Genomic DNA, 56179 nt, shown 5'->3' with positions numbered 1-56179 from the left:
GGGCATCGGTGGCCTGCACGGGGCGCATTTCCCATTCCACGGCGGCGTTGCAGGCGATGACGTTATGGGCCACGCCGCCCGAGATCGAGCCGGTGTTGATCGTGGTCCAAGGCGGATCGAAGCGGCTCGACGCTGGCGCGCGGGCGCGCAGCGCCTCTTGCAATTCCAGAAGCCGATTGACGTAACGCACCGCATATTCCACCGCGTTGACCCCGCGCGAGGGGGCGGAGCCATGCCCGGCAAGGCCGGTAAACCGGGTGGTATATTCGTAACAGCCCTTGTGGCCCTCGATCACGCGCATCAGCGTCGGCTCTCCGATGATCGCCACGCCGGGGCGGATGCCGCGCGCACGCAGGCTCTCGATCAGGGCCTGCCCGCCGAGGCAGCCCACCTCCTCGTCATAGGTGAAGGCGAAATGCAGCGGGCGGGTGGTGGCGCGTTCGGCCAGCAGCGGGGCCATCGACACGGCGGCGGCAATGAACCCCTTCATGTCGCAGGTGCCGCGCCCGTAGAGCCGCCCGTCATGTTCGATCAGATCGAACGGGTCCGACGCCCAATCCTGTTCGGCCACCGGCACCACGTCGGAATGGCCCGAGAGCACGATGCCGCCATCGGTGTCGGGGCCGATGGTGGCGAAGAGGTTGGCCTTGTGGCCGATCTCGTCGTGAAAGATATCGACCCGCGCGCCGCAGGATTCCAGCCGGTGGCCGAGATAGGCGATCATGTCGAGATTGCTCACCTCGGAGATGGTGGGAAAGGCGACAAGCTCGCGCAGGAGCGCGACGGTATCGGCAAGCTGGGTGCTCACATGGGGCCTCGTGGCTTGGGGGGTTGCAAATCCGTGCCAGAGTGAATCCGTCTGTGTCCGGCGTCAAGGCCCTGTCCCTGGCGAGAGAACGCGCGGCTCTCGGAGACGGGGCACCGGTGCGGGCCGGATCACCTGCTTGAGGGGGGGGCGTGACGCCGTGGGGCCTTATGCTCGCCAAATTCGCGGGGTAGGGTGGGGCGATGGACGGGTTGTGGAGCAACAGCGGTATGAGGCAGCACGGGGGCGGAGCATGAGCGCCGTTCGCCGCCGTCGAGTGTTCTATATCCCCGGCTATGACCCAATCCCGCCGCGCCGCTATCGCGAACTTTACCGCAAGGAGGCCGCCGCGCAGGCGCGCATCTCGGGCCACGAGATCGCGCTGACGCCCTCGCAGGGCAAGGGCCGGTTCGGCTGGGGGGTGGCGGCGCGGATCGAGGGGCAGGCGGTCGAGGCCGAGGTGACGGTGCTGGTCTGGTCCGATATCGTCAAGGGCAGCATGGCGCAGGGCATCCTTGCCACCTATGCGCAACTGATCCGCACGGCGGCGACGTATATCGGCACCGGTGCGCTGTTCCGGCTGATGCGGTTGCGCAAGGGGCCGGTGATCGCGGCGCTTTACCCGGTGGGGTTTCTGCTGGCGCAACTGGGGCTGGCGCTCTTGGCGGGGTGGCTGTTGGGGCGGGGCTTGGTGTTTGTGCACCCCTTGGCCGGGTGGGCCGGTTTGCTGGTGGTGCCGCTGGTGCTGGAGGGGTTCCGGCGGCTCGATGGCCGGTTCTTTGCCTATTACCTGATGCATGATTACGCCTATTCCGCGCGCTATCTGGGGGGCAACCCGCCCGAGTTGGAGGCGCGGATGGCGGAATTCTGCGAGGCGATTGCCGAGGCTTTGCAGGGCGATTGCGACGAGGTGCTGGTGGTGGGCCATTCCTCGGGCGCGCATCTGGCGGTGACGGTGCTGGCCGATCTCATTCGCGCAGGCCGCGTGCCCGAGGGTGGCCCGGCGCTCGGGTTTCTGAGTCTCGGGCAGGTGGTGCCGATGGTGTCGTTCCTGCCGCGCGCATGGCGGCTGCGCGCCGATCTGGAATATCTGAGCACGCGGGGCGAGCTGTTCTGGCTCGACGTGACGGCGCCGGGCGATGGCTGCGCCTTCGCGCTTTGTGACCCCGTGGCAGTCTCGGGGGTGGCACCCGAGGGCAAGCGCTGGCCGTTGGTGATTTCGGCGGCGTTTACGCAGACGCTGAGCGCGGCGCGGTGGCGCGCGTTGCGCTGGCGGTTTTTCCGGCTGCATTTCCAGTATCTCTGCGCGTTCGAGCATCCCAATGGCTATGATTATTTCGCGATCACGGCGGGGCCTGCGACGCTGGCGGCGCGGTTCGAGGGGCGCGCGCCCTCGCCCGCGCGGATCGAGCGGGCGGTGTCGGGCTATCGGAGCACCGCGCCATGATCCCGCCCAAGCCCCCGGCGCGCGCGGATCGCGTGTCGCTCTGGCGCTACCTGCGGCTGTTCCGGGCCGATATCCTCTCGGCGCAGCCCGCGCGGCTTTACCGGGCGTGGATGGCGGAATTTCGCACGCCGTTCTTTCGGTCATACCTGTGCAACGATCCGGCGCTGATTGATCTGGTGCTGAAGGAACGGCCCGGCGATTTTCCCAAATCCGAGCGGGTGAGCGAGGGGTTGCGACCGCTTCTGGGGAGGTCGGTTTTCGTCACCAATGGTGAGGAGTGGAAGCGGCAGCGGCGCATCATCGACCCGGCGTTTGAGGGGGGGCGGCTGCGCGATACCTTTCCGGCGATGGTTGCGGCGGGGCAGGGCGCGGTGGCGCGACTGGCGGCGCTGGCGGATGGCAGCCCGCGCGAGATCGAGGCGCAGACAAGCCACGCGGCGGCGGATGTGATCTTTCGCACGCTGTTTTCGCTGCCGATCGAGAACGCGACGGCGGCGCGGGTGTTCTCGGAATTCAAGGCGCATCAGCGCACGCAGCCGGTGTTGAACCTTGCCGCCTTCATCCCCCTGCCGCGTTGGTTTCCGCGCTTTCACCGGCGCGAGACTCGGGCCACGGCGCGGCGCATCCGCGCGCTGATCGAGGGGCTGGTGGCGCAGCGCATGGCCGAGATCGAGGCCGGGCGCGCGCCCGACGATCTGGCCACCAAGATCATGACCACGCCCGACCCCGAGACCGGCGCGCGGTTCACCACGCCCGAGATGGTCGATCAGGTGGCGATTTTCTTTCTGGCGGGGCACGAGACGAGCGCCTCGGCGCTGGCTTGGGCGCTCTACCTGCTGGCGCTTTACCCCGACTGGCAGGCGCGGTTGGCGGCGGAGGCGGAGGCGGTGCTGGGCACAAGCGCGCCGGAATTCGGCGATATGGGGCGGCTCAAACTGGCGCGCGACGTGTTCCGCGAGACGCTGCGGCTTTATCCGCCGGTGCCGATGATGGTGCGCGAGGCGGCCTGCCCCGAGCGGTTTCGAGGCCGCGCGGTGGCGCGCGGCGCGCAGGTGGTCCTGAGCCCCTGGCACCTGCACCGCCACGAGCGGTTGTGGGAGCGGCCCGACGATTTCGATCCCGCCCGCTATGGCAGCGAGAACGGGCGGGACTGTCTGCGCCGCGCCTATATGCCGTTCTCGGCGGGGCCGCGGGTCTGCACCGGGGCAGGGTTTGCCATGATCGAGGGGCCGTTATTGCTGGCGATGCTGGTGGGCGCCTACCGGTTTGAGACGGTGCCAGAGCGCCCCGCGATGCCGGTGGCGCATCTGACTGTGCGCGGGCGCGACGGGATATGGCTGCGGATTTCACGGCGCTAACCCCTAGCCAAACCTGCGCGAAGCGCCTATGTTCACATCGTTCCCGGCAACGGGGACTATGGACATAAACGCGCTCGTAATAAGCGGATCGGACCCGGGGGCGGTACCCGGCGGCTCCACCATATATCCTTCATTTGGGGATCATGGGGCCGAAACAGGATCGACGAACGTCTAAAGGGGTTTGCTTTGTCTCGGTGAGGTACCACCGTTATCGGTCCGAAACGTACAGTTGCAAATGACAACCGTGCTCCGGTGGCCGTTGCTGCGTAAGCAGTAACCAAACCGAAACTTAAGCCCTTGCGCCTAGCAGCGTAAGGCGGGGTTCGCAGGCACCTGGCAACAGAAGCCTGCACTTTCTCTCATAACAATCCGCCTTGTTTGCGAGGCACGGCAGCATCCCGCGCGCACGCCCGTCCGTCGCATCGCGGCAGGTCTGCTGCGTGTCGGTGCCGCCATCAAGCCCGGTCCGGCCCGGTAATTTCGGGCGCGCCGAACGGGCATTCAGCGCGTTTCATAAAACCGTTACAAAAACATAACAATGCTGTCACCGACTCCGCTTAGCCGGGGCATGTTAGATCACTGACGATCCACTGACAGCAGGAGCTCTTATGTCTTACACCAAACTCTCGGTATCGGTTCTCGCGCTGGCCGCGATGTCCGCGACGACCGCCGCCGCGCGCGATCAGATCAGCATCGTCGGCTCGTCGACCGTGTTCCCCTACACCCAGGCCGTGGCCGAGCAATTCGCCAACGTGACCGGCTCGCCCTCGCCGATCGTGGAATCGACCGGCACCGGCGGCGGGATGCAGATTTTCTGCGAAGGCATCGGCGAAGGCCATCCCGACGTGACCGGCGCATCGCGCGCCATGAAGGCGTCGGAATGGGAAAAATGCGCCGCCAACGGCGTGACCGACATTTCCGAGGCGCTGATTGGCTTTGACGGCCTGTCGCTCGCAGTGGCGCGCTCCAACGATTTCGGCTGGAACCTCACGCTCGAGGAAATCTACCTGGCGCTGGGTGCCGAGGTGCCGGTGGATGGCAACTGGGTCGCCAACCCCTACACCAAGTGGTCGGAGATCAACCCCGAACTGCCCGAAACCAACATCTTGGTGCTTGGCCCCCCGCCGACCTCGGGCACCCGTGACGCATTCGTCGAGCTGGCCATGCATACCGGCTGCGAATCGCTGGATTTCGTCAAGAGCGGCGACTTCGACGGCAAATGGGTCAAGGAAAACTGCTCGCGCATGCGCACCGACGGCCCGTTTGTCGAGGCAGGCGAAAATGACAACCTGATCGTGCAGCGCCTCGAATCCGATCCCAACGCGCTGGGCATCTTCGGCTACTCGTTCCTTTACGAGAACCTCGACAAGCTCAAGGGCGTGGCGATGGACGGTGTCGAGCCGACCACCGACACGATCGGCGACAAATCCTACCCGGTGTCGCGTCCGCTCTACTTCTACGTCAAGAACGCGCATCGCGGCGTGATCCCCGGCCTTCAGCGCTTCATCGAGGAATACATGTCCGATGATGCGCTTGCCCCCGGTGGCTATCTGGCCGAGCGTGGCCTTGTGCCGCTGAGCGACGCGCGCCGCGCCAAACTTCAGGACGAGGTCATCAACGCGGTGGCGATGGCCCCCAAGAACTGAGGCTGGTCACGGCTTCCATGATCCCGACGCCTCCGCCATACTGGTGGGGGCGTCTTACATCCGAAAGCAGCAGGCCACGCCATGACGCTCATCGCCTTCCTGATCCTGATCGCCGCCGTAGTGATCGGCTACATGCTGAACCTGCGCAGCGCGCGCGCGCTGCGACATGGCGGCGCGAACATGCATTCGCTCGACGGCTTTCACGGCAGTTATGCCGCGCTGATGGTTCTGATACCGACCTTCGTGCTCATCATCCTGTGGTTGCTGTTTCAGGGTTCGGTGATCGACTACCTGGTGACAAGCAGCCTGCCGCAGGATCAGTTGCAGGGCAAGAGCGCGGGCGAGGCGCAACTCATCATGGCCGAGATACGCTCCATTGCGGGGGGGCGCATCTTTGGCACGCCCGAGCCGTGGAAGCTTGACGCCGCCGAGCGCATGATGGCGCTGCGGGCCACCTCGGGCGGCCTTCTGGTGGCGGCGACGGCGGCGCTGGCGGCGGTGATGCTTTATATTGCGCGCCGCAGGGTCCGCGCCGATTTCCGGGCGCGGCAGGGGGCCGAGGGCATCATACACGGCCTCATGGTGGCCTGTGCCACGGTGGCGATTTTCGTCACCATAGGCATCGTCGCCTCGCTCCTGTTCGAGACGATCCGCTTTTTCAAAATGGTGCCGTTCTGGGATTTCATCCTCGGCACCTCGTGGGAGCCGCAAATCCCGCTGCGCGAGGATCAGATTGCCGCCGAAGGCGCGTTCGGCATGTTGCCGGTCTTCCTTGGCACGCTGGTCATCGCCACGGTGGCGATGCTGGTGGCCACGCCCATCGGCCTGCTATCGGCCATCTACCTGCACGAATTTGCGTCCCAGCGCGTGCGCACGGTAGTCAAGCCGGTGCTGGAAATCCTCGCCGGGGTGCCCACAGTGGTCTACGGCTTTTTCGCCATCCTCGTGATCGCGCCCGCGATCCGTTCCTTTGGGGCCGACCTTGGCCTGCCCATCGCGCCCAACACCGCGCTCGCGGCGGGCAGCGTCATGGGCATCATGCTCATCCCGTTCATCTCGTCCTTTGCCGATGATGCGCTGGGCGCGGTGCCGCGCAGCCTGCGCGACGGCTCGCTCGCGGTGGGGGCAACCCCCGCCGAGACCGTGCTCAAGGTGCTGTTTCCTGCCGCCATTCCGGGCATCGTCGGCGGCATCCTCTTGGCTGTGAGCCGCGCCATCGGCGAGACGATGATCGTGGTCATGGCCGCCGGTCTCATCGCCAAGATGACGATCAACCCGCTTGACAGCGTGACCACCGTCACCGTGCAGATCGTCACCCTGCTCATCGGCGACACCGCCTTTGACAGCCCCAAGACGCTGGCGGCCTTTGCCCTTGGCATGGTGCTGTTCCTGATGACGCTGGTCATCAACATCGCCGCGCTGCGCATCGTGCGTAAATATCGTGAAATCTACGACTAGGATCACAGGCCATGACCGACGCGACATCCGATAAATTCGACTGGGCCGCGCCCGCTTTTCAGGCCAGCCTTCGCAAGCGAAAGCGCAGCGAGCTGTGGCTGAAATCCCTCGGGCTGGGGGCGATCGTGATTGCCTTTGCGATGCTGTTCCTTCTGGTCGGCTCGCTCATCTCGACGGGCTATCACGCCTTCACGCAGACCCATCTGCGCATTGCCGTGACCTTCGAGCCCGACCTGATCGACGCCGACGCACCCGAGCGCGGTAACTACCGCCAGATCCTGACCAACACGATGCAGACGCAGTTCCCCGAGGTGGCCGACGATCGCGCGGCCCTGCGCGAGTTGACCAGCATCCTGTCGAACGGGGCACAATTCACCCTGCGGGACATGGTGGTGGCCGATCCCGGCCTGATCGGGCAGACCGTCACCGTCACAGTGCCCGTCTCCGACCCCTATGACCAACTCAACAAGGGGTTGATCGACCCGGACACCGCCGAGGAAAACCGCCGCCTCAAGGATGACGAGATCGCCAATTTCAACCAACTGGCCGAGGCTGGGATGGTCTCCACCCCGATCAACTGGGGCCTCATCACCAACCCCGATTCGCGCTTTCCCGAACTTGCTGGCCTCAAGGGCGCGATCATCGGATCGGCCTACGCGCTTCTGGTGTGTTTCCTGCTGTCGTTCCCGGTAGGGATCGGTGCCGCGATCTATCTCGAGGAGTTTGCTCCGAAAAACCGCGTGTCGGACCTCATCGAGATCAACATCAACAACCTGGCCGCCGTGCCCTCGGTGGTGTTCGGCCTGCTGGGTCTCGCGGTGTTCATCGGCTGGTTCGGGATGCCGCGCTCGGTGCCCTTCGTGGGCGGTCTGACGCTGGCGCTGATGACGCTGCCCACCATCATCATCGCCACGCGCGCCGCGCTCAAGGCGGTGCCGCCCTCGATCCGCGAGGCGGCGCTTGGCGTCGGGGCGTCGAAACAACAGGTGGTGTTCGGCCATGTTCTGCCGCTCGCCATGCCCGGCATCCTCACCGGCACGATCATCGGGCTGGCGCAGGCGCTTGGCGAGACCGCGCCGCTCTTGCTGATCGGGATGAATGCCTTCATTACCTCGGCCCCGGCGACACCCTTTGACAGCGCCACCGCCCTGCCCACGCAGATCTTTATCTGGGCCGACAGCCCGGAGCGGGGCTTTGTCAGCCGCACCTCGGCGGCGATCCTCGTGCTTCTGACCTTCCTCATCACCATGAATGCCATCGCCATTTACCTGCGCCAGAAATTCGAGCGGAAATGGTAGAAAGGACTGAACCAAGATGTATGATCTGAAAAAACCGGAGCACGATGTGGACCAGGCCAAAACCAAGATTTCCGCGAGAGGCGTGCAGGTGTTCTACGGCGACACCCAGGCCATCAAGGATGTGAATGTCGAGATCGAGGACAAGACCGTGACCTCGTTCATCGGCCCCTCTGGCTGTGGCAAATCCACCTTCCTGCGGTGCATCAACCGCATGAACGATACCATCGACATCTGCCGTGTTCAGGGCGAGATCACCATCGACGGGCACGACATCTACGCGCCTTCCGTCGATCCGGTGCAATTGCGCGCCAAGGTGGGTATGGTGTTCCAGAAACCCAACCCCTTCCCCAAGTCGATCTACGACAACGTGGCCTACGGGCCCAAGATACACGGCATGACCCGCAGCAAGGCCGAGCTTGACGAGGTGGTGGAAACCGCCCTGCGCGGTGCCGGTCTCTGGGAAGAGGTCAAGGACCGCCTCGACACGCCCGGCACCGGCCTCTCGGGCGGGCAGCAACAGCGGCTGTGCATCGCCCGCGCCGTGGCCACGCAACCCGAGGTGCTTCTGATGGACGAGCCATGCTCGGCGCTCGATCCGATCGCGACCGCGCTGATCGAGGATCTGATCGACGATCTCAAGCAACAGTTCTCGGTGGTGATCGTCACCCACTCGATGCAGCAGGCCGCGCGCATCAGCCAGAAAACCGCCTTTTTCCACCTCGGCAACCTGGTGGAATACGGCGATACCAACACGATCTTTACCAATCCCCGCGACGAGCGGACCGAAAACTACATCACCGGTCGGACCGGGTAAGGGGCACCGCATGGCGTCGCAGCATATCGTTTCCTCCTTCGATCACGATCTCGAAGCGCTTCAGGCGCGGGTGGTGAAGATGGGCGGCCTTGTCGAGACCGCGACGCGCAACGCGCTCGTGGCACTTGAGACGCACGACCTCGGCCTTGGGCAATCCGTGCGCGCGGGCGATCGGGTGATCGACCGCATGGACGAGGACATCAAATCCGAAGCCGCGCTGGTGCTGGCCCGGCGCGCGCCTGCGGCGGGCGATCTGCGCACCGTGCTGGCGGTGATGACGATGGCCACCCACCTGGAGCGCTGCGGCGATTACGCCAAGAACATCGCCAAGCGCACCACCGTGCTCGCCGACACGGCGCACAGCGCCGATATCCTGTCGGCCTTGCACCGCATGGCCCGCGCGGTCGAGGCGATGCTCTCGGACGCGCTCGACGCCTATATCCAGCGCGACCTTGACAGGGCCGAGGAGGTGCGCGCCCGCGATCTTGACGTGGACCAGATGTATACCACGCTGTTTCGCGCCCTTCTCACCCACATGATGGAAGACCCGCGCAGCATCACCCCCGCCATGCACCTGCATTTCATCGCCAAGAATATCGAGCGTATGGGCGATCATGCCACCTCGATTGCCGAGCAGACGATCTATGTCATCACCGGCGAGATGCCCGACGATGACCGCCCCAAGGGCGACCGGACCGCCCTTGAAAGCAACGATACGGGCGCATCCTGACCCCGCTGACGGGATGCTTTGGCTTCCCCCGCCCGCTTCGCGGCACGGCGGGCCGCCACAATGCCCAAAGACAACCATCCAATAAATTATATTTCTTTTCAGTCGCGTAAAAGAAGCCAGCCATTGGGTTGAACTTCCCATTCAAACACGCTTAGCTCTTCCCGACTGTGGAGGGTTGCGCGCTCATCAGATGATGAGGGATGCGCAACGGTCAAAGGGGGAGAGGCCAGAGTGGTCGTGCGCGCAATCAACGGGCTGAACGAGGTCGTTGGACGAATAATCGTGGTTCTGGCGATCGTTTTCGCGGCCATCATCATTTATGACGTGATCCTGCGTTATGCATTCAACGAGCCGACACGCTGGGCCTTTGATGTGTCCAAACAGCTCTTCGGCTTCTATTTCGTGCTGCTTGGCGGCTATGCGCTGCGCCACAAGGCCCATGTGCGCGTCGATATCGTGACCGAGAAACTGGGGCCCGGCTGGCAACGGATCGCGGACCTCGTCGGCTACGTGGTGTTTTTCTTTCCTTTCACCTGGGTGTTCCTCACCCGCTCATGGGAATTCGCGTCGCGGTCCTGGGCACAGGGAGAGGTGACATACGGCGCCATCCAGATGCCGGTATATCCCTTGAAAATGGCGATGTGCGTGGCCGCCGGTCTGTTGCTGCTCCAGGGCATTGCCGAGGTTCTCAAGATCGTCCTTGACCGGCAGGAGGCCGCCGAATGACCCCCGATCTGATTGCCGTCGTGATGTTCGGCCTGCTGCTGGTTGGCCTCTTTCTCGGGCATCCGCTGGCCTTTGTGCTGGGCGGCACCGCCGTTCTGACCGCGATCATCGCGGGCAAGCCGATGGTGCTGGGCATCGTCATCAACCGGATTTTCGGCGATGTGCTGGACAATTACACCCTGATCGCGATTCCGCTGTTTGTGCTCATGGCGCGATTTCTATCGGATTCGGGCGTCACCGACCGAATGTTCGAAACCCTGCGCCTGATGCTCAGCCAGGTGCGCGGCGGGCTGGCGCTGGCGGTGGTGTTCATCTCGATCCTGCTGGCGGCGACGACCGGCATCATCGGTGCCTCGATCACCGTCATGGGGGTGATGGCCCTGCGCCCGATGCTGAAATACGGCTATGCGCCCTCGCTCACTGCAGGCGTGATCGCGGCCTCGGGCTGTCTTGGCATTCTGATTCCGCCCTCGATCATGCTGATCCTAATGGCCAGCTATTCGCCGCTCTCGGTCGGCGAGCTGTTTGCCGGCTCGATGATCCCCGGCGTGCTTCTGGGGCTCAGCTATGCGCTTTACGTCTATATCATCTCGGTGCTGCGGCCCGATCTCGCCCCGGCGGTGGAATCCGATGAAAAGGTCGGGCGCGCGGCGCTGATGCGAATGCTGGCGCTCGAGGCGCTGCCGCCGCTGGTGCTTATCTTCGGCATTCTCGGCTCGCTTCTGGCCGGTATCGCCACCGCAACAGAGGCCTCAGCCATCGGCGCGGCGCTGGCGCTCTTGATCGTGATCGCGCGCGGGCGGTTCCGGCTCGACACCTTCTACGGTGCCATGATCGAGACCGGGCGCACCTCGGCGATGATCCTTTTCATCGTGGTTGGGGCCACCGCCTTTACCGGGGTGTTCAACATCACCGGGGGCCTGCGCGCCACGCAAGAGCTTATCCGCACGCTCGACATGGAGCCGTGGATGCTGATCACCATGATGATGGTGATCGTGTTCATCCTCGGGGCGTTCCTCGACTGGACCGGGATCGTGTTGCTGTCCTTCCCGATTTTTCTGCCGATCATCCAGGAAATGCCCGATGTGAACCTGCTATGGTTCGTCGTGCTGATGGCGGTGGTGCTGCAAACCTCGTTCCTGACACCGCCTTTCGGCTATGCGCTCTTTTACCTGCGCGCCATCGCACCAAGCGATTTGCGCACGGGCTCGATCATCCGTGGCGTGCTGCCGTTCATCGCGCTTATCATCGTGATGTGCATCCTCGTCGCTGTGTTTCCGGCGCTGGTCACCTGGCTGCCGGATGTTCTTTACACCAAGTAACCTTAACCATGGAAAAGGGAGATACCATGACCATCAAGGCATATATCCTCGCGGCAGGCGCCGCGACAGCACTGGCCGGGCAGGCCGTTGCACAGGAAAGCTGGACCATGACCACCACATGGCCATCCTCGCTGGAACTGATCGAAACCGACAAGCATTTCGTCGATCTGGCCAACAAGCTGACCAAGGGCGAATTGAGCATCGAATTCTTCGAGGGCGGCTCGCTCGTGCCCTCGGGCGAGGTGTTCGGCGCGGTCGAATCGGGCACCATTCAGGCGGGGGCCGACTGGCCGGGTTACTGGGCCGGGCGCGATTCGGCCTTTTCGCCGCTGGCCACCACGCCGAGCCTGTTCAACGCGGTCGATTACGTGAACTGGATCCAGCAATGGGGCGGGGCCGATCTCTATAACGAGATCTACGGCAACTTTAACATGGTCTACCTGCCCTATGGCGTGACCAACAACGAATCCGGCTTTCGCACCAACGAGCCGATCCGCAACCTCGCGGATCTGCAAGGCAAGCGCCTGCGCCTTTCGGGGCTGGAGCAGGGCAAGCTTCTGGAACGTCTCGGCGGCAACCAGGTCTCGATGGCGGGCGGCGAAATCTATCAGTCACTTGAACGCGGCGTGATCGACGGGGCAGAGTTCTCGACCCCCAATGTCGATTGGTCGGGCGGCTTTCAGCAGGTCACCAAGTATTGGGCAACGCCGGGCTGGCACCAGTCGGCCTCGGTCTTTGGCGTGATGATCAACAAATCCGCCTGGGACGCGCTTGATGCCGAGACGCAGGAGAAACTGCAAATCGCCGCTGATGCGACGCTCTTGTGGTCGCTCGCCTTCACCGAAAAGCGCGCCACCGAGGCCTATGCCAAGTTCGACGACGCGGTAGAGATCAACCGCTATGACGACGAGACGCTGGCCCGCGTTCAGGAAATGGCCAACGAGGTGATCGTAGAGACCGCCTGCGCCAACCCCAACTCGGCCAAGGTCTATCTCAGCATGGTCGAATATCTCAACGACTACGCACAATGGCGCGATGCCTCGGCCCCGTTCAACCTTGGGCGCACGCCCAACGGGCCGGATGCCGAAGCCCTGCGCGCCTGCGTCAACTAACCCCGGCACCGCCTGACACAACGAACGGAATGCCCGCCGGAAACGGCGGGCATTTTTCGTGTCATCCCCTGTCGGATCACGTCTGCATAGAGCGCCGCCGCTCGCAGGCCGGTTCAGCACCGGTGCGCGCGGCTCACCCCCGCTCCGCCGCCTTGGCATCCGGCAGGGGCAGGGCGGGGGCGGTCTCGGGGGCCAGTTCCTCGAAATCGAAATTGTCGAGTCGGCGCGCGCGGCGGCCGGCCTTGTCGGCGGAGATCCTGATCTCCGAGACATCCTTGGCCGCTTGCGTGAAATGTCGGTCGAGGTTCTCCACCCGCGCGCCCAGCCGCTCGACATCGCCGAAAAGCAGCCCCAATTCCCGCCGGATCGCGCCTGCCTGTTCGCGCATCCTGGCATCCTTGAGGATCGCGCGCATGGTGTTGAGCGTGGCCATGCAGGTGGTGGGCGACACGATCCAGACCCGCGCGGCAAACCCGTCGCGCACGACCTCGGGGAAATTGGCGTGCAACTCGGCATAGACCGCCTCCGACGGCAGGAACATCAGCGCGCCGTCGGCGGTTTCGCCGTCGAGGATGTATTTCTCGGATATGTCCTTGATATGCTTGCGCACGGAGGCGCGCAGATAGCGCGCCGCTGCGGCCAACTCGCCCTCGCTGGTGGCGCGGCGCAGCGCCTCGTAGGCCTCCAGCGGGAATTTGCTGTCGATGGCAATCGGCCCCGGCGGATTGGGCAGGTGGATGAGGCAATCGGCGCGGCGGCCGTTCGAGAGCGTCGCCTGAAGGGTGTAGCTGTCCGAGGGCAGCGCCTTGGTGACGATATCGGTGAGCTGGATCTCGCCAAAGGCCCCGCGCGTCTGCTTGTTGCTGAGGATATCCTGTAGGCTCAGCACATCGCCCGACAGTTTGGTGATGTTGTCCTGCGCGCGGTCGATGGCTTGCAGGCGCTGTTGCAAATCGCCCAAAGATTGCGCGGTGCGCCGGGCAGAGCCTTGCAGGTTCTCGGTCATCTGGCCCGCGACCTCGGCGAGGCGTTTTTCCATCAGTTGCAGCATGTGCGATTGCGCCGCCGCCTGTGCCTCGGAGACGTGGTTGAGGCCACCCGCAAGCTGATGCTGCCCGTCCGAGAGCCCTTGCACCCGCGCCCCAAGCTGCACCATCTGCTGCGCCAGCGGCTCGGCCATCCGCGCCGAGCGGTTGGCGGCGCGCAGCCCGAGCAGGAGCAACAGAAGGATCAGCAAAAACGCCGTCCCGCCGATCAGCGCGGCAAGGGTGAGCGGCTCGGAGGTATCGAGCGCATAGGGACCGATCTGGATCATGTGCGCCCGAAAAGCCGCTCGATATCCGACAGTTGCAATTCCACATAGGTGGGCCGCCCGTGGTTGCACTGGCCAGATTGGGGCGTGCGCTCCATCTCGCGCAAGAGCGCGTTCATCTCCTCGGCGCTCATCCTGCGGCCCGAGCGGACCGAGCCGTGACAGGCCATGCGCGACAGCACCGCGTCGATGCGCGCCCTGAGCGCCCCGCTCGCGCCCGCGTCGCGCAACTCGTCGAGGATATCGCGCAGGAGCGCCCCGGCGTTGACCTCGCCCAAAAGCGCCGGGGTCTCGCGCACGGCGAGACTTCCCGGCCCGAACGTCTCGATCACAAGGCCGAGCGTGGCCAGTTCCGGGGCGTGTTCCATCAGCCAGGCGCAATCGCCCTCGGGCAGGTCGACGATTTCGGGGATCAGCAGCGCCTGCGCCGCGATGCCGCTCTCGGCCTGCGCCTTGAGACGCTCGTAAACCAGCCGCTCGTGCGCGGCGTGCTGATCGACGATGACCATGCCGGTTTCGGTCTGGGCGACGATGTAATTCTCGTGGATCTGCGCGCGGGCCGCGCCAAGGGGCAGGGCGGTGGCCGGGGTTTCTTCGGCCTCTTGCGGGGTGGGCTCAACCCGTCCGCTCCACGCCCCGGCGATCTCGGCAAAGCCCGGTGCCTGCGCCTGATAGGCAAGGCTGCGCGCCTGCGCCGAGGGGCGATCCATCTGGTAGGGCTGCGCGTGCACCGGCGCGCGGAACGCCCCCAGCGTGGCCCCCGCCACGGTCGAGGAGGCGCGATGCCCCGCCTCGGCCAGTGCGTGACGCAGGGCCGACACGATCAGGCCGCGCGCAAGGCCGGGATCGCGGAATCGCACCTCGGCCTTGGCGGGATGCACATTCACATCCATCAGCCGTGGGTCGCAGTCGAGAAACAGCGCCGCCGCCGGGTGCCGGTCGCGCGCGAGAACGTCCTGATAGGCGGCGCGCAGCGCCCCGCCGAGCATCCGGTCGCGCACCGGGCGGCCATTGACGAAGAGATATTGCGCCACCGCCGCGCCGCGCGAATAGGTCGGCAGGGCGGCATAGCCCGAAAGGCGCAACCCCTCGCGCGTCGCGTCGATCCGCAGCGCGTTATCGGTAAATTCGCGCCCCATGATCCGGGCGAGCCGGTCGGAGAGCGCATCGAAAAGATCGCCGGTCTCGGCCTCGGCGCGAAAACTCACGCGCCCCTCGCCGCCGCCCGAGACATCGCGCAGCGTGACCGCGACGCGGGGTGCTGCCATGGCAAGGCGCTTGACGGTATCGGAAATCGCCTGCGCCTCGGCCCGCTCGGAGCGCAGGAACTTCAGCCGCGCGGGCGTGGCGTAAAAGAGATCGCGCAGCGTGACCGTGGTGCCGGGGCCGCGCGCGGCGGGCTTTACCGCGCCCAACTGCCCGCCCGCGACGGTGATTTCCGCCGCCTCATGGCCCTCGGCGCGCGACGTGATCGTGAGCCGCCCCACGGCCCCCAATGATGGCAGCGCCTCACCGCGAAAGCCGAAGGAATGGATGTCGAGCAGGTCGCTGCCGTCGATCTTGGAGGTGGCGTGCCGCGCCAGCGCCAGCGGCAGATCCTCGGGCGCGATGCCGCAGCCATCATCGGTGATGCGGATGAGCGTCTTGCCACCATCCGCCACCGCCACCTCGATCCGGGTGGCCCCGGCGTCGAGCGCGTTTTCCACCAGCTCCTTGACCGCAGAGGCCGGGCGTTCGACCACCTCACCGGCGGCGATGCGGTTGATCGCGGCCTCGTCAAGCTGGCGGATGCGCGGGGCGGCGGTGCTTATATTGGGGGCGGGTATGTTCATGCAACAATACCTAGCATGGCAAGGGCCGATTCTGCCAGTGGCCCGCGCATCAAAAAACCCCGGACGCGAACGTCCGGGGCCGGTCTCTAAGGGCTGACAGGAAGGAGGAGGATCAGCCCTTGGAGAATTCGGGATAGGCCTCCATGCCCAGTTCCGACATATCAAGGCCGTTGATTTCCTCTTCCTCGCCCACGCGGATGCCCATGGTCGCCTTGAGGACGAGCCAGACCACCGCCGAGGCGACAAAGACAAACCCGCCGATGGCCGCGATGCCGAGGATCTGCGTGGCAAAGCTCGCGTCCGCGTTGTAGAACGGCACCGCCAGCGTGCCCCAGACACCGGCGATCAGGTGCACCGGGATCGCGCCCACCACGTCGTCGATCTTCATCCGGTCGAGCATCGGCACGGCGACGACCACGATCACCCCGCCAATGGCCCCGATCCAGAGCGCGCCAAAGAGGGTGGGTGCCAGCGGCTCGGCGGTGATCGATACCAGACCCGCGAGCGCGCCGTTGAGCACCATCGTCAGGTCGGGCTTTTTATACATCACCTGCGTGAGGATCAGCGCGGTCACGGCACCGGCGGCGGCGGCCATGTTGGTATTGGCGAAGATGCGGCTGACATCCGTCACATCGCCCACGGTGCCCATGGCAAGCTGCGAGCCGCCGTTGAAGCCGAACCAGCCCAGCCACAGGATGAACGTGCCAAGCGTGGCAAGCGCAAGGTTCGAGCCGGGCATCGGGATGACGCGGCCTTCCCTCGAATACTTGCCGATGCGCGGCCCGAGGATGAGTGCGCCCGCCAGCGCCGCGAAACCGCCCGCCGCGTGAACCAGAGTGGAGCCCGCGAAATCGGCGAAACCCGCCTCCGAAAGCCAGCCGCCACCCCACTGCCACGACGCCTCGATGGGATAGAGCACGCCGGTCAGCACCACGACGAAGATCAGGAACGGCCACAGCTTGATCCGCTCCGCCAGCGTGCCCGACACGATCGAGGCGGTGGTGGCGCAGAACATCAACTGGAAGAAGAAATCCGACCCGACAGAGGCATAATCGAGCGAGGCCGCCGCCGCCTCAAGCCCCACCGGCTCCAGCGCGGTGATCGAGAACCACGGCCCCATCACGCCCGCGATCCACCAGCCATCGCCGGGATACATCAGGTTGAACCCGATCAGCCAATACATGATCGCGGCGATGGAAAAGAGCGCGATATTCTTGGTGAGCTGCATGGTGACGTTCTTGGACCGCACCAGCCCGGCCTCCAGCATGGCAAAGCCCGCCGCCATCCAGAACACCAGAAAGCCGCCGATCAGGAACAGCAGCGTGGTAAAGATATAGGGGTTGATATCGGGTGCGGCCTCTGCCGCCTCTTGCGCCATGCCCATCGAGGGCAGCGCCATGAGGCTCGCGGCAAGACCGAGTTTCAGTGTCGCGTTCATCTTTTTGTCCTTTCCTTCGCGCGCTCTTACAGCGCGTCCTCGTTGGTCTCGCCCGTGCGCACGCGCAGGGCCTGTGCGATGTCGAGCACGAAAATCTTGCCGTCGCCGATCTTGCCGGTACGTGCGGCGGTGGCGATGGTTTCGACCACCTGATCGGCCATCGCCGCCGTGACGGCCACTTCGAGCTTGATCTTGGGCACGAAGTTCACGGCATATTCGGCCCCGCGATAGATCTCGGTATGGCCCGATTGTGCACCGAAGCCCTTGATCTCGGTAACCATCATGCCGCGCACCCCGATGCCGGTGAGCGCCTCGCGGACCTCCTCGAGCTTGAATGGTTTGATCGTCGCGATGATGAGTTTCACGTTGTCCCCTTTCGCTTGGTCGCGCGCGTCCTGCGTGCGCTTTGCAGGTGCAGCAAAATCGCTCTGCCCCGGATCGCAAAGGGAATTGCGGGCCGTTGGGGGCTCTGCGCCGGGGGGGGCGTCCAATATTTGTGCAAAATCTTCGGGTTGCTGGTATTATGGGCAGAATGAGGATGCGTCGGGGGCGCGTCGGGGCCTCTACATTCCGTTGGCCCTGCGCTAGACTGGGCACGGACCGACAGGCAGACAGGGCCGGGCAGGGCAGGCATGGGCAATTCAGGACGACGCAAACCGCCGCTGGCGGCACCAAAACGCACAACCGGCGGCAGCGCGCGCAAGGCCAAGGCCCGCGCGCCACGTCGCCGCGCGCGGTCGCGCAACCCGCTGGTGCGACTTGTGCGCGCGGTGCTGGGGGGCATCTGGCGCCTGGTCTGGGGTGTGGGCTGGCGCGTGGGCGTGGCGGTGTCGCTCGTCCTCGCGCTGGCCGTGGCCTATACCTATACCACGCTACCCGCCTATCAGACACTCATCGACGGGCGCGCGCGCGGCTCGGTCACGCTTCTGGATCGCGATGGCGAGGTGTTTGCCTGGCGCGGTCATCAATTCGGCGGCATCGTCACGGCGGACACGGTTAGCCCGCATCTGAAAAACGCCGTGATCGCCACCGAGGATCGCCGTTTTTACCTGCATCCCGGCGTGGACCCGATCGGCATCGCCAGCGCCATCCGCATCAACCTGCGCGAGGGGCGCGGGCCGCTCGAGGGTAATGGCGGCTCGACCATCACGCAGCAAACCGCGAAATTGCTGTGTTTCGGCGAAGACTATGACGAGACCCGCTGGCAGAGCGAGGCCGAGTATGTCGCCTATTGCCGTCAGTCTTCGATCTGGCGCAAGCTGCGCGAGGCGGTCTATGCGCTGGCGATGGAGGCGAAATTCGCCAAGGACGAGATCCTGACCATCTACCTCAACCGTGCCTATCTCGGGGCGGGGGCCTATGGGGCAGAGGCGGCGGCGCAGCGCTATTTCGGCAAATCGGCGGCGACGCTCAACGCCGCCGAGGCGGCGATGATCGCGGGGCTTTTGACCGCGCCCTCGACGCTCGCGCCAACGGCCAATCTGGAGCGCTCGCAGAATCGCGCCTCGGTGGTCGTCGGGCTGATGCAGCGGCAGGGCTATCTGAGCGATGAGCAGGCCAGCGCCGCACTGGCCCGCCCGGCGCGCCTCTCGGAGGCGGCAGAGCGCAAGGCGGGCGGTTATTTCGCCGATTGGGTGATGGGGGCGGGGCCGGAATTCCTGACCCGCGATACCACCGAGGATGTCATCATCCGCACCACGCTTGACGCGCGCATCCAGCGCGCGGCGGAGGCGGCGATGAAAACGGTCTTTGCCGACAAGGTGCGCGACGGCTCCAAGGCGCAGGCGGCCATCGTGGTGATGAGCGCCGACGGCGCCGTGCGTGCGATGGTCGGCGGGCGCGACACCACCGCCATCGGGGCGTTCAACCGCGCGATCATGGCCAAGCGGCAGACCGGCTCGGCGTTCAAGCCCTTCGTCTATGCCGCCGCCCTCGAGCTTGGCGAGAGCGCCAACAGCGTGGTGGTGGATGAGCCATATTGCCTCGACATTCCCGGCTCGGGCCGCTGGTGCCCCGAGAATTACACCCGCGATTACAAGGGGTCGGTGACGCTCACGCAGGCGCTGGCGCAGTCGATCAACGTGCCCGCGGTCAAGGTCGCGCAGCGCGTTGGGCTCGATACGGTGCGCAAGGTCGCCAGCGATTTCGGCATCGACAGCGATATGGCCGACGGCCCCGCGCTGGCGCTTGGCGCGTCCGAGAGCACGCTTTTGGAAATGACCGGGGCCTATGCGGGCATTCTCAACGGCGGCTCGTCGGTCACGCCCTTCGGGATGACCGATCTGCGGCTTCTGGGCGAGGACAGGCCCCTGATGGCCCGCGAGACCGGCATCGGCGAACGGGTGATTCGCGAAAGCGCCGCGCGCGAGCTGGTCTGGATGATGAGCCGCGTGGTCGAGGATGGAACCGGACGGCGCGCCCGCCTGCCGGGGCGCGAGGTGGCGGGCAAGACCGGCACCACGCAGGCCGCGCGCGACGCGTGGTTTTTGGGATTTACCGCCGATTACGTGGCCGGGGTCTGGATGGGCTATGACGACAACACGCCGCTGACCGGCGTCACCGGCGGCGGCCTGCCCGCCGAAATCTGGCGCGAGACGATGCTGCGCGTGCACGAGGGGCTGGAGCCCAAACCCCTGCCGATGCAGCGCCCCGCGCCTCAGCCCGCCACCGCGACTGCGCCGCCGCCGCGCCGTCGCGCGCCGGGACCAATCGGCAACCCGATCGAGACCATCTTGCGCAGTATTTTCGGGAATTGAGGCGCGGTCGGGGGAACAGGGGCGCGACCGGGGCTAGCCCGCCTGTTTCAGGTGGTTGATAAGCGCGTCGATATCGCCGTTGCGCTGGTCGAGCATGGCTCCGATCTCGGTGCGCTCGGTCAGCCGCAGGCTGATGCCCTCGATCACCATGTCAAAGAACCGGTCCTGCCCCGAGCGGTCGGAGACCAGAAAGCTCACCTCGAAGGGGGACTGACCGGGCAGATAGGCTATCGAACGCACCTCGTGCCAGGATTTGACCTCGCGCACATCCTTGACCTCGATCTTGCCACCGGCGAACTCGTTGAACCGCTTGCCATATTTGCGCGCGACATAGCCACGGAACGCGTCCGTATAGGCGCGAAGCTGCGCGCTGGAAACGCGGTTGGCATCGGCGCCAAGCGTCGAGCGCGCGATGATCGGCACATCGCCGTAGCGCGAGAAGATCCGCTCGAAGCCCACCACCATGCGCGACAGCGGTTGGCCAGAGGCGATCACCTTGTTGATATCGCGCACCACCTGGTCGATCAGCGCGCGGGCGCGCGCCTCGGTGAGCGCAAGCGCCGGCCGCGGCAGCGCGCCGAGGCCAAGTGCGGCCAGCCCGGTCGTGAGCACGAAACGGCGTGTCGGGTTATTCGGCATCTGCATTCTCCACCTCCGTTGCCGCGGCGGCAGCGCCACCCCCGGCACTATCATAGGGATCGGTGTAGCCCGCCCCCGCCGTGCCGCCAAGTTTGAACCGGCGGTTCTGAAGATAGATCGAGCGCGACAGGGCATAGCTGTCCTCGCTCTCGTAAAGGATCTGGTCGATCGTATCCGAGAATCGCTCGCGCCGCGACAGGCCCGAGGCGACGCCGGCGGCGGTGCCGATGAGGCTCTCGGGGGACTCGACCAGGTAGGTGAGCGGGTTGGTGAACAGGTCGACGAAATAGCCAAAGGTGCGCCGCGTCGTGGACGGCCCCAGCACCGGCAATTCGATATAGGCCCCCTCGCGCGCGCCCCAGACATGCAGCGTTTCGCCGAAATCGGTGTTGGTGGGGGCGGCCATGCCCATCTCGCTGGCCGGGTCGAAGATGCCGCCAATCCCTACGGTGGTATTGACCACCAGCCGCGCGCTGTCCTGGAACACGCCGCGCATGTTGAGCTGAAGAAGGTTGTTCACGATATCGGCAGGCAGCGACAGGTTCTCGGCAATCCGCACCACGCCGGTCTCGATATCGTCGGGCACCACGCTGGTATAGCCCTTGGAGACCGGCCGGATCAGCGCCCGGTCAAGCCCGCGGTTGAACTCGTGCATATTGCGGTTCTCGCCCTCGTAGGGGTCGAATATGTCGCGTGTGGCACCGGGATCTTGCGTGGCGCAGCCTGCAACCAGCATCATCGCGGATACAAGAACCGCAGGCAGGGCGCGGCGGGAACGGGGGAGAACGGGTGCGTGCACGGTAAAATCCAAATCCTGAGTCGGCTGTATAGTGTCATAGCCCATCGTCGCCGCAAACCCACCCCATCACCATAACCGCTCACATTCCTGTGGCAGAATGGCGACAGGCGCGCCGGGGCTTTTCATTGCCCGCCGCCGCCGCTAGCGTCGGGGCAATGCGCGCCACAGGAGAGAGAGCCATGAGCCAGTTCGAGAAAACGCTTGCCACAATGGGCGTGAGCCTGCCCGACGCCCCCGCCCCGGCGGCCAATTACGTGCCCTGGGTGAGGGTGGGCGACATGCTCTACGTCTCGGGCCAGATCGCCAAGGAGGGCGACCGCCTGCTGACAGGCAAGCTTGGGGCCGATATGGATGTAGCCGCCGGGGCCCATGCCGCGCGGGCCTGCGCGATTGCCCTTCTGGCGCAGGTCAAGGCCGCCTGCGATGGCGATCTTGACCGGCTACTGCGCGTCGTGCGCCTCACCGGCTTCGTCAATTCCACGCCCGAATTCACCGAGCAACCGCAGGTCATCAACGGCGCGTCCGATTTTCTTGGCGAGGCGCTGGGCGAGGCCGGACAACATGCCCGCGCCGCCGTCTCTGCCGCGTCGCTGCCCTTTGGTGTCGCGGTCGAGATCGACGGGATTTTCCAGATCCGATGAGCGCATTGCCACAGGCCTTCCTGCGCAGGCCGCTTGCGCATCGTGCCCTGCATGATGTGGCCGAGGGCCGCCCCGAAAACTCGCGCGCCGCGATCCGCGCGGCCATTGCGCATGGCTACGGGATCGAGATCGACCTCCAGGCCAGCCGCGATGGCGCGGCGATGGTGTTTCACGATTACGACCTCGGGCGGCTCACGCCCGAGACCGGGCCGCTGCGCCAGTGCGACGCCGCCACGCTGGCGCAAATTCCGCTCCGGGGCGGGGATGAGGGCATCCCGGCGCTGCCCGAAATCCTAGGCCTTGTGGCGGGGCGCGTGCCGCTGCTGATCGAGATCAAGGACCAGCACGGCCAGATGGGCCGGACCGATGGCACGCTGGAGCACGCCACGGCAGGGGCGCTGGCGGGTTATGACGGGCCGGTGGCGGTGATGTCGTTCAACCCCCATATGATGATCGAGATGGCGGCGCGCGCGCCCGATGTGCCCCGTGGCATCGTCACCTGCGCCTATAGCCCGGAGGATTGGCCGCTCTTGCGCGAAGAGACCCGCGCCCGGCTGCGCGCCATCTCCGATTATGCGGCGGCGGGGGCCAGCTTTGTCAGCCATGACGTGACCGACCTTGCCAATCCGCGGCTGGCAGAGTTGCGCGGGGGCGGCGCGGCGATCCTGTGCTGGACGGTGCGTTCCGCCGAGGTCGAGGCCGAGGCCCGAAAGGTGGCCGATACCATCACCTTCGAGGGATACCTGCCCGATATCCCGGCTTGATGCGCGCGACCGGCGCGCCAGATACCACCCAGGCCGCAGCAACAAGGGCAACCGGCAGCATGGACGAGACCGCGCTTTCCATCACCGCGCATGACAGCATCCACGCCATCGGCGCAGAGGTCTGGGATGCCTGCGCCTGCCCCGAGGCAGCAGGTGGCGGGCGACCCGACGACCCGTTCACCACGCACCGCTTTCTCGCGGCGCTGGAGGATAGCGGCTCGGTCGGTCCCGGCTCCGGCTGGCGGCCGCATTACCTGACGGTCGAGCGCGCGGGCGAGGTCATCGCCTGCGCACCGCATTACCTCAAATCCCACAGCCAGGGCGAATATATCTTCGATCACAACTGGGCCCATGCCTATGAGCGCGCGGGCGGGCGCTACTATCCCAAGGCGCAGATCGCGGTGCCGTTCACGCCGGTCACCGGGCGGCGGCTTCTGGTGCGCCCCGGTTTCAATGAGGCAGGCCGCGCGGCGCTCTTGCAAGGCGCGACCCTGCTGGCGGAGCGCAGCGGGCTGTCCTCGCTGCACATCACCTTTTGCACTGGGGCAGAGGCAGAGACCGGGGCGGCGGCGGGGCTCTTGCCGCGCCAGACCCAGCAATATCACTGGCAGAACCGGGGCTATGGCCGGTTCGATGATTTCCTTGCCGATCTGGCCTCGCGCAAGCGCAAGACCATCCGCAAGGAACGCGCCCGCGCGCAGGGCTTTGGCGGCGAGATCGTGACGCTGTCGGGCGGCGATCTGCGCTCTGAGCATTGGGAGGCGATGTGGGGCTTCTACCTCGATACCGGCGCGCGCAAATGGGGCACGCCCTACCTCACGCGGGCGTTTTTCGAGATCGCACAAGAGCGCCTGCGCGACGATGTGCTGATGGTGCTTGCGCTGCGCGAGGGCCGCGCGGTCGCGGGCGCGCTCAACCTGATCGGGCGCTCGGCGCTCTTTGGCCGATACTGGGGCTGCATCGAGGATCACCCCTGCCTGCATTTCGAGCTGTGCTATTACCGGGCCATGGACTTCGCCATTGAATCGGGGCTGCAAAGGGTAGAGGCTGGCGCGCAGGGCGAGCACAAGCTCGCGCGCGGCTACCTGCCCCGGCCCATCCACTCGCTGCACTGGCTGCGCGATCCGGGCTTTGCCGAGGCGGTGGCGCAATATCTCGACGCCGAGCGCGCCGCCATCCGCGACGAGATCGAGGTGCTCACCGGCTACGGCCCCTTCCGCAAGACCGATATGGAGGATCACGAATGACCGAGAAACTGAGCGACACCGCCCGCAAGACCACGCTTGCGCCGCTGCTGGAAAACGGCTGGGCGATGGTCGAGGGGCGCGACGCCATCGCCAAGACCTATAAATTCGCCGATTTCGCCGATGCGATGGGCTTCATGACCCGTGCGGGCATCTGGGCCGAGAAATGGAACCACCACCCGGAATGGTTCAACGTCTACAACCGCGTCGAGGTGACTCTCTCGACCCATGACGTGGGGGGCCTGAGCGCGCTCGATGTCAAGCTCGCACGCAAATTCGACGGCCTCGCGGGCTGAGGCGGCGGAAATGGGTATTTAGGCCAAGAAGAAACCCGGTGCGGCTTCTTCTTGGTTAAAATACCCAAACTCCGTGCGCGCCGTCAGAGCGCCGCGAGCAGCGCCTCGCCGCCCGAGATCTCGCAGGTGCCGGGGCTTTCCTCGACATGCAGCACGGTGACCTTGCCATCCTCCACCGCCATCGCGTAGCGCTTCGAGCGCCCGATCAGCCCCGCCGGGGGCGCGTCGAAATCCATGCCGATGGCCTTGGTAAACGCGCCCTGCGGATCGCCGAGCAGGGTGATCCCGGCCTCGGTCGCACCGGTCGCCTCGCCCCACGCTTTCATTACGAACGGGTCATTGACGCTGAGGCAGATGATCTCGTCCACGCCCTTGGCGTCGAAACCGGCCTTGGTGCGGATGAAACTTGGCACATGCGCCACCGAACAGGTGGGCGTAAACGCTCCCGGCACCGCAAAGATCACCAATTTGCGCCCCTTGCTCAGCGCTGAGACGCTGACCGCCTCGGGCCCGTTCTCGCCAAGTTTCAACAGCTCTGCCTCGGGCAGGGTGTCGCCGGTGGATATGGTCATGGTCGCGTCCTTTCTCCTGTCGCGTTGTCGTTTGATGTAACCATATTGCGGTGCTAGGCAAGGTGCCACGGCAAAAGAGCACGAGGGGGCGGGCATGGCGCATGTGGTGGTGATCGGCGCGGGGCAGGCGGGGGCCTCGCTGGTGGCGCGGTTGCGTGGGCAGGGGTTTGACGGCGCGATCACGCTTCTGGGCGAGGAGCCGGTGCCGCCCTATCAGCGCCCGCCGCTCTCCAAGGCCTACCTGCTGGGCGACATGGCGCTGGAGCGGCTGTTTCTGCGCCCCGCGCAGTGGTATGACGAGGCCGGGATCGACCTGCGCCGGGGCACCCGCGTGACCGCGATCGACCGCGCCGCGCGCGAGGTGGTGATGGGCGAGGCGCGGCTGGCATATGACACGCTGGTGCTGGCCACCGGCGCGCGCCCGCACCGCCTGCCGCCCGCGATGGGGGGTGATCTGGGAGGCGTGCATGTGGTGCGCAGCCTCGCGGATGTCGATGCGCTGGCACCGGGCGTGGTGGCGGGGGCGCGGCTGCTGATCGTGGGCGGCGGCTATATCGGGCTGGAGGCGGCGGCGGTGGCGGCAAGCCGCGGCATGAAAGTGACCCTGATCGAGATGGCCCCGCGCATCCTCGGGCGCGTGGCCGCCCCCGAGACTGCCGATTATTTCCGCGCGCTGCACGCCCGCCACGGCGTCGATATCCGCGAGGGCGTGGGGCTGGAGCGCCTGCTGGGCGAGGGCCATGTGCAGGGCGCGCGCCTCAGCGATGGTAGCGAGATCGCCGCCGACATGGTCATCGCCGGGATCGGCGTGACCCCCGATACCACGCTGGCCGAGGCGGCGGGGCTGGCAATCGACAACGGCATCGCGGTGGACGCGCAGGGCCGCAGCTCTGATCCTTTGATCTGGGCTGCGGGCGATTGCGCATCGTTTCCATACGGGGGCGGGCGGCTGCGGCTTGAGAGCGTGCCCAACGCCATCGACATGGCAGACTGCGTGGCCGACAACATCCTTGGCGCGGGGCGCGACTATGTGCCGAAACCGTGGTTCTGGTCGGATCAATACGATGTGAAATTGCAGATCGCCGGGCTGGGCGCGGGCCATGACCGGATCGTGACGCGGGGCGCGGGCGACGCGGTGTCGTTCTGGTATTACGCGGGCGAGTGTCTGCTGGCGGTGGACGCCATGAACGACCCGCGCGCCTATATGGTGGGCAAGCGCCTGATCGAGGCGGGGCAGAGCGCGGACCCCGCGCGCGTGGCCGATCCCGCCACCGATCTCAAGGCGCTCTTGCGGTGAGGATCATCGGCGGCGCGCATCGGGGCCGGACGCTTGCCAGCGTCGGCAAGGGTGATGCGGCCGCGCATCTGCGCCCCACCTCCGACCGGGTGCGCGAGGCGCTCTTCAACGTGCTGGCGGGCGGCTATGGCGATCCGGTGACGGGCGCGCAGGTGCTCGATCTTTTTGCCGGCACCGGCGCGCTGGGCCTTGAGGCGCTGTCGCGCGGGGCCGAGGCGGTCAGTTTCATCGAGAGCGGGCGCAAGGCGCAGGCCCTCTTGCGCCAGAACATCGCGCTCTGCCGCGCCGAGGCCGAGACGCGCGTATTCCCCGTGGACGCCGGCAAGCCCGGTCCCAACCCCGGCGCGCCGCATGACCTGGTGTTCCTCGATCCGCCCTATGGCAAGGCCCTGGGCGAGGCGGCGCTTGCCGCCGCTTTCAAGGGCGGCTGGATCGCCCCCGGCGCGCTGATCGTCTGGGAGGAAAGCGCCGCCATCACGCCGCCCGAGGGGCTGCGCCTCATCGAGGAGCGCCGCTATGGCGATACGATGATCCGGTTTCTGGAGGCGGGGTAGCGGGATACCGGAAAGCGTCTGCGTCCTGTAAAGGGTTACCCTGCATCATCATCCTTGCCTGATGACTTGGTCAACTCTTTCGCCGCTTGTCCCGGTTTCATCTGGTTCACGATCAAACCCCCGACGATAGCACCGGGAACGGGCATCCCCATCATCGCACCTATCCCGGTTGCGCTAAGAATGATCCCGGTTGGCACGGTTACCTCGACCATATTCTCGGCAGAGGCGTAATGCGCCAGCTTGTGACGCAATAGCCCGCGATATTCCCGCAGCCAAAGCACCAACCGGTCGGCTTGGCCATCTGCAAGCGTGTCACCCGGTTCGGGCAACCCCGCCAACAAAGCAGATAACTTGCCGGTAAACTCGTCAATAAAGGCCAGAACCTCGTCGCGCACTTCGGGTGTCAGGTGGTTCATGCCGCGCACGCTTTCCTTGAAAGCGCCAAGCTGATCCATCAACCCGGCCCCGGCCACCGCCAGCGCATCACGATTGACCGCCACCCGTTGTTGCATCGCTGTTTTGGCGCTATCCGTGACCGGTTGTGGGTCGGCACCTTGGCCCGAGCCTGCATCAGCAGCCCCTTGATATCCTTCCCATATCCCCCGGATCACCGGATTCGCACCCTCTGGCCCTTTCTCCCATGTCTTGGGGTCGATCAGCGCGATTTTTTCCAGCATTTCCCATGTGCGCGCGGCATCGCCCAGCATCGGGCGACCGTCAAGCAGGGCATCGTACCAGTCAATCCAGAACTGCCAGTCTTGCGAATCCGGCGCATCGGCCACCTGTGTTTTAACCCTGCCCCACGCCTCGGCCAGTGGACCCGACCCGTTGGACCAGAGCGTAAGGACGTCTGGCGATTCACCACTCGCCACAAATTCAGCATCCTCTCTGAAAGCTTCCAAAACGCCGACGGCGACAGCGGCGGCGGCAGCGATGGCGGCAGGGGCACCGTGGACGCCGTAGGCGGGGGCGGATGTATCGGCGGCCGCATCCGTAGCGGCATCTGCGGCAGCAACGGCGGCGGCGGGGGCGGCGTGGGCTGCGGGATAGCCGGAGGCAGTGGTGGTGGCGTCGTCGGCGGCGGCGGCAGCGGCAAGCGCCGCTGCGGCCCTGATATCCCCGGTTGGCAATTTGGCGGCAACCGAAGATATCAAAATGCAACGCAAAATCGGTAAAGCTGTCAATTCACGCTCGCGCGCCCACTCTTCACTCAGCACGTCATCCCACCACAGCGGCAGCACCCGCGACGCCGCACGGGACGCGATCCAGACCGCCACCTCGCGCGGCTGATCCTCTAGCCACGCCTTGAGGGTCTCTTCCTCGCTGATATCCGAAACACTCACCATCCCCGCAAACCTTGCCCCGCCCTTGCCCCCAAGTCCAGCGCCCGCCGCGTGAAACCCGGCCCTATGGCAACGGCGTGATCCGGTTTCCCGGCGCGCTCTCGCCCCCCACAAAAGGCCCGGCCCGCGCTGGGGCGGGCCGGGGGGCGTCATTGCTGACGAGGGGGACATCGGGCCTTGTTTTACCAGTCGGTCGGGCCTTTATCGGCGAACTGGTGGACAAGGAAATCAATGAAGGCGCGCACCTTGGGCTGGGTAAATCGCCCCGGCGGGTAGACCGCGAAAATGCCCTGCGTGTCGACCGGCAGATCGGGCATGGCGTCCTCGACCAGCCCTTCGGCCATCGCGCGGGCATAGAGGAACGAGGGCAGATAGGCGATGCCAAGCCCGGAAATCGCCGCATTGAGCAGCGATTGGCCATCGTTGACGCTGAGGCCCCCCGCCGTGCGCACCTGGCGCTTCTCGCCCGAGGGGGCGGTGAGTTTCCACACCGCGTTGCCGCCCTGGCTCGAATAATGCAAGAGCTTGTGCTCGTTGAGATCGTCGATCCGCTCAGGCCGCCCGTATTTCTCGAAATAGGTGGGGCTGGCGATCATCCGGCGCGTCGTCTCGGACAGTTTGCGCGCGCGCAGGGTGCTGTCCTCAAGGTCACCGATCCGCACCGCCATGTCAAAGCCCTCGGAAATCAGCTCTACATAGCGGTTGTTGAGCACCATGTTGACGGTGATATCGGGGAAATCCTCAAGAAACTGGCCAAGGATCGGCGACAGGTGATTGACCCCGAAATCGGTTGCCACCGAGATGCGCAAGAGGCCCGAGGGATCGGACTGCATGGAACTGACCAGCGCATCGGCCTCGCCCGCGTCGTTGAGCACCCGTAGCGCCCGGTCGTAATAGGCAAGGCCGATCTCGGTGGGGCTGACGCGCCGCGTGGTGCGGTTCAGGAGCCGCGCACCGAGCCGCGCCTCGAGCGAGGAGACATGTTTGGACACGGCGGATTTCGAGATGCCCATCTTGCGGGCCGCATCGGTAAACCCGCCCTGATCCACTACGGTGGCGAACGCTTCCATTTCCGTCAGGCGATCCATACTCATACCTCTTCTTCCAGTCAGGTTCCTGTCTGACGGAAAAATCGGGCGCAACTGCGGCGCGTGCCTGACAATATCGGGGTGTTACCGGGATCGTCGCCACACGGGAAACATGGATACACGGCAAATTGAGGTGATCTCGGATCATGTCGGGTTACGATCCGCTCGACTCGGAATCACCTCAAGGAGGATATGCCATGAGACCGCTTTTCGCACTGACCCTTGCCGCCACACTCGCGGCTTTTGCGCCCGCACTGGCGCAGGAAACCCCCGCGCCCGAGGGTGCGGAGGTCTATTTCGTCAATCTCGAGGATGGGGCTGCGGTCACAAGCCCGGTCACGGTGATCTTTGGCCTGAAGGGCATGGGGGTTGCGCCTGCGGGCACCGAGAAGGCGGCGACCGGCCATCATCACCTTCTGGTGGATCGCCCGCCCTTTGGCCAGGGCGAGGGCGGCGCCGAGGAATTGAGCTATGGCCTGCCCGCCGACGACCATCACCGGCATTTCGGCGGGGGCCAGACGCAGGTGACGGTCGATCTCGCGCCGGGACAGCATACGCTGCAACTCGTGCTTGGCGATGCCAACCACGTCCCGCATGATCCGCCCGTCATGTCGGAGGTCATCACCGTCACGGTGAAATGACGCCTCAGAGCGTGGCCGCCAGCCGCGTGCCTTGATCTATGGCGCGTTTCGCGTCCAACTCGGCGGCGACATCCGCGCCGCCGATCACATGCGCGAGGATGCCCTTCTCGGCCAGCGCATCGGCAAGGCTGCGCTCGCTGATCTGGCCCGCGCAGAGCACCACGGTATCGGCCTCGATCACCGTGGGCCGCTCGCGCCCCTCGCCGAAAGAGATATGCAGCCCGCGCGCGTCGATACGCTCGTAATTGACGCCCGCCACCATCTCCACGCCCTTCATCCGGAGCGCGGCGCGGTGAATCCATCCTGTCGTCTTGCCCAGCCGCTTGCCGGGCCGTTCCGCCTTGCGCTGCAACAGGGTCACGGCTCGCGCGGGCGGCACCGGGGCGGGGCCGCCGGGGGCCAGCCCGCCGCGCACATCCGCCGGGTCGCCCACGCCCCATTCGGCACGCCAGAGGGCAATATCCTCGGTCGGGCTCGCCCCCTCATGGACAAGGAATTCCGCCACGTCGAACCCGATCCCGCCCGCGCCCACCACGGCCACGCGGCGGCCGACCTTGGCACGCCCGCGCAGCACGTCGATATAGCTCAGCACGTTGGGGCCGTCCTGCCCCTCGATGCCCGGATCGCGCGGCACCACGCCGGTGGCCACGATCACCTCGTCATAGCCGCTCAGATCATCAGCGGTGACAGCCTGCCCCAACCGCTGCACCACGCCGCTCTCGGCCAGCATGGTCTTGAACCACGCGACCAGCCCGTGAAACTCTTCCTTGCCTGGCACCTGCCGCGCCATGTTGAGCTGACCGCCGATCTCGCCTGCCTTGTCGTAAAGCGTGACGCGATGCCCCCGCCCCGCCGCCGTGATCGCCGCCGAGAGGCCCGCAGGCCCCGCCCCGACAACGGCGATGCGTTTGGGCGCGTCGGTGGGGGTGATGACCAGTTCGGTCTCGTGGCAGGCGCGCGGATTGACAAGGCAGGAGGTGAGCTTGCCCGAGAAGGTATGATCGAGGCACGCCTGATTGCAGGCGATGCAGGGCGCGATGGTCTCGGCGCGCCCCTCGGCGGCCTTGGTCACGAATTCCGCGTCGGCAAGGAAAGGCCGCGCCATCGACACCATATCCGCCACGCCGCCCGCGATCAGATCCTCGCCCACCTGCGGCGTGTTGATCCGGTTTGAGGTGATGACGGGGATGCCCACCTTGCCCATCAGTTTACCCGTGACCCATGCCCAGCCCGCGCGCGGCACGGAGGTGGCAATCGTCGGCACCCGCGCCTCGTGCCAGCCGATGCCGGTGTTGAGGATGCTTGCGCCTGCACGCTCCACCTCCTGCGCAAGCTGCACCACCTCTGCATGGGTGCTGCCCTCGGGGATGAGGTCGATCATCGACAGGCGATAGATCACGATGAAATCGGGGCCGACGGCGGCGCGGGTGCGGCGCACCACCTCGATGGGCAGACGCATCCGGTTCTCGTAAGAGCCGCCCCAGCGGTCCTCGCGCTTGTTGGTGTGGGTCACAAGGAACTGGTTGAGGAAATAGCCCTCCGACCCCATGATCTCGACCCCGTCATATCCCGCCTCGCGGGCGCGCACCGCCGCCGTGACAATATCGGCGATCTGCTTCTCGATCCCATCCTCGTCCAACTCGCGCGGCACAAAGGGCGAAATCGGCGATTTGATCGGCGAGGGGGCGACGCACTCCTTGCCATAGGCATAGCGCCCGGCATGGAGGATCTGCATGGCAATCAGCCCGTCTGCGTCGTGCACCCGGTCGGTGACGACGCGGTGATTGGCGATGTCCTCGGGTGTGAACAGCCCCGCCGCGCCGGGAAACACGCCGCCCTCGCGGTTCGGTGCCATGCCGCCCGTGACCATGAGGCCCACGCCACCGCGCGCGCGAGCGGCATAGAATTCCGCCACCCGGTTCCAGTCGCGCGTCTCCTCCAGCCCGGTATGCATCGACCCCATGAGCACGCGGTTTTTCAGCGTGACATGGCCCAGATCGAGGGGCGCGAGAAGGTGCGGATAGTCGGTCATGGCGTGGCTCCCTTGGCTGGGGTCAGAGTGGCGCAGCGCGGCGCGATTGTCACCGGGGAACGCTGCGTTACCGGGGGGGCTTGGGTATTTGGACCAAGAAGAAACCGGGGGGCGGGGGGCGCGGTCAAACCCACCGCCCCGCATCCATGCGCTGATGCAGCACCCGGAATATCTCCACCGCCTACCCGGTGTCGCGGAATAACACAACGTGGCGACCGACCGAAACCTTTCGACAGGCGGGCAGCACATCGTCGGCGGGTCTTGATGGCGTGCTGTCGTCGCAAAGCCCGACTATCGCGGCGCGGATGGTGTCGAGATAGCCATTGGCCCGGTCACGGCCCCACCGGTCGGCGGAGTAGGTCCAGATGTCGCGCAGATCGGTCTCGGCCTTGCGCGACAGGCGCAGCCGCTTCATGCGGGATGCTTTGCATTCATGTCTGACAGGAAGTCGTCGAAATCGAAACTTTCGTTAAAGCCGCTCTCCTCGTCCTTGATGATCTCGGCGCGCAGGCGGTCGAGCTTTTGTTCAGCCTCCTCCAGCATCCGAAGCCCCGCGCGCACCACGTCGCTGGCAGAATTGTAGCGGCCCGAGGCCACGGCGCGGGCGATGAATTCGTTGAAATGGTCGCTGAGAACGACGGAGGTGTTGCGGGGCATGGGGTATCTCCTTCGGAGGGAAGCATACCAATTATTGGTATCTCTCTCAACCCCGCAGGCCCGGCCCCCTCACTCTTCGCCCTCAACGCGCCCGCGCAGCGCCTTGACCTCGCCGCGCTGTTTCTTGGTCGCCACGCGCTTGCGCTTCTGGTTGGCCGACACCCGCGTCGGGATGCGGCGCTTGGGCTTGATCGTGGCCTGCCGGATCAGCTCTGCCAGCCGCTCGCGCACGATGTCGCGGTTGCGGGTCTGGCTGCGAGTCTCGTCGCATTGCAACACCAGCGCGCCCTCCTTGGTCCAGCGCCGCCCCGCCAGCCGTCTCAGCCGCGTCTTGACCGGGCCGGGCAGGTTGGGCGAGCGTTCCGCCTCGAAGCGCAGCTCCACCGCGCTGGCTACCTTGTTGACATTCTGCCCGCCGGGGCCGGAGGCGCGGATGAACTGCTCGGTCAGTTCCCAATCCTCGATGGCGATTTCGTCGGTGATCCGTAGCATGGGCGGTTCCGGTTAACGGGGTGCGCGCGTCCTGGCGCGAATCGTGCGGTTCGTGCGCTGAACCCTGCGGTTGAAAAGGGCCGCCCCGGTTCGGGACGGCCCTCTCGAAGTTGCGGAGGCGGGCCGGTCAGGCACGCGCCAATCCGGTTGGCTTTCGCCTCGGGGCTGCCCTAGACGGCGGCCTCCCGGACTGTCCCGGCACCTCGCTCCAATACCTCTGATGACACTGGACCACCTCCTTTCGCTTGTTGAAACCTGATCCCAGCGTGCCACAGATCTTGCCATTGTCAAAACAAAATCATGTGGTGCGCGGGAATTTTACCGCAGGATCGTGATTACCCGCCCTGAAGCACCGCCACGCATTGGCGCGGCAGATCGGCCATTGTCAATTCGCGCCGTGGCTTGGGCGCGGGGGCGTTCGGATCGCGCGGCGCGGGCGGCGGCGGGTTGAGGATGTTGCGCACCCATTCCTCTGCCTCGGCACAGCCATCGCCCGGCGGGGGCGCGGCCTGTTCCACGCAACCCGTTGCATTGTCGGGACATTTCAGCCGCACATGGAAATGGTAGTGATGCCCCCACCAGGGCCGCACCTTGCGCAGCCAGGCGCGGTCGCCGGTCTCGTCGCGGCACATCTGCACCTTGGCCCCGGCAAAGATGAAGATGCGCGCGGTGCGCGGGTCTTGCGCGGCGGCCTTGACGATCTCATGATGCGCGCGGGTCCAGTTGCTGTTGGTATAGGCTCCGTTGGCGCGCTGCATGGAGATCGAGGAGATGTTTTCGCGCGCCGTGCGGCTTAGCGTCAGGTCATCGGCGGGGCGCAGCCAGATATCGGCATCAAGCCCCACCTGGTGGCTGGCATGGCCCGACAGCATCGGCCCGCCGCGCGGCTGGCTGAGATCGCCGACGTAAAGCCCGCTCCAGCCCGGCTGCTGCGCCGCCATGCGCGACAGTTTCGAAATAAGATCAATGGTTTCCGGGTGGCCCCAGTTGCGGTTGCGGCTCAGGCGCATGGCCTGCCATGTCGGCCCCGTCTCGGGCAGGGCGGCGCCACCGGCAAGGCAGCCCTTGGCATAGCTGCCATAGGCCGCCGGTGCATGTTCCGAGCCGCGCGCCTGTGCGCCGAAAAGCTGTTTCGCGTGCACGCCCTGCATCGCGGCGGGGATGCTCTGGCTCGACAGGATGCCCGCGCGCGGGGCGGGATCATCGGCCCCCATGCAGCCCGCGAGGGCGAGGGTGGCAAGGATGGAGAGGCGTTTCACGGCGTGCGGTCTCCCTCAGATCTGACCCAGTGTAGCAGAACAAGGCCGATCACGAAAAGCCCGATCACCGGTGCCACGCCGATGCGCGCGCTGCCCGTGAGCGTGGTTACCAGCCCGATGAGCGCCGGGGCGAGAAACGCGGTTGCCCGCCCCGAGAGGCCATAGAGGCCGAAATTCTCGGTCGGGGCGGCAGGGTCGGTGTGGCGCACCATCAGCGTGCGGCTCGCCGCCTGAAGCGTGCCGCCAAGCCCGCCGATGAGCACGCCGCAGCCGAAGAACACCGCGTCGGGCAGGGTGGAGCCGGGGGCCAGCGCTATGCCGAAGATCTGGCTGCGATCCATGCCCACGACGGTGATACAGACCGCCATCAGCCCCCAGATCGCGGCGATGATGACCGGCTTGGGGCCAAAGCGCGCGTCAAACCTGCCGCCCGCCCAACTGAACAGCGCCGCCGAGATCGCGCCGATGATGCCGAAAATCCCCACCGAGGTGATCGACCAGTTGAGCACCAATATCGCATAGGTGCCGCCAAAGCCGTAAAGCCCGTTGAGCGCATCGCGGTAGAGCATCGATGAGCCGAGATAGGTGCTGAGGCTGAGGCGGTGGCGCAGCCCCTTGATGGTCTTGCCCAAAAGCCCGAGCGCCGCGCCGATCCCGCCGCCTGTGCCCGCAGGCCCCGCATCGCGCACCCACAGGAAATAGGGCACCATGAACACCGCGAACCACAGCGCCGTGAACGGCCCGACAAAGCGCGTGCCCTCGCGCGCGGCCGCGTCAAGGCCAAAGGCCGGGTCGAGGCCGATAAGCGTCTTGCCGCTGGGCTGTTCGACAAAGAGGAGCAGCATGATGAGAAGCGACAGCACCCCGCCCGCATAGCCAAAGGCAAAGCCCGATCCCGAGATCGCGCCCACCTCTTCCTCGGTGCCGAGCGAGGGAAGCTGCGAGTTGATGAAGATGAGCGCGTATTCCGCCCCGATGAAGCCGATGCCAAAGGCAAAAAGGCCGAACCACAGGTTCGAGCCATCGGGCACCATGCCCCAGATCGCCGCCGCCCCGACTACATACATCGCAGAGAAGACGATGATCCATGGCAACCGCCGCCCCGTCGTGTCGGCAAAGGCCCCCATGATCGGCGCGCCCAGCCCGATGATGAGCCCGCTCACCGTCAGCCCGGTGGACCAAAGCGCCTGTGCGCGCGCATCCGCCGCCGCCTCGGGCAGGCCGGTGCCGAGATAATATTCCGCCGCGACCGAGGCGAAATACGGCCCGAAAATGAAGGTGATGAGAAGCGTGTGATAGGGCTGGCTCGCCCAGTCGAAAAAGAACCAGCCCCAGATGCGCTTGCGCTGCGAAATCGCTGCCATGCCGTCCCCCGCCCGTTTGACGCGATAAGACAGGCTCGGGCGCGGGCTGGCAAGCTGTTGTTGCGCGGTGGTGGGCGGGATCGTGTTGTGGGATGCGGGGGCGGCAGGCAGCGTGAAGGGGCCGGGCGGTCGGGCGCTCGCGCGGCGGTGCCTGCGGCACCTTAATTCCGCGCGGGGGCCTCATTGCATCATATCGAACAGTAGCGCCGTAGGGTGGGCCCCCCCCCGCGCCCCGCATCGGTCGCTTGACCCCCGCCCTAGCCCTGCATCGGCGGCCAGGGGCGCGCGTCGTCTGCCTCGATCCAGGCGCGCACCCAGCCGGGCAGGGGCGGTGCGGCGAGGTCCGCCTGCCCGAGGGCGGCGAGCACGTCACCCGGCGGCACGATGCCGCCGCGCCCCGTCACCGCGCTGCGATAAAGGATATGGTTCGCGCATTGGCCATCGCGCGACCACATGGATTGCTCGATATACAGGAACCGCGCGTCCCACCCCACCAGCCTTGAGCGCATCTCGACGCGCTCGAACACGCGGATACGGCGGCGGTAGCGCACGCTTGCCCCGGCCATCGTCAGCCCCCAGCGTTTGCGTCGCAGCACCGCTATCAGCCCGACACGCCCCGCCAGCGGGATGCGCCCCAGATCATAGAGCGTGAGCGTGCGCCCGTTGTTCAACTCGCGCCACAGGTCGATATCCCAGGGCAGGCAATAATGCTGCGAGACATGCGTGCCCGTCACCGGTAGGGGCGGCGAATTGCGGTGCTGCCAAAGCTGCCAGAGCATTCGGATCACGGGATACATGGGGGGCGGTCTCCTTTGGGTGCGGGGCGGGCTTGGCAGGGGCGCCGCCCCTCGTCAACCGCGACCGCGCGTCAGGCTTGCGCTCGCGCGGCGGCCCGCATAGGTCTGGGGCAAACCGACAAGAGGGCCGCACCGCCATGCAATCGCTTTTCCAGATCCTGATGCTGCTGCTTGACGTGGCGTGGTTCTTCATCATCGCGCATGTCATCATGTCGTGGCTGATCAATTTTCAGGTGCTCAACCTGCGCCAGCAATTCGTGGCGCAGATCTGGTATGGGCTCAATCGCCTGCTAGAGCCGCTCTATGGCCCGGTGCGCCGCATCCTGCCGCAGATGGGCGGCATTGATCTCGCGCCGCTGGTGGTGCTGATCGGGGTCTATGCGCTCAGAATCGTGCTGGTGAATAACGCGGCGGCGTTTTACTAGGTCGGGGTCTTGTTCACCGAATCTTAGTGTGAAACAGTTCCCCTAATAGCAGACATACAAATCTTGCAGGATCGCCATGCCAAGCGCTGCCACGCTTCTGCGTGATGTCTTCGGGTTCGATGCGTTCCGCCCCGGACAGGAAGAGATCGTCCATACTGTCGCCTCGGGCTGCAACACGCTGGCGATCATGCCGACGGGGGGTGGCAAATCGCTGTGTTTCCAACTGCCCGCGCTGCTGCGCGAGGGGGTGACGGTGGTCATCTCGCCGCTGATTGCGCTGATGCGCGATCAGGTGCGGGGGCTGCGCGCGGCGGGTGTCGAGGCGGGGGCGCTCACCTCGGGCAATACGGACGAAGAGACTGCCGAGGTCTGGGCGGCGCTGGAGGCCGGGCGGCTCAAGCTGCTGTACATGGCACCTGAGCGGCTTGCCTCGGGGGCGGCCCTCGGGATGCTGCGGCGGATCGGGGTGTCGCTCATCGCCGTGGACGAGGCCCATTGCGTGAGCCAATGGGGCCATGATTTCCGCCCCGATTACCTTGCGATAGGCCCACTCCGGCGCGCGCTCGACGTGCCGCTCGCGGCCTTCACCGCCACCGCCGATGCCGAAACACAGGCCGAGATCGTCGAAAAGCTCTTCGACGGCCAGCCGCCGCAGGTTTTCCTGCACGGGTTTGATCGGCCCAATATCCACCTCGCCTTTGCGCCCAAGGACGGGCCGCGCGCGCAGATCATGGCGTTCGCCGCCGCGCGTCGCGGGCAATCGGGCATCGTCTATTGCGGCACCCGCGCCAAGACCGAAGGCCTCGCGCAGGCGCTGTCACAAGCTGGCCACAACGCCTGCGCCTATCACGGCGGGATGGAGGCGGGCGCGCGCCGCGAGGTCGAGCATCGCTTCAACACCGAGGATGGGCTTATCGTGGTGGCCACCGTGGCCTTTGGCATGGGCGTGGACAAGCCCGATATCCGCTGGGTTGCCCATGCCGACTTGCCCAAGAGCATCGAGGCCTATTATCAGGAAATCGGCCGCGCGGGCCGGGATGGGGCACCCGCCGAGACGCTCACGCTTTATGGTGCCGACGATATCCGCCTGCGCCGTGCCCAGATCGACGAAGGGCTGGCCCCGCCCGAGCGGCGCATGGCCGATCACGGGCGATTGAACGCGCTTTTAGGGCTGGCCGAGGCGCTGGAATGCCGCCGCGCGGTGCTGTTGCGCTATTTCGGCGAAGATCCCGCGCCTTGCGGCCATTGCGACCTGTGCGAGACGCCGCCCGAGACATTCGACGGCACCGAGGCGGTGCAAAAGGCGCTCTCGGCGATCCTGCGCACCGGCGAGAGCTTTGGCGCGGGGCATCTCATCGACATCCTGATGGGCAATGCCACCGAGAAGGTGCGCACGCGCGGCCATGACAACCTGCCCACCTTCGGCGTGGGCCGCGACATCGACAAGCGCGGCTGGCAGGGTGTGTTCCGGCAGATGATGGGGCATGACCTGGTGCGTCCCGACCCCGAACGCCACGGCGCGCTGGTGATGACAGAGGCCGCGCGCCCGGTGCTGCGTGCCGAGACGCGCATCCGCCTGCGCCGCGAGGTGGCGGGGGCCGCGCGCCGCCCTGCTGTCCGCGCGCTGGTCGCGGACGAGGACGCGCCGCTCCTTTCGGCGCTCAAGGCCAAGCGCCGCGCGCTAGCGGAGGCGGCACGCGTACCCGCCTATATCGTCTTCACCGACCGCACGCTGATCGAGATGGCCGAGACGCGGCCCGCCACGCTCGACGCGATGGCGCGCATCGGCGGCGTGGGCGCGAAGAAGCTGGAGCAATACGGCGCGCTGTTTCTTGAGGTCATCAACGGCGCGGCAGAACCCATGCACCCGACGCGCCGCAAGCTTGCCGGGCGGGTCGAGGGCACGCTCTATGACCGGCTGGCCGAGGTCAGCCGCGATCTGGCGCGCGGGGATTGCGGCACGCTCAGGCCCCTGTCCTGCACCCATTCCACCCTGCGCCAGATCGCCGAGCGGCGCCCCTCGAGCCTTGACGCGCTGGAGCGTGTGCCGGGGATGGGGCCGCAAAGGGCCGAGCGTTTCGGTGCGGCCTTTCTGGACGTTCTGCACGGGGCGGGCTAAATCCCCGATCACCCCGGTATGAGGAAACAGATATGCTGGTCGTCGTCTCGCCCGCCAAGAAACTGGATATGACCCCCGCAGAGGGCATCACCCCCACGCAGCCCGCCTTTCGCGCCGAGGCCGAGGACCTGGCGCAGGTGGCGCGCGGGCTTGACACCAAGGGGCTGCAAGACCTGATGAAAATCTCCGAAAGCCTCGCGCGGCTCAATATGGATCGCTTCGCGGCCTTCGGCACGATGGACGCAAAACCCGCCGCCCTCGCCTTTGCCGGGGATACCTATCAGGGGCTGGAGGCGGGATCGCTCGACCCCGATGAAATGGCTTTCGCGCAGGATCACCTGCGTATCCTCTCGGGGCTTTACGGCGTCTTGCGCCCGCTGGATGCAATCGAGCCTTACCGGCTGGAAATGGGTAGCCGGTTGGCCACGAGCCGTGGCCGCACGCTCTATGATTATTGGGGCGACCGGATCGCGCGGGCGCTGAACGCGCAGGCGGCGGAGCTGGGCAGCGACGTGCTGGTGAATTGCGCGAGCCAGGAATATTTCGGCGCGGTCGATCAGGCGGCGCTCGGGCTGCGGGTCATCACGCCGGTGTTCATGGAAGAGCGCGGCGGCGCACCCAAGATCGTCAGTTTCTACGCCAAGCGCGCGCGCGGCGCGATGGCGCGGTTCATCATCCACAACCGGCTGGTCGATCCCGAGGCGCTGACGGATTTCGACACCGGCGGGTATGCCCATGCCCCCGACCTGTCGGCCACCGACCGGCCCGTGTTCCTGCGCGATCAGCCTACCGCCTGAGTCGGCGCGCCCTCGGGCGGGCGCAGGCCGGGCGGGGTGGCGGTGGTGATCTGCGCCACGATGGCCGCGCGCTTGAGCGGCTTGGTGAGGTAATGATCCAGCCCGGCGGCAAGGATCTCGGTATCGTCGCCATTCATGGCATGGGCGGTCATCGCCACGATCGGCACATGGCCACCCTCGCGCGCCTCGATCTCGCGGATGGCGCGGGTGGCTTCTTTCCCGTCCATCTCGGGCATGGAAATATCCATGAACACGATATCGGGCGCAAGGCTCTGGAACAGCGCCACCGCCTCGCGCCCGTTCCCGGCGAAGGTCAATTCGATATCGAGCGCCTGCACCATCTTGGAAAACACCAGCCGGTTGGTCTTGTTGTCCTCGGCGGCCAGCACGCGCATGGCGCGCGGGGCAGGGGGGGCTTTGGCGGGCGGGTCGGCCGGGCCGGTCCCGGCTGGGGCAGGCGGGGTAAGGCCCGCCAGCGCGGTCAGAAGATCGCGCCGTGCCACCGGTTTCTGGAGCACGGCCTGCACCGCGCCGCGCGCAGGGTCTTGCGCGGCGCTGCCGGAATTGGGGCTGAGCACGATGACGGGCATCGCATGGCCCGCCGCGCGCAGGGCGCTGGCAAGCTCGAACCCGTCCATGCCCTCCATGTGGTGATCGACGATCACCAGGTCGGGCGCGTCGCGCGCCACCTGCGCGCGCGCGGCGCTCGCATCGGCGCAGGCCGTGACCTCCATCCCGAGCGCGGCCAGTTGCCGCTCCAGGAGCGCGCGGCAGGTGGTGTGGGGCTCGACCACGAGCGCGCGGGCAATGCGCGGATCGGGGCGCGCGCCCTCGGGAATGGCCGCCTCGGCCACCGGCAAAGGCAGCGAGACCCCGAAGGTGGAGCCGCGCCCCTCGTCGGACTCGACCCAAAGATCGCCGCCCATGAGCCGCACCAGCTTTTGCGTGATGGCAAGGCCAAGCCCGGTGCCCTCGAACTTGCGGCTTTTGGCGTCGTCCACCTGGTTGAATTCGCCGAAAATATGATCGAGCTTCTCGCGCGGGATACCGATGCCGGTATCCTCGATGCTGATGCGGATATCGGCCTCCGCGCCTTCGCCCGCCTGCATGCCGGTGACGCGGATCATCACGTGCCCGGCCTCGGTGAACTTGACCGCGTTGCCCACGAGATTGGTGAGGATCTGCCGGACACGCCCCGGATCGCCAACAAAGCGGGTCGGCAGGAACAGATCGTAATCCACCAGGATGTCGATTCCGCGATCGCGGGCATGGGCCTGCATAAGCGTCACAAGCTCGTGGATGCACCGCTCCAGATCGAACGGCTCGGGGTGCAGGGGCAGCCGGTCGGCCTCGATCTTGGAATAGTCGAGCACATCGTTGATGATGACCAGAAGCGCCTCGGCGGAGTGCTTTATGGTGGTCACGTAAAGGCGCTGTTCGTCGTCGAGCGGGCCCTCGGCCAGCAGGTCGGCCATGCCCACCACCCCGTTCATCGGGGTGCGGATCTCGTGGCTCATATTGGCAAGGAATGCGGATTTGGCGCGGTTGGCGGCCTCGGCGCGCCCGCGGGCATCCTTGAGCTCCTTTTCATAGCGGATCATGGCGGTGATGTTCTGCACCAGGCTGACCATGTCGCCGCCCGCGCCGCGCCGGTCGGTGAGGCGGATGTAATGGCCGTTCCACAGGCGGATCACCTGCGGCTCGGGGGCCGGGCCTTGCCAGCGGTCGAGCATCTGCTCGCGCCATTCATGCCGGGACATGTCGCCGATATTGACGATCCCCTCCTCGGTGATGAGTTGCAGGATCTCGATATAGCTGATGCCGGGGCGCACCATTTCCAGCCCATCAAACACCGCAAGCCAGGCCTTGTTGGCCGCGATCATCCGGCTGTCGGCGTCGAAAAAGGCAAACCCGTCCTCGATCGCCTGGATCGAATGCCAGAGCCGCCGCTCGGCGATCTCGATCTTCTGGTTGGCGGCCCCGAGATCGGATTTCACGCGCTGGTTCTCGTCGCGCACGGTCTGGACCTCGGCGCGGGTCTCGGTGATCTCGGTGCTGAGCGCGCGGGCGTGCAGCCCGAGCTTGCGGTTGGCGGCGTGAAGCTCCGCCTGTTTTTGCTCCAGCAGGCGTTCGGCGGCGAGACGCGCGCGCCGTTCCTCTGCCAGCTTGTTCGCGAGGGTCATGCCCGTCCTCCGCCGCGCCGGATCGTGGTTGCGCCACAATCCGGCATCGTCGTGAAGAATGGCTTAACGCGTGCGAGAAATCACAGCGCCTCGATGGCTAGCGCGATACCCTGCCCGCCGCCGATGCACATGGTGATGATGGCGCGCTTGCCGCCCGTGCGCTCCAGCTCATGCATCGCCTTGACGGTCAGGATCGCGCCGGTGGCCCCCACCGGGTGGCCAAGCGCGATGGCCCCGCCATTGGGGTTCACGCGGGCGGCATCAAGGCCAAGCGCCTTGTTGACCGCAAGCGCCTGCGCGGCAAAGGCCTCGTTCGATTCGATCACGTCGAAATCGGCGGCGCTCAGCCCGGTGCGTTCCAAGAGCTTTTCCACCGCCGGGATCGGCCCGATGCCCATCACCTCGGGGCGCACACCGGCATGGGCATAGCCCAGCACGCGCGCGCGCGGCTTGAGGCCTGCGGCCTCGGCGGCCTCGGCGCGGGCAAAGACGAGGGCGGCGGCCCCGTCATTGATTCCGCTGGCGTTGCCGGCAGTCACAGAGCCATCCTTCTGAAACACCGCGCGCAGACCGGCCAGCGCCTCGGGCGTGGTGGCCTTGGGATGTTCGTCGGTGTCAAATGCAACCATGTCGCGCTTCACGCGCACCTCGACCGGCACGATCTGGGACTTGAACCGCCCCTCGGCGATGGCCGCCGCGGCGCGGCGCTGGCTTTCCAGCGCAAACGCGTCCTGATCTTCGCGGGTAATGCCGTGTTCCGCCGCGACATTTTCAGCCGTCACGCCCATATGGCCGGTGCCGAACGGACAGTTGAGCGCGCCCAGCATCATGTCGAGCGTCTTGATATCGCCCATCTTCGCGCCCCAGCGCTGATCGGGGATGATGAAGGGCGAGCGGCTCATGTTCTCGACACCGCCCGCAAGGCCGAAATCGGCATCGCCCAGCATCAGGGATTGAACAACCGAAGCAATGGCTTGCGCGCCAGAGCCGCAAAGCCGGTTGACGTTCATCGCAGGCGCGCTGTCGGGAATGCCCGCATCGATGGCGGCGACGCGGCTGACATACATGTCGCGCGGCTCTGTGTTGATGACATGGCCGAAGACCACGTTCCCGATCTGCCCGCCCTCGACGCCCGACCGCGCCAGCGCCTCGCGCGCGACGATCGCGCCAAGCGTTGTCGGCGGCGTGCCGGCAAGCGCCCCGCCAAAAGTGCCGATTGCGGTGCGGCAGCCGTCGAGAATCACGATATCGGTCATGGGGGTCCTCCCTGAATGGTTGAGCGCAAATTAGCCACAGGGGGGCGGGCTTGGCAACGGTGACATGGGCGCGCAGGCAACCGACCGGTTCGGCGCACCAACCGACCGGTTCATAGGGGGCGGCGCACGGTGCCCCCCGCAGTCGTCCTCCTCTGGCCTGAGCCGAGGATCTCGCGGGTTGTGCACGGCTTGTCAGGACGGGGGCAAGGTGCTTGTGTAGGACCCGACCCCAAGGCCTGCCCGAGAGTGCCCCGCGATGACGATCCGACGACATGCCGACATCGACGAGGCGGCGCTGAGCCCTGCCGAGAAAACCCTGCTGGAGAATTGCAAGGCGGGGGTGCCGACGGTTCTCGGCGATGGGACGCTGCCCGACGGCCCGAGCGATGCGCGAAACGTGCGGGCGGACCTGCTGCGATATCTGATTTGCGGCGGGTGCGAGGCGCGGCCGGTGGCGGATAGGGGGGTGGACCTGACCGGGGCCTATGTGACCGGCACGCTCGACCTCGATTTCGCGACGGCGAAGGGGTTGACCGGGCTATTCGCCTGCCGGTTCGAAAATCCCCTCAAGGCGCTGCAAGCGCGGTTCGAGATTTTGGCCCTCAATCGTAGCCGCCTGCCGGGGCTGAACGCACAGGGCGCGCAGGTGACGGGCGGCGTGTTTCTGCGCGAGGTCACGGTGACAGGGGAGGTGGGCCTGTCCGGGGCCGGGATCGGCGGTCAGTTGGCCTGCGAGAGGGCGCGGTTCGAGAATGCGGGGGGCAACGCGTTGAACGCGCAGGGCGTGCGCGTAACGGAAGGCGTGTTTCTGAGCGGGGTCTCGGCAGACGGGGAGGTGAGCCTGTCCGTGGCCAGGATCGGCGGGCAGTTGGATTGCGCGAACGCGCGGTTCGGGAACGCGGGGGGCAAGGCGCTGAACGCGCAGGGTGTGCGCGTAACGGAGGGCGTGTTTCTGAACGGGGTCGTAGCAGAGGGGGAGGTGTGCCTGTCCGGGGCCGGGATCGGCGGGCAGTTGTCTTGCGTGGGCGCGCGGTTCGGGAATGTGGGGGGCAACGCGTTGAACACGCAGGGTGCGCGTGTAACTAACGGCGTGTTTCTGAGCGGGGTCTCGGCAGAGGGGGAGGTGCGCCTGTCCGGGGCCGGGATCGGCGGGCAGTTGGCCTGCGATGGCGCGCGGTTCGGAAATGCGGGGGGCATGGCGCTCAACGCGCAAGGTGCGCGCGTAACGGAAGGCGTGTTTCTGCGCGGGGTCGTAGCAGAGGGGGAGGTGAGCCTTTCCGGGGCCGGGATCTGCGGGCAGTTGAATTGCGTGGGGACACGGTTCGGGAATGCGGGGGGCAAGGCGCTCAACGCGCAGAATATGGACTTGGGGCAATTATACTGGCGTAGGGTTGCGGCGGTCAGTGGGACGGTGGACCTTAATGGCGCAAAGGTCGCGGACCTCGTGGATGATGCGGCGAGTTGGGAAAAGGTCGAGCGCCTCTATCTCCACGGGTTGCGCTATGAAAGCATCCTCGGGCCGATGGCCGCGCGGATGCGGCTGGGCTGGGTCAAGCGCGGATCGTTTTACGAAGGCGAGTTCTGGCCGCAGCCCTATGAGCAACTGGCCAGCGTGTTCCGCGCGATGGGGCATACAAGCGATGCGCGGCTTGTGTTGCTGGAGAAGGAAATCCGGCTGGCGGCGGACTGGACGCGGCGGGCGGTGGAGGAACAGGCGGACCTGCGCAAACGCCGCGATGCAACGCCCATGCCTGCCGATCATCACGAGGTCCAGAACCGGCTGGCGCGGCTCTGGCTCGATCTGCGTATCCTGCCGGTCTGGCATTGGTTTCTGCGCTATCTGGTGGGCTACGGCCATGCGCCGCAGCGGGTGCTTTACTGGACCGCCGGCACGATCACGGTGATGGGGCTGTTCTACCTCTATGTCTGGAATTTCGGCGGCATGGTGCCGAATTCCGATATCATCCTGACCTCGCCGCACTGGGCGCAGGCGATGGCGGCCAACCCCGACCTGCCCGGCGTGGCGTGGGAGGCGTCGGAGGCGGGGCAGCATTACCAGACCTTTGCCGCCGCGACCTATGCGGCGGATGTGTTCATCCCGCTGGTCGATCTGGGGCAGGAGGCGGCGTGGAGCGCGACCACGGCCACGCGGCTGGGCGGGCTGGCCTGGGTTGCGACGTGGTTTCTCAAGCTGTTCGGCTGGATCGTCACCGCCGTGGGGGCGGCGGCGATCACCGGGATCATTCGGCGGGAGTGAGCGGCTCTCGCCCGCTATCGGTCAGCAGCCAGCAACCTCTCCCCTCGAACACCGCAGGCCAGAGCGGGCGGCCAAAGCCTGCGCCGCCGTCAAGGTCGATGCGGGTGCCGAAATGGGCGGGATGGTCCAGCGCGGTGTGGCCATGCACCACCAGCCAGGGATGCGGCTCTGCATGGTCGAGAAAGCCCGCGCGAATCCACATCAGGTCATCGGGGTCTTGCCGGTCCAGCGCCACGCCGGGGCGCAGGCCCGCATGCACGAAAAGAAGCGGCCCCGCCTCGTGCCAGAGCGGCAGGCGGGCGAGCCAGTCGCGATGCGCCTGCGGCACGGCGGCGCGCGCCTCGGCATGGGCCGCTTCGGGGTCGGGCGCGGTAACGCCGTAAGAAGCAAGCGTCTCGGCCCCGCCAAGGCGCGGGTTGAGCCATGAGAGGCCAGAGGCGACACGCGGCGAATGGATCACGCTCCGGTCGAGGAAATCGAGCAACATCTGGTCGTGATTGCCGCGCAGCACGCGCCAGGGGCGACCTTCGGCCTGGCCCTGCATCAGCCGCTCGATCACCGCGCGGCTGTCGGGGCCGCGATCGACGAGGTCGCCCAGAAAAACGATAGTGGCCTGCGGGCCGCCGTCGCGCGCGACACGCTCCAGCGCCTCGTCAAGCAGCGCGTCCTGCCCGTGGATGTCGGGGATGGCATAGATGGGATCGGTCATGGGCGCATGTAGACCCTGCGATGGGCGGGATGTCCAGAGATGGGACGCTGTCGGCCGCCCACGGGGAGCCGTCATTCACTGCAAAGCCCCCCGCGCGGATCAAGGCGCGCCTCCTGTGCCGACCTTGGTCGCGAGGCGCTTTCCCTTGATCGCCGGGCAGAGCATGCCGCCCTGCGCGTCGCGGGAAAACCGGCCAAGCGCGCCCTTGTCGCGGTCATGAGAACCGCATCGAGACTGCAAACGCACTCGTCAAAGCTGACCGTGCCTGGATCGAAAACACCGCCCGATCAAGACAGACGCTCCAGGCACCCCCGTGCCGGGCCGCATGTGCCGGTGTGGCGCGGGCGTGGCCCGTCGAGGTTACGGCCAGGGCCCCGGCAGGGCACAGATTTTTAGAGAGTGATGGTGCGGTCGAGAAGACTCGAACTTCCACGGGAGTTACCCCACAGCGACCTCAACGCTGCGCGTCTACCAATTCCGCCACGACCGCACGTGCCTGGTAGGCTGCGGGGCGTATACGCAATGCGTATCACCTTGTGAAGGGGCAAATCGCATCGCCCCTCCGGTTTTTCTCGCACCCCTTTCACAGGGCGCGCTGGCTCAGTCCACCTTGAACGTGGGCAGTGTCGAGGCGGGTTGCACGCCACCGCCCTGCTGCGCCCCCGAGGCGGCCCCGAACACGGCTTGCCGCAACAGCGCGGTGCGCCCCGAATCGCCGGGGGCAAAGACCGGCTTGGCACCGTTTTCCATCGCCTCGACGGCCGCGCGATACCACTGCTGCGCAAGATCGGGGCGCTTGGTGGTGCCGAAACCCTCGTTGAGGTGATGGCCCATCAACTCGCCATAGGCCTCCTCGCCCAGCGCCGCGAGCAACAGCCCCGAGCCGAGCGACACGGTCATGTTGTCGATGCGGTAGCCCACCGAGAGGCACACACGCGCGGTCCCGACAAGCTGCGCGGGCGATTGCCCGCTCTGGAGCACGAAGCCCCGCACGCCGTCGAGAACCTCGCCACGATCCTTGAGCGAGAGCGCGGCCACGTGATCGCGCATCACGGGGCCAAAGGCGCGGCACTGCTCTTCGAGCTGCTCGGGCGTGATCCCCTTGATCGAGGCCGCGATCGTCTCGCCCTCGGCGATGGCATAGGTGCGCGCAAGGCAGAACTGCTCGTTCAGGGCAAAGCGCGGATCCTGCATCGAGGCGGGGGTGACGAACCCGCCATTCGAATTGGTCACGAGGCTCACCTGATTGCAATGCGAGGCAAGCGACGGCCCGTCCCCGCCCGAGGCCATGAAATTGGGCAACGCGCCGATCGCGGCGGTCTGCGGCACCTCGGGCTGCGGCACCTGCGCGGTCTGCGGGATCGCCGCCATCACCGGCGATTGCGCCTGCGGCGCGGGCGTCGCCGCATAGGTCGGCGGCGCACCCGCCGCCTCGTCGCGATAGGCGTGCAGCAAGCCGCGCGTGCCCTGCCCGCGCTGCGCGATGAGCTGGTTCGTGGCCGCACCGCCCGATTGCGCGCGATAGTAGGAGGAGATCAGGAACTGGCGCTCGTAATCAGCCAGATACCCGGACACCGGATAGCCCATATGCGCCTGATAGCTGGAAATCGCGTTGCGGGTGTTGCGCCCGCGCACCCCGTCGGGCGTGCCCGCCGGAAAGCCGAAATAGTTGAGCGCGGTCTGCTCCTCGCGGGTCTGCTGGCTCGACACGCTGGGCGCGCGATAGACGCGTCGCTGCGTGGTCGTGCCGCGTCTGCGCTCGCGGGCCTTGGCGCTTTCATTGACGATGATGCCGCTCACCGCGCCGCCGACAATGCCACCCACAAGGCCATCTGCAAAATCCGCCGCCGCCCGCGTGCCGGGCAGGGCCGCGACGCTCGCCATCAGCGCCGCCATGACAAATTTGTTTGAAGTCATTTTTCGTCTCCCTGAATGAGGTGGATCGCAACTATCCCGCATGATAGCACAATCTTGCCCTATCCCGCGTGTGAGTCACCCCCCAGATGCTCAATTCCCCCGTCTCAACCGGTCAAAACGGCGTGGAATGGCATCATTCCGCCGGATTGGTTGACTACCGCGAGGCCGTGGCCGCAATGGAAGACCGCGTCGCGCGAATCAGCGCGGGCGAGGCCCGAGAGGCAATCTGGCTCCTGGAACACCCCCCGCTTTACACCGCCGGCACCTCGGCGCGCGCCGCCGATCTTGTGGAGCCCGACCGCTTTCCCGTGTTCGAGGCCCGGCGCGGCGGGCAATATACCTATCACGGTCCCGGCCAGCGCGTGGCCTATGTCATGCTCGACGTGGGCCGAAGGGGACGCGACGTGCGCCGCTTTGTCGCAGCGCTGGAATCCTGGGTGATCGCCACCCTCGCCGAGTTCAACGTCACCGGAGAGATCCGCGCGGGCCGCGTCGGCGTCTGGGTCACGCGACCCGACAAACCACTGACCGCCGCCGGGTGCCCCCAGGAGGACAAGATCGCCGCCATCGGCATCCGCCTGCGCAAATGGGTGAGCTTTCACGGCCTGTCGATCAACGTGGACCCCGATCTCGACCATTTCACCGGCATCGTGCCTTGCGGCATATACGAGCACGGCGTCACCAGCCTCGTCGATCTCGGCCTGCCGGTCAGCATGGCCGATCTCGACACCGCCCTGATGCGCAGTTTCGACACCGCCTTTGCCGAGGCTTGACGCGGCCTGCGCACCGCCACCGCTCCAGATCGCGACGAATTGTCGGTTGCAAGCACATGTCGCAAGGCTATGTTGACGGGTGAAGATAAACCCAACCGAGAGGTAGCCATGAAGACCGTTTTGACAGCCACCGCCCTGATGACCGCGCTTGCCCTGCCTGCCTTTGCAGAGGGCGACGCCGCCAAGGGCGAGAAGGAATTCAACAAGTGCAAGGCCTGCCACATGATCGCCTCCGACAGCGAGACGCTCGTCAAGGGCGGGCGGACCGGCCCCAACCTTTATGGCGTGATCGGCCGGGTGATGGGCAGCGTCGAGGATTACAAATATTCCGACGGGCTCAAGGCCAAGGCCGAGGCCGGTGAGACCTGGACCGAGGAAACCCTCGCGACATATGTCAAGGATCCCAGCGATTTCCTCGGCAGCCGCTCCAAGATGACGTTCAAGCTGCGCAAGGGCGGCGAAGACGTGGCCGCCTATCTCGCCACCTTCTCCGAGTAAGCCGGGCAAGCGGACCGGATGATGGGCCGCGCGGCATCGCCCGCGCGGCCCTTTCCATGCGACACCGCCCTTTTCCGGCACGACCGGGCGCTGGGCGGAGCAACGGTTTTCGCATGAGGGCGCTTCGGCGCGGCAATCAGACAGATCGTTGAGAGGTTTGTGCCGGGTGGCGAACACGGCATAAAGAAAAGGCCCCGGTCGATGCCGGGGCCAGTCCAACAGGGAGGTTCACGTCTTACCGTATGTGAACAATACCATAGTAATCATGAAACTCGGATACCACTTTGATATCGGTCAAGGCGGCGTGACTTTTAAACCACAAGGCGATAGCCACCGGACTCGGTTACCAGAAGGCGAGCGTTGCCCGGATCGGGCTCGATCTTCTGGCGCAGTCGGTAGATATGGGTCTCGAGCGTGTGGGTCGTCACGCCCGCATTATAACCCCAGACCTCGTGCAGCAGGATGTCGCGCGGCACCACGCCCTCGGGGGCGCGGTAGAGGAATTTGAGGATATTGGTCTCTTTCTCGGTCAGGCGGACCTTCCGATCCTCCTCGGTGACCAGCATCTTCATCGACGGCTTGAACGTGTAGGGACCAAGCTGAAAGATCGCGTCCTCGGATTGCTCGTGCTGGCGCAGTTGCGCGCGGATGCGCGCCAGCAGCACCGGGAACTTGAACGGCTTGGTGACGTAATCATTGGCCCCCGCGTCCAGCCCGAGGATGGTATCGGCGTCGCCGTCATGCCCGGTCAGCATGAGGATTGGCGCGCGCACCCCCTGTTTGCGCATGAGCCGGCACAGCTCGCGCCCGTCGGTATCGGGCAGGCCGACATCGAGGATGATGAGATCGTAGATCATGTCCTTGGCCCGCGCCATCGCCTCGGCGGCGTTGGAGGCCTCGAACACGTCGAAATCTTCGGTCATGACGAGTTGTTCGCCCAGCGCCTCGCGCAGGTCGTCATCGTCGTCTACCAGCAGTATCTTTTTCACTTGAGCCATGATGCGTTCCTCTTCCTGCGAGCCAAGATGCGCAAGCCGGGCGCGCGCGGCAAGTGTGGCGTCACAGGTCTCACGGCCACGTGTTGCCGCGCGAGCGTTTCTTTGCCATTCATTACAATATACGCTACCTCGGTGGCCCCGGATACCGGAGTTTGCCCATGAGCCTTGCCCCCGACCTGACCGAATCCATCGCCCGCGCGCGGGGTGATCTGCGCATGGGCGTGCCGGTGGTGCTCTGCGATGCGCGCGGCGGCGCGGCGCTGGTGCTGGCCGCCGAGACGCTCGATGCGCAGCGGCTTGCGGATGTGCAGGCGCTGGGCGGCGCGCCGGTGCTTGCGATAACGGCGCGCCGTGCCGCGACATTGAAGGCGCGCGCCTATGACGGCGATCTGGCGCGGGTGCGGCTGCCTGCGGAGGCGCGGCTGTCATGGGTGCTGGCGGTGGCCGATCCCGCCGATGACCTGCGCGTGCCGATGAAGGGGCCGCTTGTGAGCGAGCGGGGCGGGGATGCGGGCCTGCACCGGCTGGCGCTGCGACTGGTGAAATCCGCGCGGCTCTTGCCGGCGGCGGTGCTGCTCGACCTGCCCGATGGTGCGGGTTTCGCCACGCGCCACGGGCTGACCATGCTGGCGGCCAGCGCCGCCGCTCCGCATCTGGCAGAGGCCAGCCCGATGCACCCTGTGGTGAGCGCACGCCTGCCGCTTGCCGTTTCCGAGGCGGGGCGGCTGCATGTGTTTCGCCCCGAGGATGGCGGCGAGGAACATTACGCCGTCGAAATCGGCCAGCCCCGGCGCGATGCCCCGGTTCTGGCGCGGTTGCATTCGGCCTGTTTTACCGGTGATCTGCTGGGCAGCCTCAAATGCGATTGCGGCCCGCAATTGCGCGGTGCGCTGGCGCAGATGGGGGCCGAGGGGGCGGGCGTGCTGCTCTATCTCAACCAGGAGGGGCGCGGCATTGGCCTGGCCAACAAGATGCGTGCCTATTCCTTGCAGGATCAGGGCTTTGACACGGTCGAGGCCAATCACCGGCTGGGTTTCGAAGATGACGAGCGCGATTTCCGCATCGGGGCGGATATATTGCGGCGGATGGGGTTTTCCGCCGTGCGGTTGCTGACCAACAACCCCGCCAAGATCGCGATGATGGCGCAGAACGGCATCGACGTGGTCGAGCGTGTGCCGCTCCGGCTGGGCGAGAACCCGCACAACCACGCCTATCTGGCCACCAAGGCCGCGAAATCGGGGCATCTGCTTTGACGAGGTGCCCCCCCGGCAGTTTGAGGATAGGCAAGGGGGGCGAGCGTCTCCTCTACACCACGCCCAGCCCTATCGCTGCTTTTCAAACCAGATGATCACCTCGCCCACCTCAACGCCAAGCTTGTCCATATAGGCGCGGTTGAGGACGCGGGTCTCGCTCACCTGCCACATCCAATCATCAAATTGCACCCGCAGCGTGCCGTCGGGCACCGGCAGGTCGATCTGGTAGCGCCAGTTGAACGCATCCCCCCGCTCTTCGCCCCCGGCTGTGCCGATCACGCCGGGTGCCGATCCGGCCCAAGTTTCGGGGCCGGTCTGCTCCAATGTCCAGACGCGCGTCTCGGTGGTGCCGTCGGCATAGCGGAACCTCTCGTCAAGGGTGAGCGTCTGCCCGTCCCATGTGCCCGTTACATCCACCGTAAAGCGCCGCCGCACGGTGCCGAACCGGTCCTGGAACTGCCCGTAACCGACGACATGCCCATCAAAAAAGGTCTCAAGCTCGAAATCGCGCGTGCTGAGGGGTGGATCGGCGAGATCGGGCCGACCAGCGCAGCCCGCGAGCATGAGTGCCGCGCAGGCGGCAAGCAAGATACGCATAAACCCTCTCCCGGTTGCTGTCACGGGAGAGGTATGCCGCCAAACGGCCCCGGCAAGGTCTGCGGTCTACAGCGTGGCGTTGACCGCGCCGCCATCGAGCAGGACGTTCTGACCGACGATAAAGCCCGCGTGCCGGCTGCACAGAAAGGCGCAGGCCGCGCCGAACTCTTCGGGCGTGCCATAGCGACCGGCGGGGATGGTGGCGCAGCGCTTTTCCTTCGCCTGCTCGATCGTGATTCCCTCGCGCTCTGCCACGCCGGAATCGAGCGATACAGCGCGGTCGGTGGCGTGGATGCCGGGCAGCAGGTTGTTGATGGTGACGCCCTTGCCCGCCACCTGCCGCGAGGTGCCCGCGACATAGCCCGTCAGCCCCGCGCGCGCCGCGTTCGACAGCCCCAGGATGGGGATCGGCGATTTCACCGATTGCGAGGTGATGTTGACCACCCGGCCCCAGCCGCGCGCCATCATACCCGGCACCAGCGCCTTGATGAGCGCGATGGGGGCGAGCATGTTGGCATCGAGCGCGGCGATGAAATCCGCGCGGTCCCAATCCGTCCACATCCCCGGCGGCGGCCCGCCTGCGTTGTTGACGAGGATATCCACCGCGCCTGCGGCCTCAAGCACTGCCGCGCGGCCCTCCTCGGAGGTGATGTCGGCGGCCACGGTGGTGACCTCGACGCCGAACTCCTCGCGAATCGCTGCCGCTGCCGCCTCCAGCGCCTCGGCCCCGCGTGCGTTCATCACCAGATCGACGCCCGCCTCGGCCAGCGCCCGCGCACAGCCCAGCCCAAGCCCCTTTGACGAGGCGCAAACCAGCGCCCGTTTGCCACGTAGTCCCAGATCCATCGCGCATTTCCTTTCGTTGTTCACCCCAAGTTAACACCGCCCGGCGCAGGATGACCAGCAAGAGCCCGCCGATCCCCGGCGCGTGCCGGGAATTCTTGCCGGAATTGACCAGATGGTGCCACAATCCTACCCTAGCTTGCAGAAACGAACCTGCGCCACCCGAGCCACGCGTCACCTGTCAAGGACCGCCATGACCATTCAAGCCCCGCCTCCCGCGCAAACCATAAAGGTGTTCGAGGCCGCCGACCTGCGCGTGGTCAGCGGGGCCAATCTCGGCGATGCGCTCACCTTCGCCGCCGAGCTTGACCTCGATGACATCTACGAGCTTGGCGCGCGGGCGCGGTCGCGGCAACTGGCGCTTGTGATGGAAGGGGTCGGCCCGTTTCGCATCGCCGAAGGATCGGGGATCGGCACGCCCGGTGCGCCGGTGCATCTCGATTGCTGCCTCACGCTGATGCCCGCCACGGGCAACGTGGCCGAGGTGCTGATCTTTGTCGAGACCGATGCCGAGGGCTGCGTGGCCAATGTGCTTGCCATGCCGCTTGCCCATATCGTGCCGCGCACCGGCTATGCGCTGGTGCGTATCGACCGGGGCGGCGCACGCCAGCGGTTCGCGCAGGCCGCCTGCGTGTCGTTCACGCGCGGCACGCGGATCACGATGGCGACGGGCGCGCAGAAACCGGTGGAAACGCTGCAACCCGGCGACATGGTGCTGACCCGCGACGAGGGCCCGCAGCCGCTGCGCTGGATCGGGCAGACCACGCTGCGCGCGGTGGGTGATTTCGCCCCGGTGCGCATCCGCGCGGGCGCGCTCAACAACGAGGGTGATCTTCTGGTCAGCCCCGATCACCGGCTGTTCATCTATCAGCGCGACGACGCGATGGGCGCCGGGCGGCGCGAGGTGCTGGTGCGCGCGCGCCACCTTGTCAACGGTGACAGCGTGCGCGTGGAAACCGGCGGCCATATCGACTATGTGCAGCTTTTGTTTGACCGCCACCAGATCATCTTTGCCGAGGGGATCGCCGCCGAAACCCTGCTGCTCGATCCGCGCACCCGATCGGCCCTGCCATCCGAGTTGTTGCCCGACACCGCAGGCCACGACACCCCCGCGCATCTGCAATTCGAGATCGGGCGCGCCCTGCTCGACCATCCCGACGCCGCCGACCTCTTGCGCCGCGCCTCGCTGCGCTGAGCGGGCAGGGGGCAGGACCAAGGCCAAGGCCCATTGCGCCGCCGCAGGCGCGCCAGTATATGGCGGCCATGCTGGACCAGACCCAAAATCGCCCCGATCTGCCCGCCGAGATTGCCCGGCGGCGCACATTTGCCATCATCTCGCACCCCGATGCCGGCAAGACCACGCTGACCGAGAAATTCCTGCTCTATGGCGGCGCGATCCAGATGGCGGGGCAGGTCCGCGCCAAGGGCGAGGCGCGGCGCACGCGCTCGGATTTCATGCAGATGGAAAAGGACCGGGGGATTTCGGTCTCGGCCTCGGCGATGTCCTTCGATTTCGGGAATTTCCGGTTCAACCTCGTGGACACGCCCGGCCACTCGGATTTTTCCGAGGATACTTACCGCACGCTGACCGCGGTTGATGCGGCGGTGATGGTGATCGACGGGGCCAAGGGGGTCGAGAGCCAGACCCGCAAGCTCTTTGAGGTCTGCCGGATGCGCGACCTGCCGATCCTGACCTTCTGCAACAAGATGGACCGCGAGGCGCGCGAGACGTTCGAGATCATCGACGAGATCCAGGAAACCCTTGCCATCCATGTCACGCCGGCAAGCTGGCCCATCGGCATGGGGCGCGATTTCCTGGGCTGTTATGACATGATCCACGACCGGCTGGAGCTGATGGACCGCGCCGACCGCAACCGCGTGGCCGAGACCGTCGCCATCGACGGGCTCGATGATCCGAAAATGGCCGAGCACATCCCCGCCGACCTGCTGGCCAAGCTGCGCGAGGATGTCGAGATGGCGCGCGAATTGCTGCCTGTGCTCGATGTCGCGGCGGTGCGCGAGGGGCATATGACGCCGATCTGGTTCGGCTCCGCGATCAATTCCTTCGGCGTGCGCGAGTTGATGCAGGGCATCGGCGCCTATGCCCCCGAGCCGCAGCCGCAAAAGGCCACCCCGCGCCAGATCGCCCCCGAGGAGGAGGCGGTAAGCGGCTTTGTCTTCAAGGTGCAGGCCAATATGGACCCCAAGCATCGCGATCGCGTGGCGTTCCTGCGCCTTGCCTCGGGGCATTTCCGGCGCGGCATGAAGCTTACCCATGTGCGCGCGAAAAAGACGATGACGATCTCGGCCCCGGTGCTGTTTCTCGCCGCCGATCGCGAGCTTGCCGAAGAGGCCTGGGCGGGCGATATCATCGGCATTCCCAACCACGGGCAGTTGCGCATCGGCGACACGCTGACCGAGGGCGAGAGCCTGCGCGTGAGCGGCATTCCGTCCTTCGCCCCGGAACTGCTGCAACAGGCCCGCGCGGGCGACCCGATGAAGGCCAAGCACCTGGAAAAGGCGCTGATGCAATTTGCCGAGGAGGGTGCGGCCAAGGTGTTCAAGCCCGCCTTTGGGTCGGGCTTTATCGTTGGCGTGGTGGGGCAGTTGCAATTCGATGTTCTGGGCAGCCGGATCGAGCTTGAATACGGGCTTCCGGTGCGCTTCGAGGCGTCGCAATTCACCTCCGCGCGCTGGGTGACGGGCGACAAGGCGGCGGTCGAGACCTTCATCACCGCCAACAAGCAGCACATCGCCCATGACAATGACGGCGACGTGGTCTATCTCACGCGGTTGCAATGGGATATCGACCGCGTGGCGCGCGATTACCCCGAGGTGACGCTCTCGGCGACCAAGGAGATGATGGTTTAGGGGGCTGGGCTGGAGTTGCCAGTCGATATGATCGATGAGCCGCGCGGCGGCGCGCCAAGGCGCGCCTCGAGTCCGCGCAACGGGCATCGCCGCCAACGTCCCCGTCAGGCCAGCCACAACAGGTGCCCGACGGCATCGCACATGGCAGGC

Annotated in this window: 51 protein-coding genes, 1 tRNA gene and 1 other RNA gene (1 of these 53 only partly in view); 28 read left to right on the top strand and 25 right to left on the bottom strand. The window is 66.2% G+C overall.

The annotated features are described in order from the left end of the window. On the bottom strand, positions 1–808 hold the 5' portion of the coding sequence (gene argE, locus ABIE58_RS03990) for an acetylornithine deacetylase (RefSeq protein ID WP_354543391.1). The gene continues 356 nt to the left of window position 1, outside the view; 808 of the gene's 1164 nt are visible here — the first part of the coding sequence; it begins with the start codon at positions 806–808; its stop codon lies off the left edge, out of view. 250 nt (positions 809–1058) lie between these two features. Here argE and ABIE58_RS03985 point away from each other — a divergent pair, with 250 nt between their 5' ends. The 11 genes from ABIE58_RS03985 (at position 1059) to dctP (ending at position 12716) form a co-directional block, all read left to right on the top strand. After that, entirely contained in the window at positions 1059–2252 is a 1194-nt protein-coding gene (locus tag ABIE58_RS03985; protein WP_354543390.1) for a hypothetical protein, read from the top strand. After that, the gene (locus ABIE58_RS03980) at positions 2249–3610 is read left to right on the top strand and encodes a cytochrome P450 (protein ID WP_354543389.1); all 1362 of its coding nucleotides are present in this window, start codon (positions 2249–2251) and stop codon (positions 3608–3610) included. The genes ABIE58_RS03985 and ABIE58_RS03980 overlap by 4 nt, the downstream gene beginning before the upstream one ends. After that, positions 3611–3964: a transfer-messenger RNA gene (gene ssrA, locus ABIE58_RS03975) on the top strand. 254 nt (positions 3965–4218) lie between these two features. Continuing rightward, on the top strand, positions 4219–5256 hold the full coding sequence (locus tag ABIE58_RS03970; protein ID WP_354543388.1) for a substrate-binding domain-containing protein: 1038 nt from the start codon (positions 4219–4221) through the stop codon (positions 5254–5256). A gap of 81 nt (positions 5257–5337) precedes the next feature. Further along, positions 5338–6714 (top strand): phosphate ABC transporter permease subunit PstC, encoded by a 1377-nt coding sequence (gene pstC / locus ABIE58_RS03965; RefSeq protein ID WP_354543387.1) that lies wholly within the window; start codon positions 5338–5340, stop codon positions 6712–6714. A gap of 11 nt (positions 6715–6725) precedes the next feature. Further along, positions 6726–8012, top strand: coding sequence for a phosphate ABC transporter permease PstA (gene pstA, locus ABIE58_RS03960; protein ID WP_354543386.1), 1287 nt, complete (start codon positions 6726–6728; stop codon positions 8010–8012). A 16-nt stretch (positions 8013–8028) separates the two neighbouring features. After that, entirely contained in the window at positions 8029–8826 is a 798-nt protein-coding gene (pstB, locus tag ABIE58_RS03955) for a phosphate ABC transporter ATP-binding protein PstB (RefSeq protein ID WP_354543385.1), read from the top strand. Between the two features lie 10 nt (positions 8827–8836). Continuing rightward, positions 8837–9556 carry a phosphate signaling complex protein PhoU gene (gene phoU, locus ABIE58_RS03950; protein WP_354543384.1) on the top strand — a complete coding sequence of 240 codons (720 nt, stop codon included), beginning with the start codon at positions 8837–8839 and terminating at the stop codon, positions 9554–9556. 231 nt (positions 9557–9787) lie between these two features. After that, positions 9788–10282 (top strand): TRAP transporter small permease subunit, encoded by a 495-nt coding sequence (locus ABIE58_RS03945; RefSeq protein WP_354543383.1) that lies wholly within the window; start codon positions 9788–9790, stop codon positions 10280–10282. Continuing rightward, on the top strand, positions 10279–11604 hold the full coding sequence (locus ABIE58_RS03940) for a TRAP transporter large permease (RefSeq protein ID WP_354543382.1): 1326 nt from the start codon (positions 10279–10281) through the stop codon (positions 11602–11604). The genes ABIE58_RS03945 and ABIE58_RS03940 overlap by 4 nt, the downstream gene beginning before the upstream one ends. A 26-nt stretch (positions 11605–11630) precedes the next feature. Then, entirely contained in the window at positions 11631–12716 is a 1086-nt protein-coding gene (gene dctP, locus ABIE58_RS03935; RefSeq protein WP_354543381.1) for a TRAP transporter substrate-binding protein DctP, read from the top strand. A gap of 133 nt (positions 12717–12849) precedes the next feature. Here dctP and ABIE58_RS03930 read toward each other — a convergent pair whose 3' ends face one another. The 4 genes from ABIE58_RS03930 to ABIE58_RS03915 all read right to left on the bottom strand — a co-directional run bounded on the left by ABIE58_RS03930 (position 12850) and on the right by ABIE58_RS03915 (position 17663). Then, on the bottom strand, positions 12850–14031 hold the full coding sequence (locus ABIE58_RS03930) for a DNA recombination protein RmuC (RefSeq protein ID WP_354543380.1): 1182 nt from the start codon (positions 14029–14031) through the stop codon (positions 12850–12852). Beyond that, complete coding sequence (mutL, locus tag ABIE58_RS03925; protein ID WP_354543379.1) at positions 14028–15860, bottom strand: DNA mismatch repair endonuclease MutL; 1833 nt, start codon at positions 15858–15860, stop codon at positions 14028–14030. Before mutL ends, ABIE58_RS03930 begins: the two co-directional genes overlap by 4 nt. 112 nt (positions 15861–15972) lie before the next feature. Next, positions 15973–17298 (bottom strand): ammonium transporter AmtB, encoded by a 1326-nt coding sequence (amt, locus tag ABIE58_RS03920; RefSeq protein WP_354543378.1) that lies wholly within the window; start codon positions 17296–17298, stop codon positions 15973–15975. A 26-nt stretch (positions 17299–17324) separates the two neighbouring features. Then, positions 17325–17663 carry a P-II family nitrogen regulator gene (locus ABIE58_RS03915; protein WP_354543377.1) on the bottom strand — a complete coding sequence of 113 codons (339 nt, stop codon included), beginning with the start codon at positions 17661–17663 and terminating at the stop codon, positions 17325–17327. Between the two features lie 267 nt (positions 17664–17930). Between ABIE58_RS03915 and ABIE58_RS03910 the strand changes: the two genes are divergently transcribed. Next, the gene (locus ABIE58_RS03910; protein ID WP_354543376.1) at positions 17931–20054 is read left to right on the top strand and encodes a transglycosylase domain-containing protein; all 2124 of its coding nucleotides are present in this window, start codon (positions 17931–17933) and stop codon (positions 20052–20054) included. 33 nt (positions 20055–20087) lie between these two features. On the opposite strand, the gene ABIE58_RS03905 is transcribed toward ABIE58_RS03910, so the two are convergent. Next, positions 20088–20693: an MlaC/ttg2D family ABC transporter substrate-binding protein gene (locus ABIE58_RS03905; protein ID WP_354543410.1), complete on the bottom strand. Its 606-nt coding sequence runs from the start codon at positions 20691–20693 to the stop codon at positions 20088–20090. Then, complete coding sequence (locus tag ABIE58_RS03900) at positions 20683–21432, bottom strand: MlaA family lipoprotein (RefSeq protein ID WP_354543375.1); 750 nt, start codon at positions 21430–21432, stop codon at positions 20683–20685. Before ABIE58_RS03900 ends, ABIE58_RS03905 begins: the two co-directional genes overlap by 11 nt. 239 nt (positions 21433–21671) lie before the next feature. Between ABIE58_RS03900 and ABIE58_RS03895 the strand changes: the two genes are divergently transcribed. Genes ABIE58_RS03895 through ABIE58_RS03880 form a run of 4 tightly spaced genes read left to right on the top strand, consistent with a single transcriptional unit; the run spans position 21672 to position 24437 of the window. After that, positions 21672–22133, top strand: a complete 462-nt coding sequence (locus ABIE58_RS03895) for a RidA family protein (RefSeq protein ID WP_354543374.1) — start codon at positions 21672–21674, stop codon at positions 22131–22133. Further along, positions 22130–22897 (top strand): glycerophosphodiester phosphodiesterase family protein, encoded by a 768-nt coding sequence (locus tag ABIE58_RS03890; RefSeq protein ID WP_354543373.1) that lies wholly within the window; start codon positions 22130–22132, stop codon positions 22895–22897. Before ABIE58_RS03895 ends, ABIE58_RS03890 begins: the two co-directional genes overlap by 4 nt. Positions 22898–22956: 59 nt before the next feature. Beyond that, positions 22957–24144 carry a GNAT family N-acetyltransferase gene (locus ABIE58_RS03885; protein ID WP_354543372.1) on the top strand — a complete coding sequence of 396 codons (1188 nt, stop codon included), beginning with the start codon at positions 22957–22959 and terminating at the stop codon, positions 24142–24144. Next, positions 24141–24437: a 4a-hydroxytetrahydrobiopterin dehydratase gene (locus ABIE58_RS03880; protein ID WP_354543371.1), complete on the top strand. Its 297-nt coding sequence runs from the start codon at positions 24141–24143 to the stop codon at positions 24435–24437. Before ABIE58_RS03885 ends, ABIE58_RS03880 begins: the two co-directional genes overlap by 4 nt. An 83-nt stretch (positions 24438–24520) precedes the next feature. Here the strand turns inward: ABIE58_RS03880 and ABIE58_RS03875 are convergent, their stop codons facing one another. Next, positions 24521–25009 carry a peroxiredoxin gene (locus ABIE58_RS03875; protein ID WP_354543370.1) on the bottom strand — a complete coding sequence of 163 codons (489 nt, stop codon included), beginning with the start codon at positions 25007–25009 and terminating at the stop codon, positions 24521–24523. 94 nt (positions 25010–25103) lie between these two features. Here ABIE58_RS03875 and ABIE58_RS03870 point away from each other — a divergent pair, with 94 nt between their 5' ends. Further along, entirely contained in the window at positions 25104–26306 is a 1203-nt protein-coding gene (locus tag ABIE58_RS03870) for an NAD(P)/FAD-dependent oxidoreductase (RefSeq protein WP_354543369.1), read from the top strand. After that, positions 26303–26860, top strand: coding sequence for a 16S rRNA (guanine(966)-N(2))-methyltransferase RsmD (gene rsmD, locus ABIE58_RS03865; protein ID WP_354543368.1), 558 nt, complete (start codon positions 26303–26305; stop codon positions 26858–26860). The genes ABIE58_RS03870 and rsmD overlap by 4 nt, the downstream gene beginning before the upstream one ends. A 35-nt stretch (positions 26861–26895) precedes the next feature. Here the strand turns inward: rsmD and ABIE58_RS03860 are convergent, their stop codons facing one another. Together ABIE58_RS03860 and ABIE58_RS03855 are read right to left on the bottom strand one after the other, a co-directional pair. Further along, positions 26896–28137: a hypothetical protein gene (locus tag ABIE58_RS03860; RefSeq protein WP_354543367.1), complete on the bottom strand. Its 1242-nt coding sequence runs from the start codon at positions 28135–28137 to the stop codon at positions 26896–26898. Positions 28138–28385: 248 nt separating this feature from the next. Then, positions 28386–29291 carry a LysR family transcriptional regulator gene (locus ABIE58_RS03855; protein ID WP_354543409.1) on the bottom strand — a complete coding sequence of 302 codons (906 nt, stop codon included), beginning with the start codon at positions 29289–29291 and terminating at the stop codon, positions 28386–28388. A 197-nt stretch (positions 29292–29488) separates the two neighbouring features. Here ABIE58_RS03855 and ABIE58_RS03850 point away from each other — a divergent pair, with 197 nt between their 5' ends. Then, the gene (locus tag ABIE58_RS03850; RefSeq protein ID WP_354543366.1) at positions 29489–29932 is read left to right on the top strand and encodes a DUF4399 domain-containing protein; all 444 of its coding nucleotides are present in this window, start codon (positions 29489–29491) and stop codon (positions 29930–29932) included. Positions 29933–29936: 4 nt separating this feature from the next. Here ABIE58_RS03850 and ABIE58_RS03845 read toward each other — a convergent pair whose 3' ends face one another. The 7 genes from ABIE58_RS03845 to ABIE58_RS03815 all read right to left on the bottom strand — a co-directional run bounded on the left by ABIE58_RS03845 (position 29937) and on the right by ABIE58_RS03815 (position 36533). Beyond that, positions 29937–31964 (bottom strand): oxidoreductase, encoded by a 2028-nt coding sequence (locus ABIE58_RS03845; RefSeq protein ID WP_354543365.1) that lies wholly within the window; start codon positions 31962–31964, stop codon positions 29937–29939. 181 nt (positions 31965–32145) lie between these two features. Further along, positions 32146–32379 carry a type II toxin-antitoxin system RelE/ParE family toxin gene (locus ABIE58_RS03840; protein ID WP_354543364.1) on the bottom strand — a complete coding sequence of 78 codons (234 nt, stop codon included), beginning with the start codon at positions 32377–32379 and terminating at the stop codon, positions 32146–32148. Further along, the gene (locus tag ABIE58_RS03835; protein ID WP_354543363.1) at positions 32376–32621 is read right to left on the bottom strand and encodes a type II toxin-antitoxin system ParD family antitoxin; all 246 of its coding nucleotides are present in this window, start codon (positions 32619–32621) and stop codon (positions 32376–32378) included. The genes ABIE58_RS03840 and ABIE58_RS03835 overlap by 4 nt, the downstream gene beginning before the upstream one ends. A 69-nt stretch (positions 32622–32690) precedes the next feature. Beyond that, positions 32691–33113 carry an alternative ribosome rescue aminoacyl-tRNA hydrolase ArfB gene (gene arfB, locus ABIE58_RS03830; RefSeq protein ID WP_354543362.1) on the bottom strand — a complete coding sequence of 141 codons (423 nt, stop codon included), beginning with the start codon at positions 33111–33113 and terminating at the stop codon, positions 32691–32693. A gap of 335 nt (positions 33114–33448) precedes the next feature. Beyond that, positions 33449–34327 (bottom strand): penicillin-insensitive murein endopeptidase, encoded by an 879-nt coding sequence (mepA, locus tag ABIE58_RS03825; RefSeq protein WP_502950061.1) that lies wholly within the window; start codon positions 34325–34327, stop codon positions 33449–33451. Between the two features lie 41 nt (positions 34328–34368). Further along, positions 34369–35736, bottom strand: a complete 1368-nt coding sequence (locus ABIE58_RS03820) for an MFS transporter (protein ID WP_354543361.1) — start codon at positions 35734–35736, stop codon at positions 34369–34371. 257 nt (positions 35737–35993) lie between these two features. Then, a complete protein-coding gene (locus ABIE58_RS03815) occupies positions 35994–36533 on the bottom strand; it encodes an acyl-CoA thioesterase (RefSeq protein WP_354543360.1) in 540 nt (179 codons plus the stop codon). Positions 36534–36670: 137 nt separating this feature from the next. On the opposite strand from ABIE58_RS03815, the gene ABIE58_RS03810 reads away from it, so the two are divergent. The 3 genes from ABIE58_RS03810 (at position 36671) to yaaA (ending at position 39874) form a co-directional block, all read left to right on the top strand. After that, positions 36671–36958, top strand: a complete 288-nt coding sequence (locus tag ABIE58_RS03810) for a YggT family protein (protein ID WP_354543359.1) — start codon at positions 36671–36673, stop codon at positions 36956–36958. Between the two features lie 76 nt (positions 36959–37034). Further along, positions 37035–39077 carry a DNA helicase RecQ gene (gene recQ / locus ABIE58_RS03805; protein ID WP_354543358.1) on the top strand — a complete coding sequence of 681 codons (2043 nt, stop codon included), beginning with the start codon at positions 37035–37037 and terminating at the stop codon, positions 39075–39077. A gap of 32 nt (positions 39078–39109) precedes the next feature. Further along, the gene (yaaA, locus tag ABIE58_RS03800; RefSeq protein WP_354543357.1) at positions 39110–39874 is read left to right on the top strand and encodes a peroxide stress protein YaaA; all 765 of its coding nucleotides are present in this window, start codon (positions 39110–39112) and stop codon (positions 39872–39874) included. On the opposite strand, the gene ABIE58_RS03795 is transcribed toward yaaA, so the two are convergent. Both ABIE58_RS03795 and ABIE58_RS03790 read right to left on the bottom strand, forming a co-directional pair. Further along, positions 39859–42057, bottom strand: a complete 2199-nt coding sequence (locus ABIE58_RS03795; RefSeq protein ID WP_354543356.1) for a response regulator — start codon at positions 42055–42057, stop codon at positions 39859–39861. The genes yaaA and ABIE58_RS03795 overlap by 16 nt on opposite strands. A gap of 80 nt (positions 42058–42137) precedes the next feature. After that, complete coding sequence (locus ABIE58_RS03790; RefSeq protein ID WP_354543355.1) at positions 42138–43313, bottom strand: acetyl-CoA C-acyltransferase family protein; 1176 nt, start codon at positions 43311–43313, stop codon at positions 42138–42140. Positions 43314–43569: 256 nt separating this feature from the next. On the opposite strand from ABIE58_RS03790, the gene ABIE58_RS03785 reads away from it, so the two are divergent. Continuing rightward, positions 43570–45570, top strand: a complete 2001-nt coding sequence (locus tag ABIE58_RS03785; RefSeq protein ID WP_354543354.1) for a hypothetical protein — start codon at positions 43570–43572, stop codon at positions 45568–45570. Here the strand turns inward: ABIE58_RS03785 and ABIE58_RS03780 are convergent. From ABIE58_RS03780 to ABIE58_RS03770, 3 genes are all read right to left on the bottom strand, one after another. Continuing rightward, positions 45554–46279, bottom strand: a complete 726-nt coding sequence (locus ABIE58_RS03780; protein ID WP_354543353.1) for a metallophosphoesterase family protein — start codon at positions 46277–46279, stop codon at positions 45554–45556. The genes ABIE58_RS03785 and ABIE58_RS03780 overlap by 17 nt on opposite strands. A gap of 403 nt (positions 46280–46682) precedes the next feature. After that, positions 46683–46769 (bottom strand) — tRNA-Leu (locus ABIE58_RS03775). Positions 46770–46879: 110 nt separating this feature from the next. Beyond that, positions 46880–48196: a peptidoglycan-binding domain-containing protein gene (locus tag ABIE58_RS03770; protein ID WP_354543352.1), complete on the bottom strand. Its 1317-nt coding sequence runs from the start codon at positions 48194–48196 to the stop codon at positions 46880–46882. Between the two features lie 86 nt (positions 48197–48282). On the opposite strand from ABIE58_RS03770, the gene lipB reads away from it, so the two are divergent. Beyond that, a complete protein-coding gene (lipB, locus tag ABIE58_RS03765) occupies positions 48283–48969 on the top strand; it encodes a lipoyl(octanoyl) transferase LipB (RefSeq protein ID WP_354543351.1) in 687 nt (228 codons plus the stop codon). 108 nt (positions 48970–49077) lie between these two features. Then, positions 49078–49467 (top strand): c-type cytochrome, encoded by a 390-nt coding sequence (locus ABIE58_RS03760; RefSeq protein ID WP_354543350.1) that lies wholly within the window; start codon positions 49078–49080, stop codon positions 49465–49467. A gap of 311 nt (positions 49468–49778) precedes the next feature. Here ABIE58_RS03760 and ABIE58_RS03755 read toward each other — a convergent pair whose 3' ends face one another. Further along, positions 49779–50465, bottom strand: coding sequence for a response regulator transcription factor (locus ABIE58_RS03755; protein WP_354543349.1), 687 nt, complete (start codon positions 50463–50465; stop codon positions 49779–49781). 158 nt (positions 50466–50623) lie between these two features. Here ABIE58_RS03755 and ribA point away from each other — a divergent pair, with 158 nt between their 5' ends. Beyond that, on the top strand, positions 50624–51718 hold the full coding sequence (gene ribA / locus ABIE58_RS03750; RefSeq protein ID WP_354543348.1) for a GTP cyclohydrolase II: 1095 nt from the start codon (positions 50624–50626) through the stop codon (positions 51716–51718). A gap of 69 nt (positions 51719–51787) precedes the next feature. Here the strand turns inward: ribA and ABIE58_RS03745 are convergent, their stop codons facing one another. Both ABIE58_RS03745 and ABIE58_RS03740 read right to left on the bottom strand, forming a co-directional pair. Next, entirely contained in the window at positions 51788–52315 is a 528-nt protein-coding gene (locus tag ABIE58_RS03745) for a DUF3833 domain-containing protein (RefSeq protein ID WP_354543347.1), read from the bottom strand. A gap of 66 nt (positions 52316–52381) precedes the next feature. Next, positions 52382–53161 (bottom strand): SDR family oxidoreductase, encoded by a 780-nt coding sequence (locus ABIE58_RS03740; protein ID WP_354543346.1) that lies wholly within the window; start codon positions 53159–53161, stop codon positions 52382–52384. Between the two features lie 190 nt (positions 53162–53351). Here ABIE58_RS03740 and ABIE58_RS03735 point away from each other — a divergent pair, with 190 nt between their 5' ends. Both ABIE58_RS03735 and ABIE58_RS03730 read left to right on the top strand, forming a co-directional pair. After that, positions 53352–54353, top strand: a complete 1002-nt coding sequence (locus tag ABIE58_RS03735; protein WP_354543345.1) for a Hint domain-containing protein — start codon at positions 53352–53354, stop codon at positions 54351–54353. A 68-nt stretch (positions 54354–54421) separates the two neighbouring features. After that, entirely contained in the window at positions 54422–56029 is a 1608-nt protein-coding gene (locus ABIE58_RS03730; RefSeq protein WP_354543344.1) for a peptide chain release factor 3, read from the top strand. The last annotated feature ends 150 nt before the right edge of the window (positions 56030–56179 follow it).

Source organism: Roseovarius sp. MBR-78, from assembly GCF_040547535.1.
Lineage (GTDB): Bacteria > Pseudomonadota > Alphaproteobacteria > Rhodobacterales > Rhodobacteraceae > Roseovarius.
This window is presented reverse-complemented; position numbering and strand designations above follow the sequence as displayed.

What these genes read in the sequence shown, in the direction of transcription:
- arfB (WP_354543362.1), bottom strand. Translation starts at nt 33,113, where the DNA reads ATGCTACGGATCACCGACGAAATCGCCATCGAGGATTGGGAACTGACC.
- amt (WP_354543378.1), bottom strand. Translation starts at nt 17,298, where the DNA reads ATGAACGCGACACTGAAACTCGGTCTTGCCGCGAGCCTCATGGCGCTG.
- ABIE58_RS03820 (WP_354543361.1), bottom strand. Translation starts at nt 35,736, where the DNA reads ATGGCAGCGATTTCGCAGCGCAAGCGCATCTGGGGCTGGTTCTTTTTC.
- ABIE58_RS03850 (WP_354543366.1), top strand. Translation starts at nt 29,489, where the DNA reads ATGAGACCGCTTTTCGCACTGACCCTTGCCGCCACACTCGCGGCTTTT.
- ABIE58_RS03840 (WP_354543364.1), bottom strand. Translation starts at nt 32,379, where the DNA reads ATGAAGCGGCTGCGCCTGTCGCGCAAGGCCGAGACCGATCTGCGCGAC.
- ABIE58_RS03760 (WP_354543350.1), top strand. Translation starts at nt 49,078, where the DNA reads ATGAAGACCGTTTTGACAGCCACCGCCCTGATGACCGCGCTTGCCCTG.
- ABIE58_RS03810 (WP_354543359.1), top strand. Translation starts at nt 36,671, where the DNA reads ATGCAATCGCTTTTCCAGATCCTGATGCTGCTGCTTGACGTGGCGTGG.
- ABIE58_RS03980 (WP_354543389.1), top strand. Translation starts at nt 2,249, where the DNA reads ATGATCCCGCCCAAGCCCCCGGCGCGCGCGGATCGCGTGTCGCTCTGG.
- ribA (WP_354543348.1), top strand. Translation starts at nt 50,624, where the DNA reads ATGAGCCTTGCCCCCGACCTGACCGAATCCATCGCCCGCGCGCGGGGT.
- ABIE58_RS03730 (WP_354543344.1), top strand. Translation starts at nt 54,422, where the DNA reads ATGCTGGACCAGACCCAAAATCGCCCCGATCTGCCCGCCGAGATTGCC.
- mepA (WP_502950061.1), bottom strand. Translation starts at nt 34,327, where the DNA reads ATGGGGGCCGATGATCCCGCCCCGCGCGCGGGCATCCTGTCGAGCCAG.
- ABIE58_RS03900 (WP_354543375.1), bottom strand. Translation starts at nt 21,432, where the DNA reads ATGATGCTGGTTGCAGGCTGCGCCACGCAAGATCCCGGTGCCACACGC.
- ABIE58_RS03985 (WP_354543390.1), top strand. Translation starts at nt 1,059, where the DNA reads ATGAGCGCCGTTCGCCGCCGTCGAGTGTTCTATATCCCCGGCTATGAC.
- ABIE58_RS03885 (WP_354543372.1), top strand. Translation starts at nt 22,957, where the DNA reads ATGGACGAGACCGCGCTTTCCATCACCGCGCATGACAGCATCCACGCC.
- ABIE58_RS03880 (WP_354543371.1), top strand. Translation starts at nt 24,141, where the DNA reads ATGACCGAGAAACTGAGCGACACCGCCCGCAAGACCACGCTTGCGCCG.
- mutL (WP_354543379.1), bottom strand. Translation starts at nt 15,860, where the DNA reads ATGAACATACCCGCCCCCAATATAAGCACCGCCGCCCCGCGCATCCGC.
- pstB (WP_354543385.1), top strand. Translation starts at nt 8,029, where the DNA reads ATGTATGATCTGAAAAAACCGGAGCACGATGTGGACCAGGCCAAAACC.
- ABIE58_RS03855 (WP_354543409.1), bottom strand. Translation starts at nt 29,291, where the DNA reads ATGGATCGCCTGACGGAAATGGAAGCGTTCGCCACCGTAGTGGATCAG.
- ABIE58_RS03910 (WP_354543376.1), top strand. Translation starts at nt 17,931, where the DNA reads ATGGGCAATTCAGGACGACGCAAACCGCCGCTGGCGGCACCAAAACGC.
- ABIE58_RS03745 (WP_354543347.1), bottom strand. Translation starts at nt 52,315, where the DNA reads ATGCGTATCTTGCTTGCCGCCTGCGCGGCACTCATGCTCGCGGGCTGC.
- ABIE58_RS03930 (WP_354543380.1), bottom strand. Translation starts at nt 14,031, where the DNA reads ATGATCCAGATCGGTCCCTATGCGCTCGATACCTCCGAGCCGCTCACC.
- ABIE58_RS03970 (WP_354543388.1), top strand. Translation starts at nt 4,219, where the DNA reads ATGTCTTACACCAAACTCTCGGTATCGGTTCTCGCGCTGGCCGCGATG.
- ABIE58_RS03780 (WP_354543353.1), bottom strand. Translation starts at nt 46,279, where the DNA reads ATGACCGATCCCATCTATGCCATCCCCGACATCCACGGGCAGGACGCG.
- ABIE58_RS03940 (WP_354543382.1), top strand. Translation starts at nt 10,279, where the DNA reads ATGACCCCCGATCTGATTGCCGTCGTGATGTTCGGCCTGCTGCTGGTT.
- ABIE58_RS03890 (WP_354543373.1), top strand. Translation starts at nt 22,130, where the DNA reads ATGAGCGCATTGCCACAGGCCTTCCTGCGCAGGCCGCTTGCGCATCGT.
- ABIE58_RS03770 (WP_354543352.1), bottom strand. Translation starts at nt 48,196, where the DNA reads ATGACTTCAAACAAATTTGTCATGGCGGCGCTGATGGCGAGCGTCGCG.
- recQ (WP_354543358.1), top strand. Translation starts at nt 37,035, where the DNA reads ATGCCAAGCGCTGCCACGCTTCTGCGTGATGTCTTCGGGTTCGATGCG.
- ABIE58_RS03740 (WP_354543346.1), bottom strand. Translation starts at nt 53,161, where the DNA reads ATGGATCTGGGACTACGTGGCAAACGGGCGCTGGTTTGCGCCTCGTCA.
- ABIE58_RS03845 (WP_354543365.1), bottom strand. Translation starts at nt 31,964, where the DNA reads ATGACCGACTATCCGCACCTTCTCGCGCCCCTCGATCTGGGCCATGTC.
- ABIE58_RS03815 (WP_354543360.1), bottom strand. Translation starts at nt 36,533, where the DNA reads ATGTATCCCGTGATCCGAATGCTCTGGCAGCTTTGGCAGCACCGCAAT.
- ABIE58_RS03835 (WP_354543363.1), bottom strand. Translation starts at nt 32,621, where the DNA reads ATGCCCCGCAACACCTCCGTCGTTCTCAGCGACCATTTCAACGAATTC.
- ABIE58_RS03785 (WP_354543354.1), top strand. Translation starts at nt 43,570, where the DNA reads ATGACGATCCGACGACATGCCGACATCGACGAGGCGGCGCTGAGCCCT.
- ABIE58_RS03795 (WP_354543356.1), bottom strand. Translation starts at nt 42,057, where the DNA reads ATGACCCTCGCGAACAAGCTGGCAGAGGAACGGCGCGCGCGTCTCGCC.
- ABIE58_RS03895 (WP_354543374.1), top strand. Translation starts at nt 21,672, where the DNA reads ATGAGCCAGTTCGAGAAAACGCTTGCCACAATGGGCGTGAGCCTGCCC.
- ABIE58_RS03790 (WP_354543355.1), bottom strand. Translation starts at nt 43,313, where the DNA reads ATGACCGATATCGTGATTCTCGACGGCTGCCGCACCGCAATCGGCACT.
- ABIE58_RS03875 (WP_354543370.1), bottom strand. Translation starts at nt 25,009, where the DNA reads ATGACCATATCCACCGGCGACACCCTGCCCGAGGCAGAGCTGTTGAAA.
- lipB (WP_354543351.1), top strand. Translation starts at nt 48,283, where the DNA reads ATGCTCAATTCCCCCGTCTCAACCGGTCAAAACGGCGTGGAATGGCAT.
- phoU (WP_354543384.1), top strand. Translation starts at nt 8,837, where the DNA reads ATGGCGTCGCAGCATATCGTTTCCTCCTTCGATCACGATCTCGAAGCG.
- ABIE58_RS03755 (WP_354543349.1), bottom strand. Translation starts at nt 50,465, where the DNA reads ATGGCTCAAGTGAAAAAGATACTGCTGGTAGACGACGATGACGACCTG.
- ABIE58_RS03870 (WP_354543369.1), top strand. Translation starts at nt 25,104, where the DNA reads ATGGCGCATGTGGTGGTGATCGGCGCGGGGCAGGCGGGGGCCTCGCTG.
- ABIE58_RS03905 (WP_354543410.1), bottom strand. Translation starts at nt 20,693, where the DNA reads ATGCCGAATAACCCGACACGCCGTTTCGTGCTCACGACCGGGCTGGCC.
- yaaA (WP_354543357.1), top strand. Translation starts at nt 39,110, where the DNA reads ATGCTGGTCGTCGTCTCGCCCGCCAAGAAACTGGATATGACCCCCGCA.
- dctP (WP_354543381.1), top strand. Translation starts at nt 11,631, where the DNA reads ATGACCATCAAGGCATATATCCTCGCGGCAGGCGCCGCGACAGCACTG.
- ABIE58_RS03735 (WP_354543345.1), top strand. Translation starts at nt 53,352, where the DNA reads ATGACCATTCAAGCCCCGCCTCCCGCGCAAACCATAAAGGTGTTCGAG.
- pstC (WP_354543387.1), top strand. Translation starts at nt 5,338, where the DNA reads ATGACGCTCATCGCCTTCCTGATCCTGATCGCCGCCGTAGTGATCGGC.
- pstA (WP_354543386.1), top strand. Translation starts at nt 6,726, where the DNA reads ATGACCGACGCGACATCCGATAAATTCGACTGGGCCGCGCCCGCTTTT.